Annotated in this window: 62 protein-coding genes, 1 tRNA gene and 1 riboswitch (2 of these 64 cut by a window edge); of the genes, 30 read left to right on the plus strand and 33 right to left on the minus strand. The window is 61.7% G+C overall.

Annotation, left to right across the window (positions count from 1 at the left end):
* The 5 genes from F2982_RS08140 to infC form a co-directional block, all read right to left on the minus strand.
* On the minus strand, positions 1-280 hold the 5' end (the start) of the coding sequence (locus F2982_RS08140) for a HAMP domain-containing sensor histidine kinase (RefSeq protein WP_203429766.1). The gene continues 1,112 nt to the left of window position 1, outside the view; 280 of the gene's 1,392 nt are visible here — the first part of the coding sequence; it begins with the start codon at positions 278-280; its stop codon lies beyond the left edge, outside the window.
* Positions 277-942: a response regulator transcription factor gene (locus tag F2982_RS08145; protein ID WP_203429767.1), complete on the minus strand. Its 666-nt coding sequence runs from the start codon at positions 940-942 to the stop codon at positions 277-279. The genes F2982_RS08140 and F2982_RS08145 overlap by 4 nt, the downstream gene beginning before the upstream one ends.
* Positions 943-945: 3 nt before the next feature.
* Complete coding sequence (locus F2982_RS08150; protein WP_199625966.1) at positions 946-1,476, minus strand: hypothetical protein; 531 nt, start codon at positions 1,474-1,476, stop codon at positions 946-948.
* Between the two features lie 147 nt (positions 1,477-1,623).
* Positions 1,624-2,190 (minus strand): hypothetical protein, encoded by a 567-nt coding sequence (locus F2982_RS08155; RefSeq protein WP_203429768.1) that lies wholly within the window; start codon positions 2,188-2,190, stop codon positions 1,624-1,626.
* Positions 2,191-2,344: 154 nt separating this feature from the next.
* On the minus strand, positions 2,345-2,881 hold the full coding sequence (gene infC / locus F2982_RS08160) for a translation initiation factor IF-3 (protein ID WP_112714396.1): 537 nt from the start codon (positions 2,879-2,881) through the stop codon (positions 2,345-2,347).
* 170 nt (positions 2,882-3,051) lie between these two features.
* Here infC and F2982_RS08165 point away from each other — a divergent pair, with 170 nt between their 5' ends.
* On the plus strand, positions 3,052-3,855 hold the full coding sequence (locus F2982_RS08165; protein ID WP_203429769.1) for an alpha/beta hydrolase: 804 nt from the start codon (positions 3,052-3,054) through the stop codon (positions 3,853-3,855).
* 182 nt (positions 3,856-4,037) lie between these two features.
* A complete protein-coding gene (locus F2982_RS08170; RefSeq protein ID WP_112713965.1) occupies positions 4,038-4,637 on the plus strand; it encodes a transglutaminase-like cysteine peptidase in 600 nt (199 codons plus the stop codon).
* A 65-nt stretch (positions 4,638-4,702) separates the two neighbouring features.
* Here F2982_RS08170 and mbfA read toward each other — a convergent pair whose 3' ends face one another.
* Positions 4,703-5,686 carry an iron exporter MbfA gene (mbfA, locus tag F2982_RS08175; protein ID WP_203429770.1) on the minus strand — a complete coding sequence of 328 codons (984 nt, stop codon included), beginning with the start codon at positions 5,684-5,686 and terminating at the stop codon, positions 4,703-4,705.
* A 178-nt stretch (positions 5,687-5,864) separates the two neighbouring features.
* Between mbfA and F2982_RS08180 the strand changes: the two genes are divergently transcribed.
* Positions 5,865-6,332 carry a truncated hemoglobin gene (locus F2982_RS08180; RefSeq protein WP_130279303.1) on the plus strand — a complete coding sequence of 156 codons (468 nt, stop codon included), beginning with the start codon at positions 5,865-5,867 and terminating at the stop codon, positions 6,330-6,332.
* Here the strand turns inward: F2982_RS08180 and F2982_RS08185 are convergent, their stop codons facing one another.
* The 5 genes from F2982_RS08185 to F2982_RS08205 form a co-directional block, all read right to left on the minus strand.
* Complete coding sequence (locus tag F2982_RS08185; protein WP_130279304.1) at positions 6,333-7,226, minus strand: EamA family transporter; 894 nt, start codon at positions 7,224-7,226, stop codon at positions 6,333-6,335. It abuts the gene before it with no gap.
* A gap of 122 nt (positions 7,227-7,348) precedes the next feature.
* Positions 7,349-7,903, minus strand: coding sequence for a recombination regulator RecX (recX, locus tag F2982_RS08190; RefSeq protein WP_112713973.1), 555 nt, complete (start codon positions 7,901-7,903; stop codon positions 7,349-7,351).
* A 5-nt stretch (positions 7,904-7,908) separates the two neighbouring features.
* Positions 7,909-8,934 carry a histone deacetylase family protein gene (locus F2982_RS08195; RefSeq protein WP_203429771.1) on the minus strand — a complete coding sequence of 342 codons (1,026 nt, stop codon included), beginning with the start codon at positions 8,932-8,934 and terminating at the stop codon, positions 7,909-7,911.
* Positions 8,935-9,005: 71 nt separating this feature from the next.
* Complete coding sequence (locus F2982_RS08200) at positions 9,006-9,527, minus strand: GNAT family N-acetyltransferase (protein ID WP_130279307.1); 522 nt, start codon at positions 9,525-9,527, stop codon at positions 9,006-9,008.
* Positions 9,528-9,544: 17 nt separating this feature from the next.
* On the minus strand, positions 9,545-10,114 hold the full coding sequence (locus tag F2982_RS08205; RefSeq protein WP_130279308.1) for an XRE family transcriptional regulator: 570 nt from the start codon (positions 10,112-10,114) through the stop codon (positions 9,545-9,547).
* Between the two features lie 129 nt (positions 10,115-10,243).
* Here F2982_RS08205 and lepA point away from each other — a divergent pair, with 129 nt between their 5' ends.
* Positions 10,244-12,076: a translation elongation factor 4 gene (lepA, locus tag F2982_RS08210; RefSeq protein WP_112713981.1), complete on the plus strand. Its 1,833-nt coding sequence runs from the start codon at positions 10,244-10,246 to the stop codon at positions 12,074-12,076.
* A 134-nt stretch (positions 12,077-12,210) separates the two neighbouring features.
* Positions 12,211-12,402, plus strand: coding sequence for a type II toxin-antitoxin system CcdA family antitoxin (locus F2982_RS08215; RefSeq protein WP_203429772.1), 192 nt, complete (start codon positions 12,211-12,213; stop codon positions 12,400-12,402).
* Here F2982_RS08215 and F2982_RS08220 read toward each other — a convergent pair.
* The 3 genes from F2982_RS08220 to F2982_RS08230 are packed head-to-tail and all read right to left on the minus strand — an operon-like array spanning position 12,399 to position 14,214.
* On the minus strand, positions 12,399-12,857 hold the full coding sequence (locus F2982_RS08220; protein WP_203429773.1) for a GFA family protein: 459 nt from the start codon (positions 12,855-12,857) through the stop codon (positions 12,399-12,401). The genes F2982_RS08215 and F2982_RS08220 overlap by 4 nt on opposite strands.
* 53 nt (positions 12,858-12,910) lie before the next feature.
* A complete protein-coding gene (locus tag F2982_RS08225; RefSeq protein WP_203429774.1) occupies positions 12,911-13,465 on the minus strand; it encodes a sugar O-acetyltransferase in 555 nt (184 codons plus the stop codon).
* A gap of 2 nt (positions 13,466-13,467) precedes the next feature.
* A complete protein-coding gene (locus F2982_RS08230; protein WP_199625956.1) occupies positions 13,468-14,214 on the minus strand; it encodes a type 1 glutamine amidotransferase in 747 nt (248 codons plus the stop codon).
* Positions 14,215-14,333: 119 nt separating this feature from the next.
* Here F2982_RS08230 and F2982_RS08235 point away from each other — a divergent pair, with 119 nt between their 5' ends.
* Positions 14,334-14,627, plus strand: a complete 294-nt coding sequence (locus tag F2982_RS08235) for a SelT/SelW/SelH family protein (RefSeq protein WP_203429775.1) — start codon at positions 14,334-14,336, stop codon at positions 14,625-14,627.
* Positions 14,628-14,630: 3 nt separating this feature from the next.
* On the opposite strand, the gene F2982_RS08240 is transcribed toward F2982_RS08235, so the two are convergent.
* A complete protein-coding gene (locus F2982_RS08240; protein WP_203429776.1) occupies positions 14,631-15,053 on the minus strand; it encodes a BA14K family protein in 423 nt (140 codons plus the stop codon).
* A 193-nt stretch (positions 15,054-15,246) separates the two neighbouring features.
* On the opposite strand from F2982_RS08240, the gene F2982_RS08245 reads away from it, so the two are divergent.
* Positions 15,247-15,333, plus strand: a tRNA-Leu gene (locus F2982_RS08245).
* Between the two features lie 66 nt (positions 15,334-15,399).
* On the opposite strand, the gene F2982_RS08250 is transcribed toward F2982_RS08245, so the two are convergent.
* A complete protein-coding gene (locus F2982_RS08250; RefSeq protein WP_203429777.1) occupies positions 15,400-16,035 on the minus strand; it encodes an NrsF family protein in 636 nt (211 codons plus the stop codon).
* Complete coding sequence (locus F2982_RS08255) at positions 16,022-16,588, minus strand: sigma-70 family RNA polymerase sigma factor (protein WP_203429778.1); 567 nt, start codon at positions 16,586-16,588, stop codon at positions 16,022-16,024. The genes F2982_RS08250 and F2982_RS08255 overlap by 14 nt, the downstream gene beginning before the upstream one ends.
* A gap of 227 nt (positions 16,589-16,815) precedes the next feature.
* Here F2982_RS08255 and F2982_RS08260 point away from each other — a divergent pair, with 227 nt between their 5' ends.
* The 5 genes from F2982_RS08260 to F2982_RS08280 all read left to right on the plus strand — a co-directional run bounded on the left by F2982_RS08260 (position 16,816) and on the right by F2982_RS08280 (position 19,592).
* Complete coding sequence (locus F2982_RS08260; protein WP_112713999.1) at positions 16,816-17,085, plus strand: DUF2282 domain-containing protein; 270 nt, start codon at positions 16,816-16,818, stop codon at positions 17,083-17,085.
* Positions 17,086-17,129: 44 nt separating this feature from the next.
* Positions 17,130-17,417, plus strand: coding sequence for a DUF2282 domain-containing protein (locus F2982_RS08265; protein ID WP_130279316.1), 288 nt, complete (start codon positions 17,130-17,132; stop codon positions 17,415-17,417).
* A 63-nt stretch (positions 17,418-17,480) separates the two neighbouring features.
* Positions 17,481-18,335 carry a DUF692 domain-containing protein gene (locus tag F2982_RS08270; protein WP_203429779.1) on the plus strand — a complete coding sequence of 285 codons (855 nt, stop codon included), beginning with the start codon at positions 17,481-17,483 and terminating at the stop codon, positions 18,333-18,335.
* A gap of 8 nt (positions 18,336-18,343) precedes the next feature.
* Positions 18,344-19,117 (plus strand): DNA-binding domain-containing protein, encoded by a 774-nt coding sequence (locus F2982_RS08275; RefSeq protein WP_203429780.1) that lies wholly within the window; start codon positions 18,344-18,346, stop codon positions 19,115-19,117.
* A 58-nt stretch (positions 19,118-19,175) separates the two neighbouring features.
* Complete coding sequence (locus F2982_RS08280; protein ID WP_246777546.1) at positions 19,176-19,592, plus strand: DoxX family protein; 417 nt, start codon at positions 19,176-19,178, stop codon at positions 19,590-19,592.
* Here the strand turns inward: F2982_RS08280 and F2982_RS08285 are convergent, their stop codons facing one another.
* On the minus strand, positions 19,593-19,925 hold the full coding sequence (locus F2982_RS08285; protein ID WP_203429782.1) for a hypothetical protein: 333 nt from the start codon (positions 19,923-19,925) through the stop codon (positions 19,593-19,595).
* Positions 19,926-19,990: 65 nt separating this feature from the next.
* Complete coding sequence (locus tag F2982_RS08290) at positions 19,991-21,589, minus strand: GumC family protein (RefSeq protein ID WP_203429783.1); 1,599 nt, start codon at positions 21,587-21,589, stop codon at positions 19,991-19,993.
* A gap of 126 nt (positions 21,590-21,715) precedes the next feature.
* Between F2982_RS08290 and F2982_RS08295 the strand changes: the two genes are divergently transcribed.
* The 10 genes from F2982_RS08295 to F2982_RS08340 all read left to right on the plus strand — a co-directional run bounded on the left by F2982_RS08295 (position 21,716) and on the right by F2982_RS08340 (position 34,600).
* Positions 21,716-22,774 (plus strand): glycoside hydrolase family 5 protein, encoded by a 1,059-nt coding sequence (locus F2982_RS08295; RefSeq protein ID WP_246777528.1) that lies wholly within the window; start codon positions 21,716-21,718, stop codon positions 22,772-22,774.
* Between the two features lie 5 nt (positions 22,775-22,779).
* The gene (locus tag F2982_RS08300; RefSeq protein WP_203429785.1) at positions 22,780-24,027 is read left to right on the plus strand and encodes a hypothetical protein; all 1,248 of its coding nucleotides are present in this window, start codon (positions 22,780-22,782) and stop codon (positions 24,025-24,027) included.
* 211 nt (positions 24,028-24,238) lie between these two features.
* Positions 24,239-25,123, plus strand: coding sequence for a formyltetrahydrofolate deformylase (gene purU, locus F2982_RS08305; RefSeq protein WP_130279324.1), 885 nt, complete (start codon positions 24,239-24,241; stop codon positions 25,121-25,123).
* A gap of 95 nt (positions 25,124-25,218) precedes the next feature.
* Positions 25,219-28,146 (plus strand): aminotransferase, encoded by a 2,928-nt coding sequence (locus F2982_RS08310; RefSeq protein WP_203429786.1) that lies wholly within the window; start codon positions 25,219-25,221, stop codon positions 28,144-28,146.
* 520 nt (positions 28,147-28,666) lie between these two features.
* Complete coding sequence (locus F2982_RS08315) at positions 28,667-28,861, plus strand: hypothetical protein (RefSeq protein ID WP_203429787.1); 195 nt, start codon at positions 28,667-28,669, stop codon at positions 28,859-28,861.
* A 124-nt stretch (positions 28,862-28,985) separates the two neighbouring features.
* On the plus strand, positions 28,986-29,954 hold the full coding sequence (locus tag F2982_RS08320; protein WP_203429788.1) for a P1 family peptidase: 969 nt from the start codon (positions 28,986-28,988) through the stop codon (positions 29,952-29,954).
* Between the two features lie 56 nt (positions 29,955-30,010).
* Entirely contained in the window at positions 30,011-30,913 is a 903-nt protein-coding gene (locus tag F2982_RS08325) for a LysR substrate-binding domain-containing protein (RefSeq protein ID WP_203429789.1), read from the plus strand.
* A gap of 132 nt (positions 30,914-31,045) precedes the next feature.
* A complete protein-coding gene (locus F2982_RS08330) occupies positions 31,046-32,530 on the plus strand; it encodes an ABC transporter substrate-binding protein (protein WP_246777547.1) in 1,485 nt (494 codons plus the stop codon).
* 268 nt (positions 32,531-32,798) lie between these two features.
* On the plus strand, positions 32,799-33,749 hold the full coding sequence (locus F2982_RS08335) for an ABC transporter permease (protein WP_203429791.1): 951 nt from the start codon (positions 32,799-32,801) through the stop codon (positions 33,747-33,749).
* A complete protein-coding gene (locus tag F2982_RS08340) occupies positions 33,749-34,600 on the plus strand; it encodes an ABC transporter permease (RefSeq protein WP_203430033.1) in 852 nt (283 codons plus the stop codon). The genes F2982_RS08335 and F2982_RS08340 overlap by 1 nt, the downstream gene beginning before the upstream one ends.
* Before the next feature lie 3 nt (positions 34,601-34,603).
* Here F2982_RS08340 and F2982_RS08345 read toward each other — a convergent pair whose 3' ends face one another.
* The 3 genes from F2982_RS08345 to F2982_RS08355 all read right to left on the minus strand — a co-directional run bounded on the left by F2982_RS08345 (position 34,604) and on the right by F2982_RS08355 (position 37,333).
* Positions 34,604-35,458 carry an NlpC/P60 family protein gene (locus F2982_RS08345; protein ID WP_203429792.1) on the minus strand — a complete coding sequence of 285 codons (855 nt, stop codon included), beginning with the start codon at positions 35,456-35,458 and terminating at the stop codon, positions 34,604-34,606.
* A 21-nt stretch (positions 35,459-35,479) separates the two neighbouring features.
* Positions 35,480-35,830: a MarR family winged helix-turn-helix transcriptional regulator gene (locus F2982_RS08350; RefSeq protein ID WP_112714034.1), complete on the minus strand. Its 351-nt coding sequence runs from the start codon at positions 35,828-35,830 to the stop codon at positions 35,480-35,482.
* A gap of 114 nt (positions 35,831-35,944) precedes the next feature.
* A complete protein-coding gene (locus F2982_RS08355) occupies positions 35,945-37,333 on the minus strand; it encodes a M17 family metallopeptidase (protein WP_203429793.1) in 1,389 nt (462 codons plus the stop codon).
* Between the two features lie 139 nt (positions 37,334-37,472).
* Between F2982_RS08355 and F2982_RS08360 the strand changes: the two genes are divergently transcribed.
* A complete protein-coding gene (locus F2982_RS08360) occupies positions 37,473-38,297 on the plus strand; it encodes a tetratricopeptide repeat protein (protein WP_203429794.1) in 825 nt (274 codons plus the stop codon).
* A gap of 12 nt (positions 38,298-38,309) precedes the next feature.
* On the opposite strand, the gene F2982_RS08365 is transcribed toward F2982_RS08360, so the two are convergent.
* From F2982_RS08365 to F2982_RS08410, 10 genes are all read right to left on the minus strand, one after another.
* Entirely contained in the window at positions 38,310-38,942 is a 633-nt protein-coding gene (locus F2982_RS08365) for a LysE family translocator (protein WP_203429795.1), read from the minus strand.
* A 17-nt stretch (positions 38,943-38,959) separates the two neighbouring features.
* A riboswitch (ZMP/ZTP riboswitch) is annotated at positions 38,960-39,038 on the minus strand.
* 35 nt (positions 39,039-39,073) lie between these two features.
* Entirely contained in the window at positions 39,074-40,060 is a 987-nt protein-coding gene (locus F2982_RS08370) for a type II secretion system F family protein (RefSeq protein WP_112714042.1), read from the minus strand.
* Positions 40,061-40,077: 17 nt separating this feature from the next.
* A complete protein-coding gene (locus F2982_RS08375) occupies positions 40,078-41,085 on the minus strand; it encodes a type II secretion system F family protein (protein WP_112714044.1) in 1,008 nt (335 codons plus the stop codon).
* Complete coding sequence (locus F2982_RS08380) at positions 41,085-42,563, minus strand: CpaF family protein (protein WP_203429796.1); 1,479 nt, start codon at positions 42,561-42,563, stop codon at positions 41,085-41,087. The genes F2982_RS08375 and F2982_RS08380 overlap by 1 nt, the downstream gene beginning before the upstream one ends.
* A 24-nt stretch (positions 42,564-42,587) precedes the next feature.
* Positions 42,588-43,868, minus strand: a complete 1,281-nt coding sequence (locus F2982_RS08385; RefSeq protein WP_203430034.1) for a CtpF protein — start codon at positions 43,866-43,868, stop codon at positions 42,588-42,590.
* 15 nt (positions 43,869-43,883) lie between these two features.
* On the minus strand, positions 43,884-44,564 hold the full coding sequence (locus F2982_RS08390) for a CpaD family pilus assembly protein (protein WP_246777548.1): 681 nt from the start codon (positions 44,562-44,564) through the stop codon (positions 43,884-43,886).
* 62 nt (positions 44,565-44,626) lie between these two features.
* On the minus strand, positions 44,627-46,132 hold the full coding sequence (locus F2982_RS08395; protein ID WP_112714050.1) for a type II and III secretion system protein family protein: 1,506 nt from the start codon (positions 46,130-46,132) through the stop codon (positions 44,627-44,629).
* Positions 46,133-46,142: 10 nt separating this feature from the next.
* Positions 46,143-46,955: a Flp pilus assembly protein CpaB gene (cpaB, locus tag F2982_RS08400; protein ID WP_112714052.1), complete on the minus strand. Its 813-nt coding sequence runs from the start codon at positions 46,953-46,955 to the stop codon at positions 46,143-46,145.
* Between the two features lie 110 nt (positions 46,956-47,065).
* Entirely contained in the window at positions 47,066-47,578 is a 513-nt protein-coding gene (locus F2982_RS08405) for a prepilin peptidase (RefSeq protein WP_112714054.1), read from the minus strand.
* An 89-nt stretch (positions 47,579-47,667) separates the two neighbouring features.
* Entirely contained in the window at positions 47,668-47,856 is a 189-nt protein-coding gene (locus F2982_RS08410; protein WP_112514234.1) for a Flp family type IVb pilin, read from the minus strand.
* Positions 47,857-48,255: 399 nt separating this feature from the next.
* Between F2982_RS08410 and F2982_RS08415 the strand changes: the two genes are divergently transcribed.
* The 7 genes from F2982_RS08415 (at position 48,256) to F2982_RS08445 (ending at position 53,687) form a co-directional block, all read left to right on the plus strand.
* Positions 48,256-48,672, plus strand: coding sequence for a pilus assembly protein N-terminal domain-containing protein (locus F2982_RS08415; protein ID WP_130279337.1), 417 nt, complete (start codon positions 48,256-48,258; stop codon positions 48,670-48,672).
* An 80-nt stretch (positions 48,673-48,752) separates the two neighbouring features.
* Positions 48,753-49,394: a TadE/TadG family type IV pilus assembly protein gene (locus F2982_RS08420; RefSeq protein WP_203429797.1), complete on the plus strand. Its 642-nt coding sequence runs from the start codon at positions 48,753-48,755 to the stop codon at positions 49,392-49,394.
* Entirely contained in the window at positions 49,394-49,975 is a 582-nt protein-coding gene (locus F2982_RS08425) for a TadE/TadG family type IV pilus assembly protein (RefSeq protein WP_203430035.1), read from the plus strand. Before F2982_RS08420 ends, F2982_RS08425 begins: the two co-directional genes overlap by 1 nt.
* A gap of 88 nt (positions 49,976-50,063) precedes the next feature.
* Complete coding sequence (locus F2982_RS08430) at positions 50,064-51,284, plus strand: phosphopentomutase (RefSeq protein ID WP_199626727.1); 1,221 nt, start codon at positions 50,064-50,066, stop codon at positions 51,282-51,284.
* Positions 51,281-52,249 carry an adenosine deaminase gene (locus F2982_RS08435; RefSeq protein ID WP_203429798.1) on the plus strand — a complete coding sequence of 323 codons (969 nt, stop codon included), beginning with the start codon at positions 51,281-51,283 and terminating at the stop codon, positions 52,247-52,249. The genes F2982_RS08430 and F2982_RS08435 overlap by 4 nt, the downstream gene beginning before the upstream one ends.
* A 109-nt stretch (positions 52,250-52,358) precedes the next feature.
* Positions 52,359-52,988, plus strand: coding sequence for a uracil phosphoribosyltransferase (upp, locus tag F2982_RS08440; RefSeq protein ID WP_203429799.1), 630 nt, complete (start codon positions 52,359-52,361; stop codon positions 52,986-52,988).
* 126 nt (positions 52,989-53,114) lie between these two features.
* Entirely contained in the window at positions 53,115-53,687 is a 573-nt protein-coding gene (locus F2982_RS08445) for a TIGR02281 family clan AA aspartic protease (RefSeq protein WP_203429800.1), read from the plus strand.
* Between the two features lie 2 nt (positions 53,688-53,689).
* Here F2982_RS08445 and deoA read toward each other — a convergent pair whose 3' ends face one another.
* Positions 53,690-54,320 carry the 3' end of a thymidine phosphorylase gene (gene deoA / locus F2982_RS08450; protein ID WP_203429801.1) on the minus strand. 677 nt of this gene lie beyond the right edge of the window, so the window shows 631 of its 1,308 coding nt (coding positions 678-1,308); its start codon lies beyond the right edge, outside the window; the stop codon is at positions 53,690-53,692.

The following is a 54,320-nucleotide window of genomic DNA, read 5'->3' on the forward strand; positions in this document are numbered from 1 at the left end:
AGGGCGACGCACCGGGATCATCAGGCGTTATCTGCCAGTAGCGCCCACCCGCCGGGGTCTGAAAGCGCGGATCGGAGGGCTCGCTCACCAATGAGAGAGCGCCGTTTTCGATCGCAAGGCGGGCGCCGAGCGCGTCGGAAACCGCGGCCATCTCATTGGCATACTGGTCGGCCAGATAATCCTCGAAGAGATGGCCGAGCACGAACCAGACCAGCGCAAGGGCAACCGCAATGGCGACCAAGGCTCCGGCAGCGAGACGGAAGCGCAGCGACTTCGTCATCGTGCTTTTCCCGGCAGGACGTAGCCGAAGCCGCGGCGCGTCTCTATGGCGTTGCTATCGGTCTTCTTGCGCAGCCGCGCCACCATCGCCTCCACGGCATTCTTTGCAGCGTCGTCGTCACGGCCCTGGACCTGGCTGGCGAGCTCGGCAGGGGTGAGCACAGCGCCCGGCCGGTCAATGAACAGCGAGACCATGCGATATTCGAGGGGGCTGAGATCCAGTTCGCGGCCATCAAAGGTGACGCGGCGGGCCTGTTCATCAAGTGTGAAACGGTCCGCGGATTTCACCCGCGGCTGCACGCGGCCGGCACGCCGCAACAGGGCGCGGAGACGTGCAAGCAGCTCCTCGCTGCGGAAAGGCTTGGGCAGATAATCGTCGGCTCCGGCATCGAAACCGTCGACGCGCTCCATCCAGGAGCCGCGAGCCGTCAGCACGAGAACCGGCGTTTCCACGCCATTCGCCCGCCAGCGCTTGAGGATCGACAGACCATCCATGCCGGGCAGACCGAGATCGAGCACGATCGCTGCATAGTCACCGGTTTCGCCCTGCTCCCATATTTCGGGGCCGGAGCTCAGCGTCTCGACGAGGTAACCCTCGCGGCCAAAGGTTTCGGCAAGGTGGACAGCGATATTGGCGTCGTCTTCGGCAAGCAGGATTTTCATCAGTCACTTGTCCCCGATCACTTCGCCGCTGCGTGCATCGACGCGCAGCGTTCGGATAGTGCCTTTGCCGTCTCGAAGCTTCAGCTGGTAGACGTCGCTGAACAGCGAGCGGCTGAGGCTGACATCGATGACACGGCCATAGCGGCGGGCGTCGATCTTCTGCAGCAGCGACTTAAGAGGCAGGATGCGGCCTTCGCGAACGGCGTCGCGGGCGCGGTCATAATCGGACCGGCCAGAACCGGAGCTGCCGCCACTACCGCTGCTTCCGCTGCCGCCGTGATCATCTCCGCCGCCGTCGTCATCGCCCCCGCCATGGCCGCTGTGATCATCGCCGCCATCATGACCCGAGCTGCCGGAGCCTGAATTCGAGCCCGAGCCGGAAGAGCCGCTCGATCCACTGCTGCCAGAGCTGCCGCTGCCCGAACTGTCACTGCCGCCATCTTTCGCGGCCACCTCATAGGCAGGCGCAGAGGCCGCCAAGAGGACGGCGGCCGACAGCAAGAGAGCGGTCAATCTGCGGCGGGTGAAATACATCCTTGGTCCGGACCTCATGTACGGCTGATAAACTGAACGCTTCGCCCCTCCCGCACAAGGGCGCTTGTCGCCATCTGCAAACGGCTGATGCTCCGCCGGCAAGCGGCGGAGCATCGACCTTCCGGGGCGGGCGGAAGAACCAGGCATTTACGGCGTTGCCGCGGGCCTGATGGAGACATCCGTGATCGGACCGGGATTACGGATGGCATCGGAGCGATGCGGTTTCACTTCGACGGTCTGAACGCCGTGTTCGTTCTCGACCTCGACTTCCAGCCGGCGTCCCAGCTGATCAACGGCGATCAGCGAGCCATTCAGCAGGCCTTGAAGGCTGGTTGCTGAGACGGAAAGGGTGACGCGGGGACGCTCACTGCGGTCATTGTCGCGGCCGCGGCGGCCGCTGTCATCGGTGCCGGCGGCAGCCGACCGGCCGCCATGGCGGTCGCCACCATTGTCGTCGTCGCCGGAATCATCGCTGCCACGGCCATGGCCGCTATTGCCGCCGCTGCTGTCGTGGCTGCTGCCGCCATGATCGTCTCCGCCGGAATCGTCGCTGCCGCCGCGGCCGGAACTGCCGCTGCCACCGTCATGGCCGCCGCGGGCATAGGCGGCGGACGAGAGGAGCGAAGATCCGGCAGGCTGCAAGGCAGGCAAAGCAGCGGCCAGTGCCAGCGCCGCGGCTGACACCATCATGATCTCTTTAAGACGAAGGGCCATGATCGTTTCCTTTCCATCCGTGTTTCGATGGAAGGAGAATGGCATTGCGACGCTGACAGGGCGCTGAGCGCTTCTGTCAGCGTTCTGTCAGAAAGCCCCAAAAACACAAAAGCCGCCCTTGCGGACGGCTTCGATGCATCCTGATGGACCGCGCTCACTTGGGCGCGAGCACCATCATCATCTGGCGGCCTTCGAGCTTGGGCTCGGCTTCGACCTTGGCGAATTCGGTCGTGTCGGCCTTTACCTGCTGAAGCAGCTTCATGCCGAGTTCCTGGTGAGCCATTTCGCGGCCACGGAACTTCAGGGTCACCTTGACCTTGTCGCCTTCTTCGAAGAAGCGGCCCATCGCCTTCATCTTCACCTCATAGTCATGGGTGTCGATGTTCGGGCGCATCTTGATTTCTTTGACTTCGACGATCTTCTGCTTCTTGCGCGCCTCGGCGGCCTTCTTCTGGTTCGCGTATTTCAGCTTGCCCAGATCGAGGATCTTGCACACAGGCGGTTCGGCATTGGGGGAAATTTCCACCAGGTCGAGACCGGCTTCTTCAGCCATCTTCAGGGCCTGATCGGTGGGCACGATGCCCAGGTTCTGTCCTTCTGCGTCAATCAGCTGAACACGGGGTATGCGAATTTCCCGGTTCGAGCGCGGCCCTTCCTTAACGGGCGCGTCGGCTTTAAAGGGTCTGCGAATGGTCGTACTCTCCTCGAGTTGTTGAATGTTGCAGCTCGTACTCCCACGGGGGCACAAACGGGGTCTCGTTATCGCTGCAACGGAGTCAGTAGCACGCTTTAGCGGAAAAATCACCTGCTGTCAGCCTGTCAAGAATCTGTTTTATAGGCTCAAACGATAGGAGTTCCGCCATGTCCGAGATGCAAAACGCCCCCGACCCGCAGTTTCTCTCCGTCGGCGACGGCGATGCGAGCCGCCAGATTGCGTTCATCCTGCGTGAAGCAAGCCGCGCCGAAGGTGCTCCGACGCTCGTCTGGCTCTCCGGCTACCGTTCCGACATGAGCGGCACGAAGGCGATCGAACTCGACCGCCTGGCGGCCGAAATGGGCCTGGCCTGCCTGCGTCTCGACTATTCGGGGCACGGGCTTTCCGGCGGCGAATTCCGGGACGGCACGATCTCGCGCTGGCTCGAGGAGGCGCTGGCCGTCATCCATCATGCCAATCCGAAACGCATCATTGTCGTCGGTTCGTCGATGGGCGGCTGGATCGCCCTGCGGCTAGCGCAGGAACTCGGCAAGCATGCCGATGGACCGAAGCTCGACGGCATGGTGCTGATCGCCCCCGCCCCCGACTTCACCTCCGAGCTGATCGAGCCGCACCTGACAAAGAAGGAACGGGCTTCGCTGGAAGAGCGTGGCTATTTCGAAGAAAAGTCGGAATACAGCCCCGAGCCCAATATCTATACGCGGGCGCTGATCGACGACGGGCGCGCCAACCAGGTGCTGACGGGGATCATCGAGACGGGATGCCCGGTGCATATCCTGCAGGGCATGAAGGACCCGGATGTGCCCTATGCGCATGCGATGAAACTGATCGAGCACCTGCCGTCCGACGACGTGGTGCTGACCTTCGTGCGCGATGGCGATCACCGCCTTTCGCGGCCGCAGGATATCGAGCGGATGCTCGCTGCAGTGACGGCGCTCGTCCGTCAATAGGTCCGTTCGAACGTTCTAATAGTATCTCCGGTTGAGAGAGCGCCGCGCAAGCCCGCCTTCTGTGGCATTTTAACCATGTCCGAGAGTTGTAATTCCCTACCAAGAAGTAACGATTGACTCCTGAGCCCCCTCCCCGTTAACTCTTTGTTAATAAATACAAGGGCGATGCAGGGAATACGGGCGTGCGTATCAAGGGTTACCTCGTGGCCATGATGGCCATGCTAGCGATGTCTTCGGCCGCCTTGCCGGCTTCGACTTCCAACCTGTCCATGGTGACGGGTGGAGCGACATCGCAGCCAATCGGTCATTACGATTTCTGTCAGATTCATCGTGACGAATGCGGCCCGAACCGCAATACGGCGACCATGCAGATGACGCCCGACCAGTGGACGCTGGTGCGCTCCGTCAACACGACCGTCAACACCACGATCAAGCCGATGACCGACAAGGAAATCTACGGCAAGGACGAGGTCTGGGCCTATCCGACGACGGCCGGCGACTGCGAAGACTATGCGCTGCTGAAGCGCCGCATCCTGATTCAGCGCGGCTTTTCGCCGGCAAACCTTCTGATGACTGTCGTGCGCAAGCCTGACGGCGAAGGCCATGCCGTGCTGACGCTGCGTACCACCGAAGGCGACTTCATCCTCGACAACTTGGCGACCAATGTGAAGCCGTGGTTCGACACCAACTATTCCTTCATCAAGCGCCAGTCGAGCTACAATGCCGGGCGCTGGGTCACCATCGAGAACGGCCGCGACGTTCTCGTCGGCGCCCTGCAGTAAACAGACAGATTTCAGCAAGAAGGCCGGCATTTGCCGGCCTTTTTTCGTTTCACGGTTTAGTTCGTTCAGCCGTTGCCGATCAGGATGCCGGCGCCGAGCACGAGGCCGCCACCGACGACGACCTGGAAAGCGGCCCTCAGGAACGGCGTTTCCATATACTTGTTCTGGATGAAGGCGATTGCCCAAAGCTCGAAGAAGACGACGACGGCGGCGGTGATGGTCGCGGTCCAGAAATGCGGGATCAGGTAGGGCAGCGCGTGGCCGAGGCCGCCGAGCGCCGTCATGATACCGCAGGCCAGGCCGCGCTTGATCGGCGAACCGCGGCCGGAAATCTTGCCGTCATCATGCGCCGCTTCGGTAAAGCCCATCGAGATACCGGCGCCGACGGATGCCGAGAGACCGACCAGGAAGGTCTGCCAGGTATCCTGCGTCGCGAAGGCGGCTGCGAAGATCGGAGCCAGCGTCGAGACCGAGCCGTCCATCAGGCCGGCAAGACCGGGCTGCACATAGGTCAGCACGAACTGGCGGCGGACGCCCTCGTTTTCCTCTTCCTTGACGCTGTCGGGCGTGTGTTTGTCGCCGAGCATACGGGCGATGTCTTCGTGGCCCTGTTCGGCCAGGGCGAGATCGCCGAGAAGCTGGCGCGTCGACGCATCCGATGTCTGCTTTGCTGCCTCGACGTAGAAGCGGTAGGCCTGCTCTTCCATCGCCTCGGTTTCCTGGCGCATGGCATCAAGTGTCAGGTTCTTGCGCAGCCAGTCGGGCTTGCGATCGTAGAAGCCCTGGACGTGCTCGCGGCGGATCAGCGGGATACGCTCGCCGAAACGCTGGCGGTGGATCTCGATCAGCGACTTGCGATGGGTACTCTCGACCTCGGCCATATCCTCGAAGACCTTGGCGCTGGCAGGATACCGATCCTTCAACTGGTCGGCATAGGCGAGATAGATGCGGGCATCGTCTTCTTCCGAGGCGATGGCGAGTGCCAGAATTTCCTGTTCCGACAATGATTTAAAAGAACGCTTCTGCGATCTGAAAAGGCGCGCCAGCATGGCAATGCTCCATAACTTAGAATTATTCTAAATCTAAAGTGCTACGACCCACCGGTCAAGGCTGGAGGGGCGGGATTTGACAGATTGCCGCAACCGGGCCTTCCCTGCTTTAGTCTCGCGGTTGCAACACCTATATGAAGGGCGCCGCAGATGCGGCAGAGCCGGGGTGGTTTCTGAGATGAGCAATGAATTGCAGGGCCGCGCTGCACATGTCGCGGCAATCCGCGAGCGCGCGGAAGCGGATATGAAGGCGATCGGTATCGACGAGGCCTTCGTCAGCAAGCTGGTCGATACGTTCTATGGCCGTGTTCTGGAGCATCCGGAACTCGGGCCGGTTTTCGACGCGCGGCTTTCGGGCCGCTGGCCGGAGCATATGGAAAAGATGAAGAGCTTCTGGTCCTCGGTCGCCTTCCGCAGCGGCGCTTACGGCGGAAAGCCGGTACAGGCGCATGTCGGCGTCGCCAACATGACGCCGGAACTCTTTCCGAAATGGCTGGCGCTGTTTTCCGCGACGCTCGACGATATCGCGCCGAACCCGGAGGCGAAGGCCTGGTTCATGGCGACGGCCGAGCGCATCGCGCGCAGCTTGACGCTGTCGCTGTTCTACAATCCGGCGATCGACGATCCGAGCCTGAAACGGGCCTGATCAGCTCTTGGCCGACATGAAGGTGGCGCCGGCGCTTGCGGCAACGACGAGCGCCGTTCCCATCATCTGCAGCAGCGTCATCGGCTGCATCAGGATGATAAAGCCTGCCAAGGCGCCAATCGCCGGCTCGAGGCTCATCAGAATGCCGAAGGACGCCGTGGGCATGCGCCGCAGCGCGATCATTTCAAGCGTATAGGGCAGCAGCGGCACGAGGATGGCGAGGCCTGCCATCTCGATCAACCCGAAGCCGTCGAGCTTTGGCACGGCACCCATGAAACCGAACGGCGTTGCGACGACGGCGGCAACAAGGAGAGACATCGACAGTCCCTCCAGCCCCTTAAAGGCGGCGCCGACCTTTTTCGTCAGCAGGATATAGATCGCCCAGCCCGTTCCGGCCCCGGCGGCGAAGAGGACGCCGGGCAGGTTGCCCACCCAGCCCTCGCCGTCATAAGCCAGAAACAGAACGCCCGCGGCCGCAATGACCGGCCAGATCAGGCGGCGCGTCAGCCCGTAGCCGAAGGTTGCCACCGAGAGAGGCCCCAGAAAATCGATCGCCACGGCAAGGCCGAGCGGGATGCGCTGGATCGAGGCGAAAAAGGATATGGTCATCAGCGCCGTCGTCGTGCCGAGGACGAGCGCACTGATCCACTGTTCGCGGCTATATCTGAGAACCGGTGGACGGACGACCAGCGCGAGGATCAACGCCGCAAAGACGAGACGCAGCCAAGACGCACCGGCCGGGCCGTAGGCGGCGATTGCAGGCGCGGAAAGGGCTGCACCGAACTGGATCGACGACATGGAGAGCAGGCACATCAGAGCGCCCGATGCGACGCTTCCCGATGACGGAGCCGCCTCGCCGCCATTCACCACCGTATTGTCAGGCTGTGCGCCCATGATCCCTCTCCCCATTTCCGCCCTGCTTACGGCGGCAGTGCGCGCGGGACAAATTCAAACTTCTGATGGAAAGGGTCAGCGGACTTCATGGCTAGGGCCAATCGACTGAATGTCGATCGGTCCTAGAGATGGCGCCGTTCGTCGAGCGCCTCCTCGGCCTCTTCGCGCTGCATGCTAAAGATCCGCTTGCCGAGTTCGAAGCTGAAGCCGGCGCGCGCGAAGGCCGAGAGTTCCTTCGTCTGGCGCTTCTCGTCGAGCTCGCATTTGCGGAATGGCCCGAAGGCGCGTTTGCGGGCGAGAACCAGCGCGGCGTAGAAATCGTCGGCTTCAGCAACGGCCGCCGCCACCGTCGCCTTGGCGACGCCCTTCTGCGACAGTTTCTGGGCGATGGCGCGCTTCGACTTGCCGCTGCGCATGCCCGAGCGCGTTCCGATCTCGGCATAGGCGGTGTCGTCGATCGCCTTGTTGTCATAAGCGAACTTGACGGCGGAATCGGCGAGCGCCTTGACCTGCGCCTCGCTGATATCCTCGAACTTCTCGCGCGCCTTTCGGGCGATCGCGTCGTAGAGCTGCTTTTCCGTATGCATGCGCCGCTCGAGCCGATAGATCGCCGAATTGCGCGCCCATGAGAACATGCGCGGCGTCGGAATATCGGATGCTGGCGTTTCCTCGTCCAAGCCGGCTAAGCCTCCAGGCCCGTCAGGACATTGGCGACGTTGAGGCCGATCTCGGGCACGCCATAGCCGCCCTCCATGCAGGTCAGCACCGGCAGACCGGATGCGGCGATCATCGCGCCCATGCGGGTGAAATCATCGGAATTCAGCTTGAAGAAGGAAATCGGATCGCGCTCGAACGTATCGACACCGAGCGACACGACGATCGCCTCGGCGCCGAAAGCCTTGATGCGGGCGAGCGAATCCGAGAGGGCTGCCGCCCATTCGCTCCAGGCCGTTCCGCGCGGCAGCGGATAGTTGGCATTGCTGCCCTCTCCGGCGCCCTCGCCGATTTCGTCGGCATAGCCCCAGAAATACGGGAAGGCATCGGCCGGCTCGCCATGCAGCGAGGCGAAGAAGATGTCGCCGCGGCGGTAGGTGATATCCTGCGTGCCATTGCCATGATGGAAATCGACGTCGAGGATCGCCACCTTCCTCGCGCCGAGATCAAGCAGGCGTTGAGCCGCGACCGCGGCATTGTTGATGAAGCAATAGCCGCCGAAGAGATCGATACCGGCATGATGGCCGGGCGGGCGGCAGAGCGAAAAGGCAAAACGGTTTCCAGCATTCAGCCAGTCGGCGCCGGTGACCGCACATTGCATCGAGGCGACAGCCGCCTGATAGGTACCGTCGGTAATCGCCGTTTCGGCAGCATTGGCATAATAGCCGAGCAGCGCGTCGATATCGTTGGGAATCCGGAGCGTCGACCGGCGAACCGGAAAGGATGTCGGGATCGCCTCGCCTGCTGCACCCGTCGCCTTCCACATGTCCCAGGCCTTTGACAGGAATTCGAGATAGCCGCGGTCATGGACCTTTATCGCGATTTCGAGACCATGACGCTCGGGCGCCACGACATCGGCAAAACCGGCAGCCTGCACGGCATCGAGAATCCACTCCGCACGAAACGGCCCTTCGAAGGGCGTGACCAGCTGCCCATTGTGCAGCTCCGTCTTCGCGTCACGCAGCTTGTGATCTTCGGAATAAATGACGCGCATCGTGCGGTATCCCCTGTTCGTTGTCCGGATAAGGCGCGGCGAAGCGCCGATTCGTCAATGGCTTCAGCGCCTCACGCAGCGACCCGTTTGTAAAACAGCGTCGTGGCGCAGTAGCCGCCGTCGGGCCAGAGGGCATAATCCGGGATAACGCCGGCGCGTTCCCAGCCGAGGCGGGGGTAGATGGCTTCGGCATCGCTGCCGGTTGCCGTGTCGAGCACCAGCAGATGCTTGCCGTGGCGGGCCGCTTCCTGTTCGATCGCCTCCATCAAGAGCCGCGCGATGCCCCTGCCGCGGGCGGAGCGGTGGACGAGCAGCTTCTTCAGGTCGCCACGATGCGGCTGGTTGGGCATGGAGGCGAAGCCGACCTGGACGGTGCCGACGACACGGCCGTCGATTTCAGCGATGGCGAGGAGATTGGCTCCGGCCTCGACGGACTCCACGACGCCTTGCCAATAGGGCAGCGCATCGGCCGCGGTGTAGGGCTGCATGAAGCCGACGGAGGCACCGCCTTCGACGCAATCGGCGAGCACCTCGCAGAGATCGGGAATGGCGGCGCGGGCCTCAGTGGCGTTCAAGATGCGGATGGCGGACATGGTATTCTCCTGAGACATCATCGCGTGCTGCGGCTGAGCACGACGCAATAGCGGGCGGGCTTGCTGGTTGGATTGTAGAAGACGTGACCCTCGCCGACAGGCATGAAGAGGCAATCGCCGGCGAAGAGGTGGTGAACCTTCTCGCCCGCCGTCATCTCCATCTCGCCTTCGAACACCCAGATATGCTGGGTCATGCCATGGCTTGCGGCATGCGGCGGGAAGCTGACGCGGGCACCGGGCGGAAACTCGACATCGACGATATCGACCTCCGAAGCGGTGCCGGGCGGCGAGACGGAGCGCCTGACATAACCGGTCTCCGGATCGCGCCAGACCTGCTGCTCGTGGCGGCGGGCGAGAGGCGAGGCATCTTCGTCCTGCCCGGCGAAGAAGGTCGAGAGCGACAGGCCAAGCGCGGCGCAGACCCGCGCCAGCAGCGATGCAGTCGGGCTCGCCTCGGCGCGCTCGATGCGCGAGATCATCGCCCGGCTGACGCCGGAGCTGGTGGCGAGATCATCCAGCGTCAGCCCCTTTTCCAGCCGGAGCTTGCGGATCCTGGCGCCGATGGCGGCTTCGAGTTCGTCTTCCATTCAATCCCCAAATTTCTACTATAAGAGAAATACAGGATCCGATGATGGAATCAAGAGGCATTCTGCGCCGCAACTTATCCTAAACAAAGTCCTGCTTTTCCCCTATGCGGCAGGGGAAGGCGCTGCTATATGGCGCCCATGAGCACCAATTCGACGACTCCGCTTTCCCATATCCGCAATTTCTCGATCGTGGCCCATATCGACCACGGCAAATCGACGCTTGCCGACCGCCTGATCCAGACGACGGGCGGACTTGCCGAGCGCGAGATGTCCGAGCAGGTTCTGGACAACATGGATATCGAGCGCGAGCGCGGCATCACCATCAAGGCCCAGACCGTGCGTCTGCACTACAAGGCCAAGGATGGCGAGACCTATATCCTGAACCTGATCGACACCCCCGGCCACGTCGACTTCGCCTATGAAGTCTCGCGCTCGCTGTCGGCCTGCGAAGGCTCGCTGCTCGTCGTCGACGCGTCGCAGGGCGTCGAAGCCCAGACGCTCGCCAACGTCTATCAGGCGATCGATAACAACCACGAGCTCGTCACCGTGCTCAACAAGATCGACCTTCCGGCGGCCGAGCCCGACCGCATCAAGGAACAGATCGAGGAAGTGATCGGCATCGACGCTTCGGAAGCCGTGCTGATTTCGGCCAAGACCGGCCTCGGCATTCCCGACGTTCTCGAAGCCATCGTCCAGAAGCTGCCGGCGCCGAAGAGCCCCGGAGGCGAGAAGGCGCCGCTGAAGGCGCTGCTCGTCGACAGCTGGTACGACACCTATCTCGGCGTCATGGTTCTCGTGCGCGTTATCGACGGCGTCCTGACCAAGGGCCAGACGATCCGCATGATGGGCACGGATGCCAAGTATCAGGTGGAACGCATCGGCGTGCTGACGCCGAAGATGGTCAATGTCGACAGCCTCGGCCCCGGCGAGATCGGCTTCATCACCGCCTCGATCAAGGAAGTGGCCGATACCCGCGTCGGCGACACGATCACCGAAGACAAGCGCCCGACCGCCGAAGCCCTGCCGGGCTTCAAGCCGGCCCAGCCGGTCGTCTTCTGCGGCCTTTTCCCGGTCGATGCGGCCGACTTCGAAGACCTGCGCGCAGCGATGGGCAAGCTTCGCCTCAACGACGCATCATTCTCCTTCGAAATGGAATCGTCCGCCGCTCTCGGCTTCGGTTTCCGCTGCGGCTTCCTCGGCCTGCTGCATCTCGAAATCATCCAAGAGCGCCTGGAGCGCGAATTCGATCTCGACCTGATCGCTACCGCACCGTCGGTCGTCTACAAGCTGACGATGACGGATGGTTCGGAGCGCGAGCTGCATAACCCGGCCGATATGCCCGACGTGGTGAAGATCGCGGAAATCCAGGAGCCGTGGATCAAGGCGACGATCATGACGCCTGACGATTATCTCGGCGGCATCCTGAAACTCTGCCAGGACCGCCGCGGCATCCAGACCGAGCTGACCTATGTCGGCACGCGCGCCATGGTGACCTACGAGCTGCCGCTCAACGAAGTCGTCTTCGACTTTTACGACCGCCTGAAGTCGATCTCCAAGGGCTACGCCTCGTTCGACTATCACCTCGAAGGCTACCGCGAAGGCAACCTCGTCAAGCTTTCGATCCTCGTCAACGGCGAGCCGGTCGATGCGCTTTCCATGCTCGTTCACCGCACCTCCGCCGAAAAGCGCGGCCGCGACATGTGCGAGCGGCTGAAGGACCTGATCCCGAAGCATATGTTCAAGATCCCGATCCAGGCCGCGATCGGCGGCAACGTCATTGCCCGCGAGACGATCTCGGCGCTGCGCAAGGACGTGACGGCCAAGTGCTACGGCGGCGACGCCACCCGCAAGCGCAAACTTCTGGAAAAGCAGAAGGAAGGCAAGAAGCGCATGCGCCAGTTCGGCAAGGTGGAAATCCCGCAGGAAGCGTTTATCGCAGCGCTCAAGATGGGCGACGAGTAATCAGCCGCTTTGGCTGGATGTGACAGGGGAGGCTCGCGCCTCCCTTTTTATTTCGCCACGTTGTGCTCGGTCAGCGATTGCGTCATAAATTCGTGGTCAGGCTAGATTGCGCCATTCTCTTTTCGAGTTGTGCCATGGCTATAGATAAGCAGCACCCGGAAACGGACGAAGTACCAATCGCAAGCCGCCCGACAAGCGATGATGCAACGCTTCCTCGTGAAGAACGAGAGCGGCTCTGGCTCACCGAAAATGCAGAGGCGATCGCGGAAGAGAATGCGTACGTCGAGACGTATGGACTGCCGCTGGCGCGCTACCGCACGTTCTAGATTTCCTGCGCCATATATTCCTTCACCAGCCCCTCATAGGCATCCATCTCAGGCAGCGCCGGATAGCTATGCCTGGCGCCAGTCTCGGCGAAGGCAAGCTTCTCGCTCGTCCAGGTCTCGATGAACGGGGTGAACCAGCCGAGATCGTCGAGCATGGTCGGGCGGACGTTGACGAACCAATCCATGCCTTCGGGCTTGGTGAACATCCAGGTCATGCAGTTCGGGCAGAAATAGTGGTGGGCCTCCGGGCCGTGCAGGCCGCCGATGACGGGTTCGCCCTTGGTCACCTCGAAGCCTTCCGTGGGAACGGCGGCGCTCAGCGAATAGGCGCTCGACGACATCTTCTGGCAGCCTGTGCAGTGACAGGCCATGGTCAGCAGCGTCTTGGCACTGATCTTCAGCCGCACCTGGCCGCAACGGCAACCGCCCTCCCAGGGCAACGCGTTCTCGCTCATCCTATCCTCCTGTTGTCTTTCTGATCTAGGCCGGCAAAGCGGCGCTTCCAGCGCTAGTCGCGCCTGACCGGCCGGGCCGGGTTTCCGACGACGGTTGCGCCTGCCGCAACATCCCTCGTCACCACAGAACCCGCGCCGACAATGGCGCCATCGCCGATCGTGACGCCGCCCAGAATGATCGCGCCGCCGCCGATCCAGACATCGCGGCCGATCGTCACCGGACGGGCGATCTCGATCCCTTGGCTGCGCAACTCGGCATCCCTGTGATGGTCGGCGCAATAGATCTGCACGCCGGGGCCAAGCATCGAGCGATCGCCGATGCTGACACGGCCGGAATCGAGAATGGTGCAGCCGGCATTGAGATAGACGCGCTCGCCGAGGCTGAGATTGATGCCATAGGAGCAGTGGAACGGCGCTTCGATGAAGGTGCTGTCCGCGACCTCGCGGAAAAGCGCCCTGAGTGCCGGCGCCATCATGCCGCGCTCATCCGGCGGCATCGTGTTGTGCTGATGCACGGCGCGCCGGGTCTTGACGCGCAGGTCGTCGAGCTCGGCATCGAGGCAGCAATACCATTCGCCCGCCGCCATCTTTTCGGCTTCGCTCGCCATGCTCAGGCGCTCAGGCGACTATCGGCAGCATCCTGCGCCTCAACAGAGGGCCTGATCGTTCGCACGAAAGCGCGGGCGAGCGCCAGGCCGGCACGATCGGCATCGGCGGAATATCTGGCCGATGTCTGCGGGAAACGCTCATGCCAGCCGGGCTCGAGCACCTCGGCCAACTCGCGAAACTCGACATTCCAGCGATCGACAACGGACGAATCCGCCTCGAAATGAAACTGGGCGCCGTAGACGGCCCTGCCGATCCGGAAGCACTGGTTCGGCACGGCTTCCGTCGATGCCAGCCGCACGGAACCGGCGGGCAGCGTGAACGTGTCGGAATGCCACTCGAAAATCGGAAAAGCGTCTCCGAGATCCTCGAACAGGGGATCGGCCCGGCCTTCGCCGGTCACGTCGACAGGCTTCCAGCCGAATTCGCGGGTGCCGTTCAGGATGTTTTCTCCGCCATAGCCGCGCGCCAGAACCTGGCTGCCAAGGCAGATGCCGAGAACGGATTTTTCAGCGTCGCCGTAGCTTCGCATCAGGGCAGCAAGCGCCGGCAGATAGGGATAGTCCGCGTCATCGACGGCGCTCTGTTCGCCGCCGAGCACGACGAGCGCATCATAGGCTTCCGGGCCGGCCGGCAGGGCGCCATCGCTCCACGGGCGGTACCAGTCGATCGCGGCGCCTGCCTCGGCAAGGGCAGTGCCCAGCGCGCCGATATGGGTGTTCGGCATGTTCTCGACGACGGCGACCCGCATCATTCTCTCCTCGATTCCATGGCCGAGTGTGACCATGCGCCGACCGGCTATGCAAGCGGCAAGATTGCGCGCTTCTGACGAAACTCCTAAACCGGAGCAAAGGCGAAAGGAAACTCCCCATGACCGAAAAGGCCCGCGTCACCATTCTCTACTGCACCCAGTGCAACTGGCTGCTGCGCGCCGGCTGGATGGCGCAGGAGCTGCTGCAGACCTTTACCGACGGCCTCGGCGAAGTGGCACTCATTCCCGGAACCGGCGGCAATTTCGAGATCCGCGTCAACGGCGACCTGATCTGGGAGCGCAAGCGCGACGGCGGGTTTCCGGGACCGAAGGAACTGAAGCAGCGCGTGCGCGACATCATCGAGCCCGGCCGCGATCTCGGCCATACCGACCGCGCCTCGCTGGAAAGCTGAGGTTCAGTCGAAGGGCGAATTGCAGGTGCGGTAGATGCCCTGATAGGTGACGAAGCGATCGGTTTTTGGATTGTAAGTCCGGTACTGATTGCGGCACCACTCGACATGCATGCGCGGATCCTTGGCGGCGGGGCGCAAGGTGCGAATCGGCGGCGGATCATAGGTGAGCTGCGGACGCGCCTGCGTCCTCGGCTGATAATAGGTCGGCCCCCTCGCCGTCGGCGGCCGGTAATTCGGCTGCACATAGGCCGGGCGGTGCCATTGCCGCGGCCCGAAGCCGAAGCAGCCGCGATAATCGCAATAGGTCGACTGCGTATTGACGACCGGGCCTCGCCCCGACAGCTGGCCGAATGCCGGCTCTGCCTTGGCAGCAAGCGGCATGAGGAGGGCGATGGAGGCGATCACGGCACTGCGCAAAGCGGACATGGATGATTCCTTTCCCATCACTTTTATATAGGCAACGCGCGCTCCAAGAAAATCCGAGCCGAGAAAAACTGGCAATCAGTTCGCCGTGAATGCGGTTCTGTGGGGATCGTCACAATCTTTTTTGCCGACTGTCAGGAAAACTTCAAAAAGCCAGTTGACAGTCGGAGGCCACCCCCGTACATGGCTCTCCGTCGCCCAGATGGCGGAATTGGTAGACGCGCCAGCTTCAGGTGCTGGTACCCGAAAGGGTGTGGAGGTTCGAGTCCTCTTCTGGGCACCATTCCCATTGAAAATTAGCAGCTTAAGCCGGTACCAACGGCTTTTTCAGTCTGCTGTTTTCTCCTCCTCACCACCGCAGATATCGTGATCCGATGATAGCGCCGAGTGCCGTTACGGCGGCGGTGGCGGTCGTGTACCAGGTCGCCAGGAAAAGCGGACTGTCGTCGGGGCAATGCCAGGCGTAGAGCGCTGCGGCAAGGCCGGCCGAGGCGAGACCTGCGACGGCGCCGCCGAGGGTGGGATTTGCCGGTGCGGCATTCTTCAGCGCCCAGAGAAAGCCTGCGAGCGGGGCCAGTGACAATACCGGGATGAAGAAGACGCAGAAGGCGGCGTTGCGGCCAAGCAGCGCTGCGCGCCAGGCGTCTTCCGGAATGGCCGTCAGTTCCGTTGCGACGCCGGCGATCACCAGTGCCAGCGGCAGCAGCAGAGCCAGGGACGCAAGCTTCAAGGGAACGCCGGGGCGGCCGATGCGGAAGACGAGGCCGCAGGCGGTGACTGCGAGCGTCAGCGTGGTGACGATCTTGAAGAGCACGCGGGCGGTTTCGATTGCCGTTCCCATGTCGCGGCGGATGCCGATGGTGGAGAGCAGCAGAACCGCCGAGATGACGACGCCCGCCACGAGCGCGCGGCTGAGCAGCGGACCGAGGCGGGATCGCACCGGCGCATCGGCTGCAAGCATGCTGATCAGGTCATCGGTCTTCACGCGTCTCACTCCGGTATAGGGCCGCCAGCGCCTTCAGCGCCCGGTGCAGGGAAACACGCACCGCACCCTCTGTCATCTTCAGCCTCTCGGCCGTCTCGCGGATGCCCGCCCCCTCGATCGAGATCGAGCGGACGATATCGCGCTGCGGGTCTTTCAGCCGCTCCAGCATATGTTCGGCATCGAGCCGGTCGAGATTGCCCGCCTGCTCTTCCGCCTCAAGCGTTGCCATCACGTCGTCGATCGGCACGTCGATATGGCGGCCGCGGCGGCGCAGACTGTCGATCAGCTTGTTGCGCACGATCGTCGACAGCCACGGGCCGATCGGGCGTGCCGGATCCCACGAGCCGCGCTTCAGATGCACCGCAAGCAGGACTTCCTGCACGACATCTTCCGCCTCGCTCGCCGGCGCGCCGAACTGATCGCAGCGGCGGCGCGCCATGGCGCGCAGGTGCGGCGTGACGGCGGAAAGGAAGCGATGATAGGCCTGCGTATCGCCATCCATGGCGCTGCGCATCCAGCCTGCCCATTCCTCTTCACGCGCCGAATGTTTCACCCGACATAATCCTCTACGGAGGACCACACGTTTTTGTTACCGCCCGGGCAGAAATATTTCAGACAGGCCTCACACGCCTTTGTTTTCAGGCTTTTCGCTTGCCATCGCGTAAACGGCAAGGGCGCGTCCCGTAAAAAAATCGTGGGAGCCGTGTAACAACAGCTGCCACGCCTCCGTAGCCCTCAGTGCAAGCCAATCACGGCTCGCCATTCTACGGAGATGAAACAATGAAGAACAGCATCGTTACGCTCGCACTGGCCGGCTCCATCGCTTCGGCGCTCGCAACCATCGCAGCCCCCGCTGCCTCGGCCGCCGACAACAAGGAGAAGTGCTACGGCGTTGCCCTCAAGGGCCAGAACGATTGCGCCGCCGGCAAGCACGATTGTGCCGGCAAGTCGACTGTCAGCTACGACAAGATGTCCTTCAAGCTGGTCCCGGCCGGCACCTGCACGTCGATGAAGACGCCGAAGGGCCACGGCATGCTGACGCCGGCCTGATCGGCTCCACCGCCCCCAGAAACCAAGAGATACCGGAGAAGACCATGACCAAACTCCCCGCCACCGTCTTTGCAGCCTCGGTCGCCACCGCGCTGACGCTGATCGGCAGCGTCCAGACCGCTTCGGCCCAGGATGCCGCCAAGGAGAAGTGCTACGGCATCGCGCTCAAGGGGCAGAACGATTGCGCTGCCGGCCCCGGCACGACCTGCGCCGGCACGGCGAAGATCGACTACCAGAAGAACGCCTGGAAGCTCGTTCCGGCCGGAACCTGCACGTCGATGAAGACGCCCGATGGCACTGGCTCGCTGACGCAGGGTCCGGCTCCGGCCTGATCCGGTTGCAAACAGCAGGCGGCGCCGAGACGGCGCCGCCAACCCAACTTCAGGAGAGACAGGATGAAACCCTCCGCATTGCCCCGCCGTCCCGGCATCGGTTTCAAGCCCGAAAATTTTGCCAGCATCATCGCAGCACCCCAGCCGGTCGGCTTCTTCGAAGTGCATGCCGAGAACTATATGGGCGCAGGCGGTCCGCCGCATGCGCAGCTCGGCAAGCTGCGCGAGGACTACGCTTTGTCGATCCATGGCGTCGGCCTGTCGATCGGCTCAATGCAGCCGCTCGATCAGGATCATCTGCAGCGGCTGAGGACCGTCTGCGATCGCTATGAGCCGGAGAGCTTTTCGGAGCATCTCGCCTGGTCGACGCATGACACGGTATTCCTCAACGACCTCCTGCCCCTGCCCTACACATCTGAAACGCTGTCGCGCGTTGCGGATCATATCGACCAGGTGCAGGACGCGCTGAAGCGGCAGATGCTGCTCGAGAATCCGGCGACCTATCTTCTGTTCGAGGAAAGCACGCTCGAAGAGACCGAATTCCTGGCGGAGATCGTCAGGCAGACCGGATGCGGGCTGCTGCTCGACGTCAACAACGTCTTCGTCGCCTCCACCAATCACAACATGAACCCGCGCGACTATCTCGCCCGCTTCCCGGTGCAATGGGTGCGCGAGATCCATCTCAGCGGTCATTCGGAAACGACGGATGACGAAGGTGCGCCACTGCTGATCGATTCGCACGACACGCCGGTCAAGGACCCGGTGTGGGCGCTCTACGAAGAACTGATTGCCCGGACGGGGCCGATCGCCAGCCTGATCGAATGGGACAACGACGTGCCGGAATGGCCGGTCCTGCGCTCCGAAGCTGAGGCCGCGGGAGCGATCCTCGATCGCGCCGCGCGGCTGCGGGCGGCCTGAGGCGTGTCATGGCTACCATCACACAAGAGCAATTCGCGGTAGCGCTACGGGATAGCGCGCTGCCGGTTCCCGAAGGGATCGCCGCCTGGAATGCGGCACGCCCGCTGCGGCGCTTCGGCGTCTATCGCAACAATGTCGTCTCGGGGCTGATCGGCGCCGTCGCATCCCGCTTTCCGGTTGCCGAGAAGATCGTAGGCGAGGAGTTCTTCGCCGGCATGGCCTACGAGTTTATCTGTCTGCATCCGCCGCGCTCGCCGCTACTGCTTTCCTATGGCGATGGCTTTGCCGATTTCGTCGAGGCTTTCGAGCCGGCACGGGAAATCGCCTATCTCGCCGATGTTATCCGGCTGGAAGCGGCGCGCGGCATAGCCTATCACGCGGCAGATGCGGCACCGCTCGCCGCCGATCGCCTGGCGCTGCTCGAAGAAGGGCAACTCGCGTCGCTGGTGTTAACGCCGCACCCGTCCGCATCCATCCTCCGCTCCGTCCATCCAACGGTGACCATATGGGCGATGAATGCCGGCGAGATGGCCTTTGCGCCGATCGACGACTGGCATGGCGAGGACGCGCTCATCGTCAGGCCGCAGATGATCGTCGAGGTACACCGGCTGCCGCCCGGGGGTGCTGCATTTCTCGAAGCATTGCTCAGCGGCTCGACGCTTGCTGCCGCCGCGGGCGCAGCCTTTGCGGCGGCGCCGGATTTCGACCTTTCCGCCAATCTTGCCGGAGCGCTGCAAGCCGGCGCCTTCTCGGACCTTTCGACAGGAGACGACCATGAATGAGGATATGACGCTTGCCACGCCCTCGGGCAGCGGCCTTGCCTATCGGGTCCACAGCCTGATGACGGCTTTCGGGATGATCCCGCACGATCTGATCGCGACGGTCGCCCGGCTTTCGATTGCCGCAGTGTTCTGGCAGTCGGGGCAGACGAAGGTGGATGGCTGGTACGTCACCGACAATGCCGTCTATCTGTTCCAGACCGAGTACAAGCTGCCCTTCGTCGATCCGTGGCTGGCGGCGCATCTGGCGGCCTTTGCCGAGCACTTTTTTCCGCTCTTGCTGGTCATCGGTCTCGCCAGTCGGCTTTCTGCGCTGGCGCTGCTCGGCATGACGCTGGTGATCGAGATCTTCGTCTATCCGGATGCATGGCCCACCCATGGCACATGGGCTGTCTGCTTTCTGGTAATCATCGCCGGCGGGCCGGGGCGGCTTTCACTCGATCATCTGATTGCGCGCTATTTTGCACGCAGCGCCTGATCAGCGCACCGGCTGATAATGGCCACGCAGGGGAACCTGCGTGCCCTGGCTGATCTGGCCATCGCGATCGCAAACGTAGACGATCGTCGGCGTGCCGCCGGAACGGAAGATCCAGTCACCGTCGCGGCGGACATGGCCGGTCTCGGTGTGGCAGGCATATTGCTCTTCATCCTTCTTGTCAGGCTGAGCCTTGACGCCGGGAAGATCGGTATAAGGATAGAGCGGCTGAACATCGGCCTTGCCCGCGCGCGCCCAATCGGTCGCCGAGGCCTGCAGCGGCACAATGGCCGCAAAGGCGAAGGCGGCAATCACGATCGATGACAGCATGCGCATGTTCATTTCTCCCGGCATTGAGCCACGGAACCTGACATCTGATGTAGGATGAAGACAGGGCCGCATCAAGCGCGGCGGAAATAGCCGCGGATGACAGGGTGAGCGAACAGCGCGGCCAGAATGGCAAGCGCTGCACCCAGCGCGAAACCGCCGAAAAGCCCGCCGATCAGGCCTGCGATCATCAGCGTCTTCTTGCCGGGACCATCCGGCTTTACCGGCGGCTCTGCCTGCGAGATCACGCGAATATTACTCTGCGGCAGGTTCTGCTCTTCGGCCGTCTGGCTGGAGCGCTTCAGCAACGTCTCGTAAATGTTGCGGACGGCGGTCGCCTTGCGCTGCAACTCGTTGAGCTCGACCTGCTTGTCGGAAGCTGTCGCCTGCAGCGCCTTCTGGATATTCAGTTCCTTGGAAACGGCGTCTTCCGCCTTCTTCGCCTGGTCGTACTCAGTCTTGGCCGAGGTCACCATGCGCTGCAGTTCGCCCTTGATCTCGTCCTGGATGCTCTGCAGCGAGGAGCGAGCGGCCTGGAGGCGCGGATGACGCGCACCCATCTGGCTTTCGAGGCTGCCGACGATGGCCGCCTGCGTCGCATATTGCTGGCGCAGGCTGGCGAGAGCCGAATTGACGGAGGAAGCGCCGCTGTCGTTCGGACCGCTGGCGACGATCGCTTCGAAGCTCATGTTCTGGGCGGCATCGGCGCGGGCCTTCGCCTGGATCGTCTTGTCCTGTGCCGTCACGAGCAGCGTATTGAGAGAGGCGAGGCGCTGGTCGGAGATCAGCTTGCCGTCGGTCTCCGACATGTCGTTGTCGGCGCGGAAGGTCTCGACCGCCTGTTCGGCATCCTGCACTTGCTTGCGCAGGTCGGTCAGGCGGGTGTCGAGCGTTGCGGTGGTGTTCTCGTAGAGGCCGGTCGAGGCGCTGCTTTCCTCCTGCATGAAGGAGGCGACGACTTGGTTGGCCAGTCTGGCGGACTTTTCGGGGTCATGGGTCACGGCTGTCAGCGACACGACATAGGTGCCGGTCTGGCGGGCGATGGTCAGCGACTTCTGCAGCGCGGTGATGACGGCCGCGTCATCGGTGCGGCCGCCGTTGAAATCCGGGTCCTGATTGAGCTTCAGCGTATCGGCGACGCGCTTCAGGACGTTGCCGGAGGTCAGGATCTGCACCTGGCTGTCGATCATCGAGGAGATCATCTCCGGCGAGATCGTCGATTGCTGGGCAGCCGGATCAGCCAAGCCGATCTGCCGCGGATCGAAATAGAGGCTCGTCGTCGCCGTGAATTTCTGCGGCAGCATCGGCAGGACCGCCGCACCGGCAACCGCGCCGAGGACGGCCAGACCGGCAATCATCAGCTTGCGGTTCCAGATCGCGAAGATCGCCGAGCGCACGTCAAGCAGCGGCTCTTCGGCTGTGATGATAGCAACCGGTGCGGCTTCGACGCGAGGGGCTGCGGCAACAGGCTCGGTCACGGGCGGCAGCGGCGGTGGGGCAGCGGGCTCTTCGTGGCGGATCTGCGGTTCGGGAGCGGGTGGTGGTGCCTTGGCAAAGTCGGACGGGCGCAGGACAGGGGAACGCGGGCGCGCTGCCTCAGGCGCGGTCTGCGCAGGCTCGTAGCTTCGCCAGCCCGGCAAGCGGCTTACCCTGTTCCTGTCGAATTGGCTCATCAGCGCTCTCGTCACCCGCCGGCAGAGTGCAGCGAGGGTAGGCGAATTTTAGAAATCCTTAGCTAACGGACCGTTAAGATGGAGGCACCGATATTAGCCGCCGCTGCTGAAACCACGGGAAAGCAATTGAGAGCCTCATCCTCCAAATGGCGCCGCCTGCTGACGATCGCCGCGACACTGCTGCCCTTGCAGGCGCATGCGGCCGGCGCTGCGGGGCCTTGCCTTCGCGGCATCAACCTTTCCGGCGCCGAATTCGGCGAGCCGGGCGGCACCGTCTTCAAGGACTATGCCTATCCTTCGGAGGAGACGATCGCCTATTTCCAGAAGAAGGGCATGAACACCGTTCGCCTGCCCTTCCAATGGGAGCGGCTGCAGCCGGAGCTCGGGCAATCGCTGAACGAGGACGAGTTGCAGCGGCTGAAGGATACGGTCGCGCTGCTGCGCAAGCACAAGATGACGATCATCCTCGATCCGCATAACTACGCCTATTACAAGAAGGTGCAGATCGGTACGGCGCCGGTGACGACGCTTGCCTTTGCGGATTTCTGGACGCGGCTTGCGGCCGAGTTCTCGGACCAGCCGGATGTCGTCTTTGGCCTGATGAACGAACCGCACGATATCTCCGCCAAGAAATGGCTGGAGGCGGCCAATACCGCGATCCGCGGCATCCGTGCCGTCGGCGCCAACAATTATATCCTCGTACCCGGCACGCGCTGGACCGGCGCGCATTCCTGGCAGAGCGGCGATGACGACGCCAACGGCACCGTCATGCTCGACATCAAGGATGCCCGCAAGAATTTCGGCTACGAGGTTCATCAATATTTCGACAGCGACTCCTCCGGCACCAAGGACGAATGCTCCGGCAACGACAAAGCCAAGCAGGCAATCCTCGATATGTCGGACTGGGCGCGGAAGAACGATACCAAGCTGCTGCTCGGCGAATTCGGCGTGTCGCAAGCACCCGAATGCGTCGCGGGCTTGAAAGACGTGCTCGGCGCGATGCAGGACAATGGCGACGTCTGGCTGGGCTGGACCTATTGGGTTGCCGGAGACTGGTGGCCGGAGACCGAGCCACTGAACGTCCAGCCGCATGACGGCAAGGACCGCAAGCAGCTGGCCGCGCTACAGGCCGCCGCCAAGGCACCGGCGCCCGACAAGGCTGCCTGCCGGCTGATGGCGGAGTGACCGCTATGACTGAGACTGGCATTGCACCGAAGGAGCCGATCCAGTGGGGCATTCTTGCCGCTGGCGTGCTTGCGGTGACCTACAATGCCATTCTCGCCTTCATCAATCACAACATCATGCCGCTTTCGCCCGCCTATGTGGTGATGAGCGAAATGCTGATCCTCGCCTACAGCTTCGCCTTCATCCTGCGCAAAGGCATATTCGAAGAGGACCTCGCGCCGCTCGGCTATCTGCTGGCGACGATCCTGCTGACGGTCTACGTCATGGTGATCAACCGGTCCGGCTATATCGATCATCTGCGCAACATCCTGATCGTCTTCGCCTTCGTCGTCATGGGGCGCTGGACGAACGAACGGACCTTGAAGCTCGTGTTCAAGATCTGCTGCATCGCCGTGCTTTCGGTGCTGATCTGCGAGATCGTTTCGGTCACCGCCTATGTGGCCCTGTTCCATCCGGCCGAATATTTCGAGAATACGCGCGGCGTGCCGCGGGCGACCTATAGCGACCTAGGCCTGTTCCGCGGCGCGCTCGGCTTTCCTGACCGCTTCTCCTTCGGGATCATCGACCACCGTTCCTCCTCGATCTTCCTCGAACAGGTGTCGCTGGCGAATTTCTGCGGCGTGATGGTGATCTATCTCGTCAGTTTCTCCAACCGCTTGAGGCTTGGCGACCGGTTGATCTTCATCGCGACGGTTGTGCTGATCCTGCTCACCAACGACACGCGCACGATGCTGATCTTCAGCATCGTCTGCCTCGGCGGCTATGTCATCTATCCCTGGCTGCCGAAGATCCTCGATTTCCTGATGATGCCGGGGATCATCGCCATCGGCTTCATCATCCACGCCTTCAAGCCGAATGCCCACGACGACGATTTCGTCGGCCGCATCAGTGGCACGATCCGCAGTATCAACGCGATGGACATCCCGGCGACGCTCGGTCTCGAGCTCGAAAAGGGGCTGGGCTACGTCGATAGTGGCTATGTCTTCATCACATACAGCGCAACGATCTTCGGACTGATCCTGTTCTGGCTCTTCGTCTCCTTCTTCCCGGCCGGGCAGACACCGAACCAGAAGCGGCTCTGCCACTCGCTGTCACTCTTCATGTTCTTGAACCTGATGATCGGCTCGACCGCGATCTTCTCGATGAAGACGGCCGGGCTTGCCTGGCTGCTCGTCGGCTTCCTGAAGGTCAATGAGGGAAAGCAGCGCGCTGCATCTCCTATTTCCGTTCCGGTGGCTGCCGCAGCCCGGTAGCTGCGCGGCGGGGATATGCGACGGCGCAGGCGGAACGGACTTTCCCTAAGGCTAGCGTCATTTATATGAGCATCGACAGGATGCGGGGCCTTGCAAGCGCTTGATGGCTTCCCTTGCAAAATGTTGCATGAATGAAAGAGCCGCGGCCTGTTCGGCGGGCGGCGTTTGATCTAAGCAGCCTGCCGGCGAAGCCGTGAGAGGGAAGACGGACATGACCAACTATGTTTTGACGGTGACGTGCAAATCGACGCGCGGGATCGTGGCGGCAATTTCCAATTATCTTGCCGAGCAGGGCTGCAACATCGTCGACTCCAGCCAGTTCGACGACCTCGACACGGGCAAATTCTTCACCCGCGTCAGCTTCATCTCCGAGGAGGGCGTGAAGCTGCCGGCACTCGTCGAAGGCTTCAAGCCGATCGCCGAGAAATTCGAGATGGACGCCGAGATCCATGATGGCCAGAGCCGCATGAAGGTGCTGCTGATGGTGTCGCGCTTCGGCCATTGTCTGAACGACCTGCTCTACCGCTGGAAGATCGGCGCGCTGCCGATCGACATCGTTGGCGTCGTCTCCAACCATTTCGAATACCAGAAGGTCGTCGTGAACCACGACATCCCCTTCCACCACATCAAGGTGACGAAGGAAAACAAGCCGCAGGCGGAAGGCCAGCTTCTCGATCTCGTCGAGCAGACCGGCACCGAGCTCATCGTGCTCGCCCGCTACATGCAGGTTCTCTCGGATGCGATGTGCCGGAAGATGTCTGGCAAGATCATCAACATTCACCACTCGTTCCTGCCGAGCTTCAAGGGCGCCAACCCCTACAAGCAGGCCTACGAGCGCGGCGTGAAGCTGATCGGCGCGACGGCGCATTACGTCACTGCCGATCTCGACGAAGGCCCGATCATCGAGCAGGACACCGCCCGTATCACCCACGCACAGTCGGCAGACGACTATGTCTCGATCGGCCGCGATGTCGAAAGCCAGGTTCTGGCACGGGCGATCCACGCCCATATTCACCACCGCGTCTTCCTGAACGGCAACCGTACGGTGGTGTTCCCGGCGAGCCCGGGCTCCTATGCATCCGAACGTATGGGCTGATTGCGCCCGAAAGGCGTGTTGCCATACGCTTGCCCATAGCATGCATTCGATTATCTGCTTAGTGTGAATAATCGAATCATGCCCTGGGGGATGCGATGACCGATGAAGCGCTCACCGATCGTATGGAACTGCCGCGACCGGACGTGACACCGGAAGAAGCCTTAAGCATCCTCGAAACCCACTATGGCTTGTCGGGCACGATCAGCGAGCTCGGCAGTCAGCAGGATCGCAATTACCGGCTCGATACCGGCAACGGCCGCTTCGTCCTGAAGATCTGCCACATGGCCTACGAGACGCTTGAGCTCGAGGCGCAGAACGCGGCGATCCACCATCTCAATACGATCGAAGGCGCGCCGCGCGTTCCGCATCTGCTGACGTCGACCGATGGGCAGGCGATCGTCGCGGTGACCGTACGCGACCAGACCTATCAGGTGCGCGTTCTCGAATATCTCGAAGGCGAAAGCCTGACGCATCGCAAGCATTTGCCGAAAAGCACGGTGGCAGCACTTGGCGCACTCTGCGCCCGGCTGGCAAAGGCGCTTGCCGATTTCGAGCATCCGGGCCTGGAGCGCAGCCTGCAATGGGACCTGCGTCGCGCCGGCCCCGTCGCCGTCCAACTGCTGTCGGCGATTACCGATAGTGCCGCCCGCGACCGCATCGCCAAGACGATGGTGCTGGCCGTGCGCCGCATCCAGCCACTTGCCTCGTCGCTTCGCGTTCAGGCCGTGCATCACGACGTCACCGACGACAATGTCGTCAGCCTGCCCGACGCACATGGGCGGCTGATCCCCGATGGCGTCATCGATTTCGGCGACATCATCCGCGGCTGGCTGGTCGGCGACCTCGCGGTCACCTGCGCCTCGCTGCTGCATCATGCCGATGGCGATCCGCTCTATATCCTGCCGGCGATCAAGGCCTATCACGAGACCTATCCGCTGACACCGGAGGAGCTGAAGGCGCTGTGGCCGCTGATCGTCGCCCGCGCCGTGATCCTGGTTGCTAGCGGCGAGCAGCAGATCTCGATCGATCCTGAGAACGATTACGCGCGCAACAATCTGGAGCATGAGCGCATCATCTTCGACACCGCGATGTCCGTGCCCTTCGAGCTCATGGAAGCGGCGATCCAGAAGATCGGCGGCATCGAGCAATCGCTACCGCAGAATTCGGGCTGGCAGGCGCTATTGCCCGAGATCAATACAGCCGACATCGCCTATCTCGATCTCGGCGTTCAGAGCCGCCATTTCGCCGGCGGCAACTGGCTGAATTCCGAGATGGACTGGCGCCTGCTTGCCCGCGTCGCCAATGACAGCGGCGTTGCCGCGACGCGCTACGGCGAATACCGGTTGTCGCGCGCCAGCACGCTGAGCGCCAAGCCGCATTCGACCTTCGCTCTGCATAGCGACATCTGCCTTTCCGGCGGCAATCCAGTCGCCGCGCCTTTTGCCGGCCGGATCGATTTCAGGAACCATCATCTGGTGCTGATCGGCGACGGCATCAGCCTGCATCTCGACGGTATAGAACCATCGGTCGAGGATGGCACTGAGGTCGAGGCGGGCCAGACGATCGGCACGGTTTCCGGCGACAGCAATTCGCTCGGCGGGCTGCGTATCCAGCTTTGCACTATCAACGGCCTGGAACCGCCGCTCTTTGCGACGGCACACGATGCCGACGCATGGTCGGCAATCTGCCCTTCCCCCTCGCTCCTGTTTGGCGACAACTGCAATGCCCCAAGGCCCGATACGGCGGCGCTGCTGACGCGGCGCAAGGCACATTTCGCCAAGCCGCAGAAGAACTACTATGACGCTCCGCCGCAGATGGAACGCGGCTGGAAGGAGCATATGTACGATGTCGAGGGCCGCGCCTATCTCGACATGGTCAACAATGTCAGCATCCTCGGCCACGGCCATACCCAGCTTGCCGATGCGATCGCCGACCAGTGGCTGAAGCTCAACACCAATTCGCGCTTCCACTATGAGGCGCTGGCCGAGTTTTCCGAACGGCTGGCGGCACTCGCCCCTGAGGGCCTCGACCGGGTGTTTCTGGTCAATAGCGGTTCCGAGGCCAATGACCTCGCACTGCGGCTGGCCTGGGCGCATAGCGGCGCGCACAACATGCTTTGCCTGCTCGAAGGTTATCACGGCTGGTCGGTGGCAAGCGACGCTGTCTCCACCTCGATCGCCGACAACCCGCAGGCGCTCTCGACGCGCCCGGCCTGGGTGCACCCTCTCTCGGCGCCGAACACCTATCGCGGCGAATTCCGCGGCTCCGAAAGCGCCAGCGACTATCTTGCCGGTGCCATTCCGGTACTGCAGGCGATCGACAATAGCGGCCAGGGACTGGCCGGCGTGATCGCCGAGCCGGTCTATGGCAATGCCGGCGGCATTCCGCTGCCGGACGGCTATCTTGCCGGTCTCTATGCCGAAGTGCGCGCCCGCGGCGGCGTCTGCATCGCCGACGAAGTGCAGGTCGGATATGGCCGGCTCGGCCATCATTTCTGGGGCTTCGAGCAGCAGGGCGTCGTGCCGGATATTATCACCATCGCCAAGAGCATGGGCAACGGCCACCCGCTGGGTGCCGTCATCACCAGCCAGGCGATTGCCGATTCGCTGGAACGCGAGGGCTATTTCTTCTCGTCATCCGGCGGCAGCCCGGTCAGTTGCGTTGCCGGCATGACGGTGCTCGACATCCTGCGGGAGGAAAACCTGCAGGAGAATGCCCGCCAGGTCGGCGACCACCTGAAGGGACGGCTGGCAGCGCTGATCGAAAAATTCCCGATTGCCGGGGCGGTCCACGGCATGGGCCTCTATCTCGGCCTCGAATTCGTGCGCGACAGAACGACGCTGGAGCCGGCCACCGGCGAGACGGCGGCGATCTGCGAGCGGCTGCTCGATCTCGGTGTGCTCATGCAGCCGACAGGCGATCACCTCAACGTGTTGAAGATCAAACCGCCGCTCTGCCTGACGATCGAGAGTGCCGACTTCTTCGCAGACATGCTGGAAAAGGTGCTTTCCGAGGGCTGGTGAGGCATCACTCGCGCCATTAACGAATTAGGTGATTTCGCGGCCTACCGCTTTTTAATGAATTGCCCCATTGCCGGAATCAGGCACGCTTCCTATGTCTGCTGCGGTGATCGAAACGAGTTCTCGACCGTCACGCGAATTGCACAAAGTCTTGATATGTTCTTTCTGCAAGTTTGGGTAAGATGGAATGAAATTTTTCCGATCGCCGATATTTTGACACGTTTCGGAATATGTTTCTGACTGATTATCGCCTATTCTCTACTACATTAGTAGATTAATAGAGATAGTTATCGCCGGTCCCGGCTCTACGGGACCACCACGAGTGCAACGCCAACGCAAGGAACGAGACATGATTGAAATCGATATTCTCGCCTATCTCCTTGGGCGCTCTGTGCTCGGCAATGACCGTCCGGGCGCCCTCTCCCGCCCGAACTGTCGAATGTGACGTTCGTCCCCCTCTCAACGGTACAAGACAAGTCAATTCGCCATCGCTCGCGCAGTCCGCGCGGCAGGAGTTCTACGCATGAAAAAGCAAGTTATCGAATATGCAGGCGTTCCCGTCGGGATCGTCATTCCGGATGAAGACCGGCTGAAGTTCATCGCCGTGAAGTTTCACGTTCACGACCTCGATGAGCAGCGCTTCCGCTCTCCCGACGAGGTGAGGGTCGCTATCCACAACCTGATGACCCGCCGCCATCCGAAGCCGCTTCATGCCTGATTGCAGGCACAGGCTTTCCCGCTTCATTCCAACCGAAGTTTTCTGACCGGCCCCCATCATCATCGGGGCCGGTCTTGTTTTTTGCCTGTCGTTGCGCTCCTAATCGCCGCCAAAGGGGACCGACTTGCTCAATCTCATCACCGATATCGAAGGCCTCTCCGTTGGCCACGCCACCGACCTGACGCTCGGATCGGGCGTTACCGCCATCATTTTCGACCAGCCGGCGATTGCCTCGGGCACCGTTCTCGGCGGTGCACCGGGCGGGCGCGATACCGCCTTGCTCGACCCGTCGATGACGGTCGAAAAGGTCGATGCCTTCGTTCTCTCCGGCGGTTCGGCTTTCGGTCTCGATGCCGCAGGCGGCGTCCAGTCCTGCCTGCGCGAAGCCGGACGTGGCTTTGCGGTCGGCGATGTGCGCGTCCCGATCGTGCCGCAGGCGATCCTCTTCGACCTCCTGAATGGCGGCGACAAGGACTGGGGGCTGCATGCGCCCTATCGCGATATGGGCTATGCCGCCTGCGCTGATGCTTCGACTGGACGCTTTGAGCTGGGAACGGTCGGCGCCGGCACCGGTGCGACGACAGCGACCTTCAAGGGTGGCCTCGGCTCGGCGAGCACAGTCGGCAGCGGCGGGCACAGGATCGGGGCAATCGTCGCGGTCAACGCGCTGGGTTCGGCGACAATCGGCGCCGGCCGGCATTTCTGGGCGGCACCCTTCGAGCAGGATAGCGAATTCGGCGGACTCGGTATGCCCGCAACGATCGATCATCGCATGCGCCTGAAGGGCATGAGTGCCCCGGCGACGACGATCGGCGCTGTGGTGACCGACGCGATACTGACCAAGGCGCAGGCCCACCGGCTTTCGATTGCTGCCCATGATGGCCTGGCACGCGCGCTGCTCCCGGCGCATCTGCCGCTCGACGGTGATACCGTTCTCTCAGCCGCAACCGGCGCAAAGCCGATCGAGGCGCCCGGCTTCATGGAGCTCTGCCATCTCGCAGGTATCGTCATGGCCCGGGCGATCGCGCGCGGCGTCTACGAGGCAAGCGCCCTGCCGCATGAAGGCGCGCAGCGCGCATGGCGGGACGGCTAGCGGGACCTTCTGCGATTGCCTAAAGAGAAGCGGCAGATGAGAGGCAGGAGAACCGCATGCAGATCCGGGCGCTGATGTATTTCGACGAGCTGGTGAGAACCAATTCGATGCGGCAGGCGGCCGAGAACCTCAATGTCGCTCCGACTGCGGTCAGCCGCCAGATCGAAAATCTCGAAGACTATTTCGGCACGCCGCTCGTCGAGCGCAGCGCCCGCGGTGTCACGCTGACGGCTGCCGGAGAGCTGCTTGCGGCGCGCGCCGGCCGGACGCTGCGCGAGCTCGAACATGTGCAGCAGCTGATCGAGGATCTGAAGGGGCTGGAGCGCGGTCGGGTGACGATCTTTGCCAATGGCGCGATCGTTGCCAGCCTGCTCACCCCGGCGCTTGCCGAGTTCAGCAAGACCTATCCCAGCATCCGCTTCGAGGTGATGATCACCAGCGCGCGGCAGGCGGTGGAAGCCGTCAATTCGGCGCGCGCCGATATGGCGCTGACCCTGTTCGCGCCGCAGATGACCGAGGCCAAGGTGATCGCCCGCTCAGAGATCACCTATGAGGTGATCGCCTCCAGCCGCCACGCGCTCGCCGGACGCAAGGAAGTGACGCTTCGCGAATTGGCGCGGCACGCGCTGGCGCTGCCGGAAACATCATTCGGCTTTCGCCAGGCCTTTGACACCGCAGCGGAGCGCCAGGGCCTGACCTTCGAACCGGCCTTTACCGTCAGCGCGCTGGAGATGCTGAAGGAGCTCGTTCTCAGCGACATGGCCGCAACGCTTCTGCCGCGGCTTTCGGTGCGCCGCGAGCTCGAGGCTGGTACACTGACCGCCATTCCGCTTGCCAGCGAAAGCACAATCCGCACGCATGCGGAGCTGTCGATCGCGCCCGACCGGCAATTGTCCTTCGCTGCCGCCAAGCTCAGCGGCTTCATCGAAGAGTTCATGCGCTCGAACGCCAGCCGCTAGCGTTCCGTCCCCGAGACCTTGCGTTTCCAGCATTTTTGGTGTGTATCGATTTTCAATACACAGAGGACACAAAACGTGTTCACCATAAAAGACGGGATATACATGCTCCGCCTCATCCGTTCCGCCCGCCGCATGCAGGCCTTTGCTGCGTCCTGCGCCATCGCAGCCGCAATCGCTCTTCCCGCCCATGCCGCTCCCAAGACCACGCTCAATCTCGGCATGGCGGTCGAACCCACCGGTCTCGACCCGACGATCGCCGCGCCTGTCGCGATCGGCCAGGTGACCTGGCAGAATGTTTTCGAGGGTCTGGTGTCGATCGGCGAGGACGGCAAGGTGCAGCCGCAGCTGGCAAAGAGCTGGGAGGTCTCTGCTGACGGGCTGACCTATACGTTCAAACTGCAGGATGGCGTGACCTTCCACGACGGCGAGACCTTCGATGCGGCAGCGGCGAAATTCTCGCTGGACCGGGCGCGCGGCAAGGACTCGGTCAATCCGCAAAAGCGCTTCTTCGCGTCGATCGCCTCGATCGATACGCCGGATGCCGGCACGCTCGTGCTGCATCTCTCGGAGCCGACCGGCAGTCTGCTCTACTGGCTCGGCTGGCCCGCTTCGGTCATGGTCGGCCCGAAATCCGCCGGTAACGACAAGACCGTACCCGTCGGCACCGGACCGTTCAAATTCGTCAACTGGGCGAAGGGCGACAAGGTCGAGTTGGCGAAAAACGATGCCTACTGGAACAAGCAGGTTTCGGTGCAGCTCGACAAGGTAACCTTCCGCTTCATCGCCGACCCGCAGGCCCAGGCGGCAGCGCTGAAATCAGGCGATATCGACGCCATTCCGGAATTCGGCGCTCCTGAATTGATGAGCTCCTTCGACGGCGATACCCGTTTGACGACGGAGATCGGCAATACCGAGCTCAAGGTGGTTGCCGGGATGAACAATGCCAGGAAGCCGTTCGACGACAAGCGGGTGCGTCAGGCGCTGATGATGGCGATCGACCGGCCGACGGTGATCGAAGGCGCATGGTCCGGCCTCGGGACGGCGATCGGCAGCCATTACACCCCGAACGATCCCGGCTATCAGGATATGACCGGCGTGCTCGCCTACAGTCCTGAAAAGGCCAAGGCGCTGCTTGCCGAAGCCGGCTATCCGAATGGCTTCTCGTTCACCATCAAAGTGCCGCAGATGGCCTATGCACCGCGCAGCGCTCAGGTGATGCAGGCGATGTTTGCCGAGATTGGCGTGACGATGAATATCGAGCCAACCGAGTTTCCGGCGAAATGGGTGCAGGATGTGATGAAGGACCGCGCCTACGAGATGACGATCGTCGCCCATGCCGAGCCGATGGACATCGATATCTATTCGCGCGATCCCTATTACTTCAACTACAACAATCCCGACTTCAACGCGCTGCTGAAGAAGGTGCAGCTGACGGCCAATCCGGCCGAGCAGAACAAGCTCTATGGCGAGGCTCAGAAAATCCTGGCGGAAGACGTACCCGCCCTCTATCTCTTCGTCATGCCCAAGCTCGGCGTCTGGGACAAGAAGCTGAAGGGGCTATGGAAGAACGAGCCTATTCCTTCGAACGTTTTGACGAATGTTTCGTGGGAGGAATGATCGGATGCTCGGCTGGAGGTAGGGTCATCAACCGGGATTGCCATAGCGTAGTGTCTGCGCACGCCCTTCACCCTCCCTCATTCCTGTGCTTGTCACAGGAATCCAGCGCGCCCCAGTCCTGGAGCGCTGAAGACTCCTCTCCCCGATTTCGATTCATTCACCGCGCAGACGCGCGGTGGCTGGATTCCTGTGAAGAGCACAGGGATGAGGGAAAAACGCCGGGCCGCCGCGCGCGAACTCGAGCGGTATCGCACAAGGCGCGAGCTACATGATCGCCCTGCTTTCCCGCCGTATTGCCGGTCTGGTCGTCACCCTCCTCATCGTCTCCTTCCTGATCTTTGCAGTCATGGGCCTGCTGCCCGGCGATCCCGCGTCGATCATGCTCGGCACCTCGGCGGCGCCCGATACGCTTGCGGCACTGCGCCATGATCTGGGTCTCGATCAGCCGCTGATCGTCCGCTACGGCCATTGGGTCGCCGGCGTTCTCCGTGGTGACCTCGGCCAGTCCTATACCTACAGCGTGCCGGTCGCCGGGCTGATTGCCGAGCGGCTTGCCGTCACCCTGCCGCTTGCCATCTTCGCCATCCTGATCTCGATTGCCATTGCCCTGCCGCTCGGCACTTTCGCCGCCGCCCGCCGCGGTGGCATCGCCGATATAGCCGCCACCCTGTTCTCGCAGATGGGCATTGCGGTTCCGGCGTTCTGGGTGGCGCTGCTGATGATCATCCTGTTTTCAACGACGCTCGGGCTGATGCCGGCCGGCGGCTTTCCCGGTTGGGAAAATGGCATCGCCGCCGCCCTGCAGGCGCTCGTCATGCCCGCCTTCGCGCTCGCCCTGCCGCAGGCAGCGGTGCTGACGCGGGTGACGCGCTCGGCGGTGCTCGACGTGCTGCACGAGGATTTTACGCGGACCGCGCGGGCCAAGGGCCTTTCCGATAAGGCCGTACTCTGGCGCCATGCCGTGCCGAATGCGCTGGTGCCGATCCTGACGGTGCTTGGCCTGCAGTTCACCTTTCTCGTCGCCGGTGCTGTGCTGGTCGAGAACGTCTTCAACCTCCCGGGGCTGGGGCGGCTTGCGCTGCAGGCGCTTGCGCAGCGGGATATCATCGTCATGCAGGACGTCGTGCTGTTCTTCGCAGCGCTGGTCATCATCATGAATTTCATCGTCGACATGTCCTATCTCGCCATAGATCCGCGGCTGCGGCGAGAGGGGGCATGATGGCATTCTTTGTCGCGACGGGAGCGCAGCTCGGAGTCAACAGAATTAGCCGGCGAATTAGTCTGATCGCAGGAGTCGTGATCGTCGGCATCCTAGCAGCTATTGCCGTGCTCTCGCTGTTCTGGACGCCATTGCCGCCGGCGAAGATGCAGATCATTCACAAGCTGCAGCCGCCGCTTGGCTACGGACTGCTCGGCACCGATCAATTCGGCCGAGACGTCCTATCGATGCTGATGGCAGGGTGCTGGAATTCGCTATCTATAGCGGTCACCGCAGTTGCCATCGGCGGAACGATCGGCTCGATCGTCGGCATTTCGGCTGCAGCGATCCGCGGACCGTTCGAAGCGGTGCTGATGCGCGTCTGCGACGTGATATTCGCGCTGCCGCCGATCCTCTCGGCGATGATCCTCGGTGCCTTTCTCGGCCCCGGCCGGTTCACGGCCATCACAGCGATTGCCGTCTTCATGATCCCGGTCTTCGCACGCGTGACGCTGGCGACCTCATTACAGGCTTGGAGCCGCGACTATGTGCTTGCGGCACAAGCAATCGGCAACAGCCGGCTGACGATCTCGATCCGGCATGTGGCGCCGAATATCATGAGCCAGATCATCGTTCACGCCACGATCCAGCTGGGGCTGGCGATCCTGACCGAGGCGGGCCTGAGCTTTCTCGGTCTCGGCATGGCGCCGCCGGCGCCGACCTGGGGCAAGATGCTGGCCGATTCGCAGACCTTCATGGGCATCGCGCCGTGGCTTGCGATACTGCCTGGCCTGGCGATCGCGCTTGCTGTTCTCGGATTCAACATGCTGGGCGATGGGCTGCGCGACTGGCTGGATCCAAGGCAGCGCTAGAGATTAGAACGGGCGACGGTAGCCGGTCGGCATCTCGTAGAGCCAGCCGATACGCTTGACCGCTTCTTCGAAATTCTCGCGGGCGACGGTCATCGTGTGGCCGTTGGCATGGATGATGGTATCCGGGTCTTCCATGATCGCCACATGACCCTTCCAGAACACCAGATCGCCGCGTCGAAGCTCCGAGCGGTCGATCGGCGCACCAAGAGCTGCCGCCTGCATATCCGTGTCGCGCGGCGTGCTGCGGCCGGTCATCAAGGCCGCGAGCTGAACGAGGCCGGAGCAATCGATCCCCAGCCCCGAGCGGCCACCCCAGAGATAGGGTGTGTTCAGGAACTGCAGCGCGACCTCGACATAATCGGCGCCCTCACCCGCGCCGATCGGCTGCAGGTGCTTTTCGAAAATCGCCGTTCCATCGGCTAGCACATGGTAGTGATTGCCCCGCGCCTCGGCCTGACCGGTGACGCGGACACGGCTGCCCATCGACAGGATCATCTGGTAGGGCTTTCGGAGCTCAGGCTCGGGATAGATGAAGGTGCGCTGGACATTGACGACATGCGTCGGCTCGGCATCAGCCGTTGTCAGCATCGCCTCCGGGAGATAGCCGACATAACCGTCAGAGGCCGCCTTGACCCAGCACCAACCGTTCGAACGGTCGAAGACGGTTACGTCCTCGCCCATCAGCAATTCCGTATCGATGCCGCGTGCCAGATCCGGGACCGGGCGAAGCGGCGCGACGGGAACCGCGATCCGCGCCGACGTACCCTCAACGAAGCGCTCGGCCTCGACCTTGCCCTTGAGGGAGGCCTCGGCGAGATCCGGTCTATAGGCGTTGAGGCGCAGGTCGAACATGGTCATGACAATCCTTTACTCTGGCTCTTATACCGGAAGCTTGCGGCCCTGCTCGCGCACGAGATCGCCCAGCTTCTCGAGATAGAGCGCGCCGCCGACGGTGCGCTTGATGATCACATTACGCCGATCCGCGTCGTCGCGCACCCTGTCGACGAGGCCCATTTCACCCATCGTGTCGAGCGCGCGGGTGATGACGGGCTTGGTGACGCCGAGGGTGGCGGCGAGCCCGCGCACGGTATGCGGCGGCGGGACGAGATAGATATGCAGGAGAATCGCCATCTGGCGCAGTGTCAGGTCGCGATCGTCGTGGCGCACCTGATCGAGCGCCACGCCATGCCAGAGCCCCAATGCCTGGGATGCACTCAGTTCGATCGGCACGGCCTCTCCGGAAAATCGTTACGCTAGCGTTCCTATTTTCGCAGGCTGCCGCCCTCATGCAAGAGGCGGCATGAACTGCCGCCTCTCAAGGTGAATAAAATTTTAACGATCGGCTCAGGCGCCTTGGCGGATATGGTGATAGAGCGCGCGGATCGCCTGCGCTTCGCCACCACCCGGGGAATGCGCACGCTCGGAGGGTGCCCAGCCGTAGATGTCAAAATGCGCCCAGCTTTTCGCCTTGCTGACGAAGCGCTTCAGGAACAGGGCCGCGGTGATGGCGCCAGCCATGCCGCCTGCCGGTGCATTGGTGATATCGGCGATCTTGGCGCGGATGTCCTTGTCGTAGCCCATATAGAGCGGCAGGCGCCACAGCGGATCGTCGGTCTCGAGGCTGGCTTCCGTCAGATCGTGAGCAAGGCCCTCGTCATCGGTGAAGAAAGGCGGCAGATCAGGACCCAGCGCAACGCGGGCGGCACCGGTCAGCGTTGCCATGTCGATCAGGAGATCCGGGGATTCCTCGTCGGCATAGGTGAGCGCATCCGCCAGAATGAGACGGCCTTCGGCATCGGTATTGTCGATCTGAACGGTCAGGCCCTTGCGGCTCTTGTAAATGTCGCCCGGACGGAAGGCATTGGCCGAGATCGAGTTCTCGACAACGGGGATGATGACGCGCAGATCGACCTTCAGCTTGGCATCCATGATCATCAGCGCCAGGCCCATGACGTTGGCCGCCCCACCCATGTCCTTCTTCATCAGCAGCATGGACGATGCCGGCTTGATGTCGAGGCCGCCGGTATCGAAGCAGACGCCCTTGCCGACAAGCGTAACCTTGCGATGACCCTTCTTGCCCCAACGCAGCTCGAGCAGACGCGGCGCATCGGCGCTGGCGCGGCCGACGGTATGGACTAGCGGGAAGTTCTCCTTGAGCAGGTCATCGCCGATGATGACGGACATCTCTGCCTTGTAGTGCTCAGCGAGCCCACGGAAGGCCGCTTCCAGCTGCTCCGGTCCCATATCGTTGGTCGGGGTGTTGATCAGATCGCGGGCGAGGAAGACGCCGGCAAGCTGACGCTTGATATCGGCAGCATCGGCATCGCGCGGGATCATCAGCGTTGCTGCGGCGGGCTTTTCGGAGCGGTAGCGATCGAAGCGGTAGCTGCCGAGACCAAAGCCTAGAGACAGGCGGTTTGCCGTCAGCGGCGCGGTTTCGATATGCCAGTCGCCGGCCGGCAGCGAGCGCGCCAGCTTGCCGGTGATGTAGGGCTGTTCCGAAGGATTGGTGCCGAGGCCGAACAGCGCGCCACCAAGATGGCCTTCCGCGGTCGGGATCAAAAGCAGCGAGCCGCTTTCGGCGCGATAGCCGGCCTTCTTTGCCCAGTCGAGGGCGATCGGATCGATCGTCCCGGTCTCGATATGCGCGGGGGTGACGGCGAAAATCGGAAGCGTCGAGCCGCCCTTGTTGTTGAAAGGGGTTGGTCTCTCAATAAATTGATAGGGGGCCATGATGTCCTTCGGCGGTATCGGAATCGTTTTTTAACGGTCTGTTAGGGTTAACAGACTATTGCTGGAGCGAAGATTGCGTCACACCTTTCCCTGTTCCGCTTAGAGGTCAGGCGCCTGTTTCTGAATTCAGGAAAGCGCGATGCCTCGTTCGGCTACCACTCCGTTCAAGAACCGTATCCTCCAGGGGGCCGCTTTGGCAATGATCGGCCTGGCGCTTGCCGGCTGCTCGACCACCAAGGACAAGATGACGACGGGGTCGATCCCGGCTTCGACGCGACCCGTGGAAAGCATGGACGTCAACGAAGTGCGCAGCGCCACCGAGCGCGCGGGCCAGATCTACGAGAAGAACCCGCGCGATCCCGTCAACGGCGTCTACTACGCGACGCTGCTGCGCTCGGCCGGCCGAGACGCACAGGCGCTCGCCGTCATGCAGCAGGTGGCGATCTCCAATCCTAATGACCGCAATGTTCTTGCTGCCTACGGCAAGGCGCAGGCCGCTGCCGGACAGCTGCAGCAGGCGCTCGACACGATCGGCCGCGCTCAGACGCCTGATCGTCCGGACTGGAAGCTGGTTTCCGCTCAAGGCGCCATTCTCGACCAGATGGGCAAGCCGAGCGAGGCCCGCGCCCGCTACCGCGACGCGCTCGACATCATGCCGAACGAACCGTCCGTCCTCTCCAATCTCGGCATGTCCTATGTGCTGACCGGTGACCTTCGCACCGCGGAGACCTATCTGCGACATGCGGCTGGCCAGCCGACCGCCGACAGCCGCGTCCGCCAGAACCTGGCGCTGATCGTCGGCCTGCAGGGACGCTTCTCCGAGGCAGAGCAGATCGCCCGCCGCGAACTTTCGCAGCAGCAGGCAGACGCCAATGTCGCCTACCTGCGCTCGATGCTGTCGCAGCAGAATTCTTGGCAGAAGCTCGCTTCCAAGGACGGCCAGCAGCCGAACAACACCAACTGACGCCAAGATAGACTAGCGCAGCATCATGCCGGAAACGATCAGCCTCAGCCCGAGGCCACCCATGACGAGCCCGGCTGCGCGATCGATCCAGGCTTTCGCGGCCAAATAGGCGCGGCGCGGGCGCTGCGACGAGAAAGCCAGCGCCACGATCGCGTACCATCCAGCCTCGATGGCGAAGATGCCGATCGGCAGGCCGATGATGACGCCAAGCGGAATGACCTTCGGCAGGAAGGCTGCAAAGATGCTGGCGTAAACGATAATCGTTTTCGGATTGCTGAGCTGCGTCAGCAGCGCCGTTGTGAAGCTGCGGCGGATCGACGAGCGGTCGTCCATGGCATCGCCAACCGTCAGTGGCTCTTTTGCGCCCCGCCAGATCCGGTAGGCGATGTAGACGAGATAGGCACCGCCCGCGACCTTTAGAACGATATAGAGCCAGGCGAATTGCGTCAGCAGCGCCGTCAACCCCGCAAGAGCAAGCACGCTGAAGGTGATGCCGCCGACGCCCATGCCGACCGCGGCGGCAAGCCCGTCCAGACGCGAGCGGGAAATGGCAATGCGCGAGACGACCACGAAGCTTGGGCCGGGGCTCATCGCACCGACGAGCATGGCGGCAAAAATACTGAAAAGAATGGCAGCTGAAGACATAGAGGCTCCTTTGTGACCGAAGGTGCCTAGGCGAGCGGCGTAAAGCCCGCGCTCCCCGATGGTCATCCATCTCAATCGCCAGTCACGCGGAGCCTATGGCTAAACCCATTCGCCGAAGCCTTCAAGAGATCTCAGAAGCGATCGGCAACCTGGATACCGGCCGGCCCGAGAATGACGGCAACGAGCACCGGCAGGAAGAACAAGATCATCGGAACGGTGAGCTTCGGTGGCAGCGCGGCGGCCTTCTTCTCCGCCTCGTTCATACGCTCGTCACGGCCTTCCTGCGCCAGAACGCGGAGCGCCTGGGAGATCGGCGTACCGTAGCGGTCTGCCTGGATCAGTGCTTGGGTCACCGAGCGGACGAGATCGATCTGCGTGCGGGTACCGAGATTCTCAAGTGCCTGACGACGATCCGGGAGGAAGGAGAGTTCGGCTGTCGTCAGCACCATTTCTTCGGCAAGGGCCGGCGACTGCTCGCCAAGCTCTTCGGAAACGCGACGCATCGCCGCTTCGATGGAGATGCCCGATTCGACGCAGATCAGCATCAGGTCGAGAGCATCGGGCCAGGCGCGCTTGATCGAGTGCTGACGCTTGCTCATGCGATTGGAGATGAAGATGTTCGGCGCGTAGAAGCCGAGATAGGCGGTGCCGATAACAGCGAGCAACCGGATCGGCAGCGGCTTCTCGATCAGATGGCCGAGGCCGAAAATGTAGAATGCTCCGAGAGCGAGAAACAGGAACGGCAAGAGAAAACGCGCGACCAGGAAGGTGTTGAGGGCGTTTTCAGAACGGAAGCCTGCAGCCTTCAGCTTATTCATCGTGTTTTCGTCGACCAGCGCCTCGCGAAGATTGAAGCGTTCGACGATCTGGCGGACGGAGCGGTTATTCTGCGTTCTCAGCGACGCTTTGCTTGCAGTTGCCTCAGCGTTCAGGCGGGCACGCTCACGCGCGCGGATCTGGTCGCGCTCGCTGGACACCGCACGCATACGCTTGTTGAGGTCGCCACGCTCGAAGAACGGCACAGCAACTGTATAGAGTGTTGCGAAAACGGCGATCGCGACGAGGAGCGCGACCAGCATCGCCGGATCGGTCAATCTTGATGCAAGATCTGAAGACATCGCCTCCGCCCTCTCCGTCAGATATCGAAGCTGACCATGTTGCGCATGACGAAGATGCCGATCGACATCCAGATCGCCGAAGCGCCCATGATCAGGTGACCGCGCGGGTCGGTGAAGAGAATGGTCATGTATTGCGGTGACGTCATGTAGACGAGCGTGGCAACAATGAATGGCAGCGCGCCGATGATCACAGCCGAGGCCTTGGCTTCCATGGACAACGCCTTGACCTTGGCCTTCATCTTTTTACGGTCGCGCAAAACCTTGGAAAGGTTGCCGATCGCTTCTGAGAGATTGCCGCCGGCCTGAGATTGGATGGTGATGACGATCGCGAAGAAGCTCACTTCCTGCAGAGGCATATAATTAGTCATGCGCATGCAGGCGTCGGGTACGCTAAGGCCAACCTGCTGAGATTCGACGACCCGTCGAAACTCTGCCTTCACGGGCTCGCGTCCTTCATTTGCGATCAGCCGGATAGCGTCGTTGAGAGGCAAGCCCGACTTGATCGAACGAACGATGACATCAAGTGCGTTCGGAAACTCATCAAGGAACTTGTTCTGGCGACGCTTGATGAGGAAGCCGAGAATCCAACGGGGCAAACCGAGGCCGGCAATAACGGGTACACCCAATATCACCATCGTGGGAGCGCCAGCGAGGAAGGCGATAAGCGTCAGGAATACGCCAAAACCTGCGCTGAACATGTAGAACTTTGCGGGCGTGATGGAAAAACCGGCCTGGCTCAAACGCGACTTAAGCGAAAGCTTGCGCTTGGAATTTTCCTGCTGCCGTTTTTCGAGATCCTTGAGGTTGTCCTGCACAGATTTGCGGCGCTTGGACATTTCCTGGACGCGGTCGCGCGCCGCCTTGACGTTGGTGCGATCGGTTTCAGCCGAGCCAACACGGTTCACGCGGCTCGCGGCCTTCTTCTCGGTTTCCATCCGGGTGAAGAGAACGCCGTAGCAAACCGCACCCGCGGCAACTGCAACGAGGAGAATGATACCGAGAACGACTGGATCAAGCCCGAACATCATGCCCCCTTCGACTTTGCTTCCATCTCATCGAGAGCAGCGGCCAGGCGCTTTTCTTCGTTATAGTAGCGGGCACGGTCCCAGAAATTCGGCTTGCCGATACCGGTCGACATATGGCGGCCGATCAGGCGGCCGGCGGCATCTTCGCCTTCGATTTCGTAACGCATCAGGTCCTGGGTGATGATGACATCGCCTTCCATGCCGATCACCTCGGTGATCGCCGTGATGCGGCGCGAACCATCGCGCAGACGAGCCGCCTGGACGATCACATCGATCGAACCGGCGATGATTTCGCGGACGGTCTTGGCGGGAAGGCTGAAGCCGCCCATGGCGATCATCGATTCGATACGGCTCAGGCATTCGCGCGGCGAGTTGGAGTGGATCGTTCCCATTGAGCCGTCGTGACCGGTGTTCATTGCCTGCAGAAGGTCGAAAACCTCAGGTCCGCGCACTTCGCCGACGATGATGCGTTCAGGACGCATACGAAGGCAGTTCTTGACGAGATCGCGCATGGTGATCTCGCCTTCGCCTTCGATATTCGGCGGGCGCGTTTCGAGGCGTACGACATGCGGCTGCTGCAGCTGAAGTTCGGCCGTGTCTTCGCAGGTGATCACACGCTCGTCACGGTCGATGTAGTTCGTCAAGCAGTTCAGCAGCGTCGTCTTACCGGAACCGGTACCGCCGGAGATGACGACGTTGCAGCGAACACGGCCGATGATCTGCAGCAGCGTCGCGCCCTCGGGCGTGATCGCGCCGAAGCGGACCAGCTGGTCCAGGGTCAGCTTGTCCTTCTTGAACTTACGAATGGTCAGGGCCGGACCGTCGATCGCCAGCGGCGGCGCGATAACGTTGACACGCGAGCCGTCAGGAAGGCGGGCGTCGCAGATCGGGCTCGATTCATCGACGCGGCGGCCGACCTGGCTGACGATGCGCTGGCAGATCGACAGGAGCTGAGAGTTGTCACGGAAGCGGATTTCCGATTCCATCGTCTTGCCGCCGACTTCGATGAAAGTCTGGCCGGCACCGTTGACCATGATGTCGGCGATGTCGTCACGCGCCAGCAGCGGCTCGAGCGGACCGTAACCGAGAACGTCGTTGCAGATGTCTTCGAGCAGTTCTTCCTGCTCGGAAATCGACATCGCGAAGTTCTTGATCGTGATGATGTCGTTGACGATGTCGCGGATTTCTTCCCGCGCGCTCTCGGCATCGAGCTTGGCAAGCTGCGACAGGTCGATCGTGTCGATGAGCGCGGAAAAGACCTGCGCCTTGGTGTCGTAGTATTCTTCGGTGCGAACCGGGCGCCGGCGCTGCGGCGTCTGCATCGGCGGCGGCGCCACCTGCTGGCGTGCATTCTCCCGGGCAGGCTCGACGAGAACCTGCGGCGAGGTGGATGCCGGTGCGGCAACGGCAACCGGCGGCGGTGGCGCTGCTACGCCGCCAGCCTTTCCGAAACCATCATTTCCGCGTTTTCCGAACATGCCAATTCCAATCTACGCTTTACGTTACTTACCGCGCTTCAGAAGTCCGAGAAGGCCGCCGCGCTTCGCCTTCTTCACGGCGACACGACCAGTGACGATATGCGAAAGCTGCGAGAAGGTTTCCGCGGTCGGCGACTTGGGATCCATTTCCGAGATCATTCGGCCGCTATTCGCCGCATTGCCAAAGAGGTTGATATCGAACGGAATGATCGCGATCGGATCGGTCTCCAGCGGCTCGCAGAAGTCGCCGGGAGCAATTTCAGGACGCTTCGGCATGCCGACCTGATTGAGGATCAGATGCGGCGCCTTGTCGTTCGGACGCAGCTTACGCAACGCGTCGAGCATGTTCTTGGTGTTGCGCAGGTTCGCGAGATCAGGCGCGGCGCAGATCACCACCTCGTCTGCGGCGCTGAGCACTGAGCGCGTCCATTCCGACCAGGCATGCGGTACATCGAGAACCGTGACCGGGGCACTACGCTGCAGCACGTCGAGAACCGGCTGGAATGCGTGACCATCAAAGTCATAGGCGCGGTCGAGCAGCGACGGCGCTGCCAGCATCGACAGATGCTCGGAGCACTTCGTCAGCAGGCGATCGAGAAATACTTCGTCCAAGCGTTCCGGCGCATAGACGGCTTCGGCGATGCCCTGTGTCGGATCCTGGTCGAAATCGATGTTCGCCGTGCCATAGGGAAGGTCGAGATCGGCGAGGATCGTTTCTGTCGCGAACAGGCTGGAGATGCCGAACGCGCAGTTATGGGCGATAGTCGAGGCGCCGACACCGCCCTTGGCACCAATGAATGCGATGCTGCGTCCAAGCGGCTCCGCATCCGGATCGACGAAGATCTGCGCCATGGCCATCATGACGTCAGGCATCGAGACCGGCTGCACCATATATTCGGAGATGCCGTTGCGGATCAGTTCGCGGTAAAGGGCGATATCGTTGTAATAGCCGACGATGACGACCTTGGTCGAGGGATCGCAGACGCTGGCGAGCGGCGCCAGCTCGGCGAGCAGGTTTGCGGCGCTCGCCTTGGTCTCGAGAATGATGAGGTTCGGCGTCGGCGTCGTCTGGAACATGTTGGCGGCAGCGGCGATGCCGCCGCTGGTTATGCGCAGGCTGACCTTGGACACACGGCGATCATTGGCGCAGCGCTCCATGACCTGCTGCAACGCTTCGCTCTCGCAAAAGGCGTGAACCGAGATACGTGGCAGAGGCCGCATATTTTCGAGATCAGCCATGCGAACGGCTTCTTCGGCGTTGCGAAGCTCGGTCGTGTTTGTGATTTCGTATTCGACTGCGCTCATCATTCCGTTCCGTGCTTAGAAGCCAGAGGCGTCGCTCTGTTCGAGAGTCGTGCTGTATCCACGATACTCGGTGATCGCATTGTTGCGGCGCGCTGCATCGATCGGCGTCATGCCGCGCGGCGCAATGAAGTCCTCGGGATTGGCAACCTGCGCCGCCAGGTTGTTCTGATAGGCGCAGCCAAAATTGTAGTAATTCTGATTGTCGAAGCCACCGCCGATATCCTTCGGCCACTGGCCGCATTGGGTCGTTACGGCGGTCGTACCCGTGAAGGTCAGGCGGATGGGTGCCGCATCTCCGCCACCTGCCGCGGCATAGGAGGCGTAGACAATCTTGGAGGTCGAGATACCGCGTGAAGCAAGCTCGGCGCGGACTTGGCCCCGCAGCTGGCTGACCGCCGAGGCGTTGGCGGAGCCCTGCGGCGACATCAGGTAAACCGGGCCGGACGCGCGCGAGATATACATCGTTGCGAAACCGCGAATGAGATCTTTTTGAGCGATGGTCAGCCGGCGATCCGTGGTGGCAACCGGGATATCGACAGCCTGCTCCGCTTCGGTCACGACGATCGGGTGACGCTGCCGGTAATCGTCGGGAATGCCGCCGGTCGTCAGATTGTCGCGCGGCGCCGCGCAGCCCGTGAGAGCGGCTGCAGCCAACAGACCGGCCATAGCCAGCAATTTCGGAGCGCTTGTCTTCATCTGTGTCATACCGGCCACCGCCTGATTGGACTTCATCATGATCGTTTCCAGCTGCGCCGTTCTCATTTGTAGATAAACCCGATGGAGCCATGGAACTGCGCGTCGGCGACCGGCGCCTCGCGACTGCCGTAGACCTTGTTCACACGGTTCATGAAGAAGGCCTGGCCGTCGTTCTCCGGGCTGAAATTGTCGTCCGGACGGTTCAGCTGGTTGCGGGCAACCGGGCGCACCAGGTAGGGCGTCGCAATGATGACCAACTCTGTCTCGTCGCGCTCGACCGTCCGCTGACGGAAAAGCGTGCCGAGCAGCGGGATCTTGTTGACCCCCGGCGTGCCGTTGGAGGTCTGAGAAACGTTGTCGCGGATCAAGCCGGCAAGGGCGATCGAGCCGCCGGAGGGCAATTCCACCGAGGTTTCGGCCGAGCGGCGCTGATAGGTCGGAGCAGAACCCGTCGCCGACGGAGCGGGCTCGGAAACATTGGTCTTGATCTCGAGACTGATGCGGCCCGACGAGAGAACCACCGGTTTGAAGCCGAGATTGATACCATAATTGTAGGGAACGACAGTGACGTTACCGTCATTGTCGGTCGTGGAATACAGAACCTGACCACCGGAATTGAAGGTCGCGGCCTGCCCAGAGATTGCGGTCAACGTTGGCTCGGCGAGCGTTCTGACGACCTTGGCCTGCTCAAGTGCATTCAGGTAGGTCGAGATATCGTATTTCCCGATCGACGACTTGAAGAGCGCTGCGAGACCACCACCAGCGACGGACGCGGCGCCATCGACGGCCGGCGCTCCGAGCTGCGCGACCGTCAGGCCCGATGAGCCGGAAACAAGATTGTCGAAGCCGATCTGCTTGAGAATTTCGCGGCGAACCTCAGCGATCGTCACCTTCAGCGTTACCTGATCCTCGCCCTGGATCTGCAGCAGGTTGACCACCTGCGACTGCTGGCGAGCTTCGGCGAAGAGAGCTACGTCGCCCTGTTGCGCGCTGCTCGATGCCGTTTCCGTCCGCGTCGTCGCTTCGCCACCCTTCAGGAAGGCGCCAGCCAGGTCAGCTGCCTGCGACGCGTCCTGCGGCGTACGCACCGTGCCGGTCAGCACGATGTTGTCGGAAACGATCTCGACATTGATGTTCGAGTCCGGAATGAAGCGCTTCAGATTTGCTTCGAGACCGGAGACATCGCGTTCGATCTCGATATCGAGGCTGACGACTTCCTGGCCGTCAGCGCCAAAGATGAAGATGTTCGTCTGGCCGACCTTCTTGCCGAAAAGATAGATGCGGCGCGACGTGCGCGTCACGGCGTCGGCCATCGACGGATCGGAAACGAGGATATCATGCGCGTCCTCAGGCAGATCGACGACAACCGCCTTGTTGAGGCCGAGCTTGAGGCGGCGATGGGCACCAGGACCGCTTTGCGAGATGCGGACAATGCCGTCGGCATCGGCAAATGCCTTGCTGACGCCGAAGACGGGAGCCATGAAATCCGGCACGAGGCCGGTGATCGCAACCGTGAGCGACATGACAGTGGTGAGCAGAAGCTTGGTGCGCCGTGCGGTCTTGGTCATCTCGATGTCCTCATTCTGCCTTCGGCGCAGCGCTATCGGTCACGATCGATCCCGACTTGATGACCTGAACCAGTGCATTTCCGTTGTCGCCGCTGAGCAGATAGTCCGCCGCGGTGGTATCCTGCTCCTGCGCATCGGCGACCGAACGCAGCGTCAGCGAAAGCCTGTCGGCCATCTGCTGCGCGACAATCAGGACTTTGGATTGGTCGGGGGTCAGCTCCAGCGTCGCGGTCGTGCCGACCACCGCTTTCGAGCCGTCTTCCTTCTCCTGGATCTGTTGGTCGATCGCCAGGACGCGAACGTTGTTCAGCACGTTTTCGGTTATGAACTTGTCGGTGCCCTGCCCCTTGCGAACCATGATGACGTCGACGCGATCATTCGGCAGGATGAAGCCGCCAGCGCCAGTTGCGACCGAAATCTCGGTGGCGACGGCGCGCTTTCCGGCGGGAAGCAAAGCTGAAAGGATGCGGCTATTCGAATCCGCCACCTTTTCAGGGCGTATCGGTTCGCCCTCGAAGATCGGCAAACGGACGACCGCACCCTGCAATTCCTTCAGGGCATCCGGCTTTTCCGTCTCGGTGATAAAGCCCTGGACGACGCCGTCCTGAGGCCAAGGCATCCAATGAACCGTCTTTTCGTCGATTCGCGATCCGACAGCGAGATTGGCGCTGGAGACAAGGACGTTGACCGTCGGTTCCTTTTCGACAACCGACTGTACCTGAGTAACGACGCCACCGCGTCCAGCAAGCTGCATTGCCAGCAGGCCGGCCAGACCGGCGGCGACAACGGCCACTGAAAGTATAAGAAGACGGGCGGGTTTCATCGATCATTCCTCGGGACGATGCATATTCGTCTCGCAGAATGCTCTTGAATTGGTGTAATTATAGTTAACGGAAGCCTTACATTTTAAGTTAACGAGCGTTTAAAACGCCGCTATTTCAGGGCTTCCAAGGTCGCGGTAAAGATCGGCGACGAAGGGAAGGCAATAAATCCACCCGCTGCGATCGCAATGCCGTAGGGGATCTTCTTTGCCAAAATCAGTGAATTTGGAACAGGTACGCCCATCGCAAGGATCGTGTTCGACTGCGTTCTCAGCAACAGGATAGCGAAGGTCAGAAGCCCGCCGAACAGGCCGACAGCCGCAACAAACAGGACCAGAGAGTTTGTAAGGCCGAACCAGAGAGCGGCGGCAGAGAGAAGCTTGGCGTCGCCACCGCCCATGATGTTCAAAGCGAATAGCGCAAAGCAGGCCATGAACACAGCGAGGCCTGCGACGAGCGACAAGCCGATTGCCTCAAACTGCATCCCCACTAACGGAGCCGTCAGCAGAAAACTGAGCGCTAGGACGAGAGACACCCGATTAGGAATGGTCATCGTGAAGAGATCGGACAGAGCCGCGACGGCCAAGCAGAACGGAAAAATCACGAACACGGCTGCAGCAATCATCTACCGATCCCCAAAAAGCAAAAAGGCTCACGTCTTAGGTGAGCCTTCGCAAGGCATGTCTTGCCTATTCCGGCCGCGCTATTCGCGACTTACTTGGAAGCAGCCGTAGCGGCGTTGCTCATCTTCGTGCTCAGGTTCTGGAACACGTTGTTGATGTTGGTGCCGAGGCTCGTTGCGCCAGCGATCAGCGCTACGGAAATCAGGGCGGCGATCAGACCGTATTCAATTGCGGTCGCGCCAGATTCGTCCTTCAGAAAACGGCTTACAAGCTTGGTCATGTGTAACTCCTACTCCAGTTGATGTTCAGCACGTCCGCCAACTGTTTGCCGTTGATCGGATTAGCCCAACCTAACGCGGCGCTGTTTCAATCGGCTTAAAGAAGAGGGTTACCGGGAGGTTAATGCTAAAGTAGACCCACTCATGGTGAGGGGTTTCTTACTGGATATATTACAATTTTATCTATGCGTTAGATGCGCTGCCTCAGCGAGGATTCGAGGCGTTATACTTTAATACATGCATCGTGCCACAACATTACAAGCGCCCGGCCAGAGTGACAAAAGCGTACGATTTCGGGAGGCATTCTGCACCGATCTGACGAAAATGGCGGCTTTTAAGTCTTCATTCACCAATTTTTTCCATGCTGTTGTGAAATTCTGCCGAAGTTCAAAGAGAGTTCCATGTCGTCACGCGGCAAGACCGTTATCATGGCGTGCATTGCCGCCCTTCCTTGGTTCGCAAGCCCGCACTCTTCCCTGGCGGAAGAAGACATGCTGCGCGTTTACATGGATCACGCGCGCGTACTGAAGCTCGATCGCGCCGTCAGCAAGGTCATTGTCGGCAATGCGAAGGTTGCCGACGCGACGGTGGCGGATTCAAAGACGATCGTGCTGACAGGCCGCAGCTTCGGGACAACAAACATCGTTCTTCTCGACGTGGACGGAAATGCCATTCTCGACCAGACGATCCTGGTGTCTATCGATGAAGGCAACACGGTGCGCGTCTACCGTCAAACAGACCGCTCCGTCCTCTCCTGCTCTCCCACTTGCGAACAGCATACGCAGGAATCGGCGACGGCAGCAGGCACAGGCGGCTAACGGCGCTGACGTATCCGCTCCGTTAAATTGTTGCTTCGCTCTGAAACGGAAAATCAACGAACGCGCCCTAGGATCGGCGGATGACAAACTCGCCCCAAAGCGCAGAACCTTGCCTGCAGAAGCAGCTCGCCGTAGCCAGTACGCCGAAGCGCGGCCGGTTTGGAATATTCATGCGCTCCAAGGACGGCTCCGCTGCAATTGAATTTGCTCTGCTCGCCATTCCTTACTTCATGGTGATCTTCGCAATCATCGAGACCTTAGTGGCCTTCGCGGCTGAAGAGTTGGTGTCGAACGGCGTCGATACGATGGCCCGCAAGATGCGCACCGGCCAAATCACCTACAACCTGGGCCGAGCGACCGACGTAAACACCTCAGCAGCCTTCCGTCAGTCCTTCTGCAATGAAGTGTCGATCCTCATTCAGTGTTCAGCTTCCGAAGTGTCCACGCCCAACAAACTCTGGCTCGACGTCAGGACGTTTACGAATTTCTCGGACATGCCGACCACCATTCCGATGAACACAACGGGCCTTGATACGTCCGGCATCCAGTATAGCCCCGGTGGCTCCGGTACGAGGAACATGGTGCGGGCCTATTATAAATGGCAGGTCATCACCGATCTCGTGCGCCCCTATATCACGCCATACAAGACAACGACTGGCGCACGCCTCAACGAATACCTGATCGTTGCCACCGCGGCCTTCCAGAACGAGCAATATCCGTGATGATCCGCGCCTTTCGTCTCAACATCAGATCCAAGCTCATCGAGATTTTCGGCGATCGAACGGGCGTCGGCGCGATCGAATTCGCGATCCTTTTCCCGATTCTCATGATGCTCTATATCGGCGCCTTCGAGATCACGGTCGGGCTCAGCGTCAGCAAGCGCGCGGCTCGATCTGCGGGTTCGGTTGCCGACATCGTAACGCAGCAGCAGAATGTCACCAAAAGCTCGCTTCAACAGTTCAGCAACGTGGCAAATGCCATCTTCGCGCCGTTCAATACATCACAGATGCAGATCAAGTTGACCGGCATCACGATTGACGCGAGCGCCAACGCAAAGGTGCTCTGGTCTTGGCAGAATAGCTCCACGACCGCACCCTATGCAGCAAACTCTTTTGTAACCGGCGTTCCGTCCGACATGCAGAAGGCAAGCAGCTTCCTGGTGCGCGCCGAGTTGAGCATCCCCTACCAACTCTTCGCCTTCACTCCTGCCTTCCTGCCCGGCAACATGCAAACCCTGACGATCAGCCGGACCTATTATTACCGCCAGCGTCAAGGCGACAATATCCCCTGCGGCGACTGCTGAGCCCTGCCCTGCAATTTGCCAAGCAAGCACGGGCGTTATATGCCTGAGCGCCATCGCGGCGTGATGCCGCACAGCAATTGGTCTGATGATGGCACGTGCATTTCTTTTCGTACTCGATTCCTTCGGTGTGGGCGGAAGCCCGGATGCTTCCAGCTATGGCGACGAGGGCGCTGATACGCTTGGGCATATCGCCGAGTTCTGCGCTGCCGGCGCTGCCGATCGCGCCGGGCTGCGGTCCGGGCCGCTCCTGCTTCCGAATATGACGGCTCTGGGGTTGCTGCAGGCGGCGAAGGCTGCGACCGGGCGGTTTCCGGCGGGGATGCCGATGCCGGAGAAAGTTTACGGCATTCACGGATGCGCGAGCGAAGTCTCCCGCGGCAAGGATACGCCATCCGGGCATTGGGAGATCGCCGGTACGCCTGTCACCTTCGATTGGGGCTACTTCCCGACCGAGGGCGATGCCTTTCCGCCACAGCTGGTCGAGGCGCTCTGCTCGGCGGCCGACGTGCCCGGTATTCTCGGCAATTGCCATGCTTCGGGAACCGAGGTGATCGCCCGCTTCGGCGCGGAACATATCCGCACGGGCAAGCCGATCTGCTACACGTCGGCTGATTCCGTCTTCCAGGTTGCTGCCCACGAGAAGCATTTCGGGCTTGAGCGGCTGCTTGGTTTCTGCCGCATCGCCCGGGCGCTGCTCGACAGCTACAATATCGGCCGTGTCATCGCCCGGCCCTTTATCGGCGAGACGGCCTCGACCTTCGAACGGACCGGCAACCGGCGCGACTTCTCAGTACCGCCGCCGGAGCCGACGCTGCTCGACCGGCTGGTCACCGCCGAACGCAAGGTGCACGCCATCGGAAAGATCGGCGATATCTTCGCCCATCAGGGCGTTTCGCGGGTGATCAAGGCGAATGGCAACGAGGCGCTGATGGATGCGTCGTTGGCCGCCATGGACGAAGCGCAGGACGGCGAGCTGGTATTCACGAATTTCGTCGATTTCGACATGATCTACGGCCACCGCCGCGATGTTCCCGGCTATGCCGCCGCGCTCGAAGCCTTCGATGCGCGCCTTCCGGATGTGCATCGCAAGCTCGCGCCAGGCGATCTGGTGATCCTGACGGCCGATCATGGCTGCGATCCGACCTGGCGCGGCACCGACCACACGCGCGAACGCGTTCCGATCCTTGCCTATGGACCAGGGCTGCGCTCGCGCGATATCGGGATCCGCAGAACATATGCCGATATCGGCGAAACGGTTGCCCGGCATCTCGGCATTGCCGCCGGGCCGCATGGGAGAAGCTTTTTATGACATCGCATTTGAAGAAGGTTGAGCTGCACTGCCACCTGGAGGGCGCGGCCCCGCCGGCGCTGACGCTGGAACAGGCACGCAAGTACAATATCGACATCACGCGTTATCTCAGGGATGGCGCCTATGTCTGGCATGATTTTGCAAGCTTCCTGGAGTGCTACGACAAGGTTTCCGAGGTCTACAAGACCGAGGAAGACTATGCGCTGCTGACGGAAACCTATCTCGCCGAGCTCTCCGGCATCGGGACGATCTATAGCGAGCTCATCGTCTCTCCCGATCATGGCAAGCGTATCGGCCTCGGTGCCGATGCCTATATCGAAGGCGTCTGCGAAGGCATTCGCCGCGCCAAGGCCAAGAGCCGTATCGAGGCGCGGCTGATCGTTACCGGCGAACGTCACTTCGGCCCGGAAAGCGTGATCGGCGCTGCCGAATATGCGGCGAAGGCGCAAAACCCGCTGATCACCGGTTTCAACCTTGCCGGTGAAGAACGGATGGGCCGCGTGGCGGATTATGCCCGTGCTTTCGATATCGCCCGTGACGCCGGTCTCGGGCTGACGATCCATGCCGGCGAGGTCTGCGGCGCCTTCAGCGTCGAGGATGCGCTGAACGACGTGCGCCCGGCCCGCATCGGCCATGGTGTCAGGGCAATCGAGGATGCCGATCTCGTCAAGCGGCTGGCCGATCTCGGCACCGTGCTGGAAGTCTGCCCGGGCTCGAATATCGCGCTGAAGGTTTTCCCTGATTTCGCCTCGCATCCGCTGCGCAAGCTGAAGGAAGCCGGCGTGCGCGTGACGATCAGCTCGGACGATCCGCCGTTCTTCCATACCTCGCTGAAACGGGAATACGAGCTGGCCTCCGATGCCTTCGGCTTCAGCGACGCCGAGATCGACAATCTGACCCGCACCGGCATCGAGGCGGCCTTCGTCGATGACGACACGCGCCGGGCGCTGCTCGCGAAGCTCTGACGCTCGCCGGCGCTGGGGATGATGCTGTGAAAATCGCCTGCACTCTTGCAGTCCGGGCGATTTAGATGGAAGAAACGTCGGATAACAATAATCAAAGGAAGGCTTGGCCATGGAAGGCGTAACCGTCATCGATCATCCGCTCGTCCAGCACAAACTGACGATCATGCGGCGCAAGGAGACATCGACGGGCAGCTTCCGCCGGTTGCTGCGCGAAATCTCGACGCTGCTCTGCTACGAGGTCACCCGCGATCTCGAGCTGACGATGGAGACCATCGAAACGCCGCTGCAGACGATCCAGTCCCCGGTCCTTGAAGGCAAGAAGCTGGTTTTCGCCTCGATCCTGCGCGCCGGCAACGGCCTGCTCGAAGGCATGCTCGATCTCGTGCCCTCGGCCCGCGTTTCGCATATCGGCGTCTATCGCGATCACGAGACGCTGCAGCCGGTCGAGTATTTCTTCAAGGCGCCCGAAGATATTTCCGAGCGTCTGATCATCGTCGTCGATCCGATGCTGGCCACGGGTAATTCGGCGATCGCGGCAATCGACAAGCTGAAGGAGCGTGGTGCGCGCAATATCCGCTTCCTCTGCCTGCTCGCGGCGCCGGAAGGCCTGAAGAATTTCCGCGCGGAACATCCCGATGTGCCGGTCTTTACCGCGTCGATCGACAGCCATCTGAACGAGCAGGGCTACATCATGCCCGGCCTCGGCGATGCCGGCGACCGCATGTACGGGACGAAGTAAAGTCAATTTCCGATTTACCAAATCGGTGCACAAACATGGCCCGGATCCGCGATCCGGGCCATTTGCGTTTCGGCGTTAGCAACTTGTCAGCAATTATGGCGTAGCAGCTTGAGAATGAGGCCTCGCATGATGCGCGGTTTATGCAGGAAGGATTTCTGTTTCATGCTCATGCGTACAGTCATTTTCGCGAGCATTGCCGCGGCTCTGGCGACCCAGGTGCCCTCGCTGTTTCTGGCGATGAGCCCGCAGCCGGCCGATACCCCCGTTTCCGCAAATTACGTTTCCGCCGCACCCGATCAGGCTGCAGCGCCCTCGCCCATCGCAGGCAGCGGCAGCATGCGCCTGCAGGCTGACGCCCAGGGCCATTTCAACGGCGACTTCAAGATCAACGGCAAGCCTGTTCAGGGCATGATCGACACGGGCGCGACCTATGTGGCGCTCAACGAAAGCCTTGCCCGCCGTCTCGGCTATGGCGGCAATCAGCTCGACTTCCGCTATGCCGTCAACACCGCGAACGGCCAGACCAAGGCCGCCCATGTCACGCTCGATCGCATGGAGATCGGCGGCATCCGGGTTCAGGGCGTCGAAGCCTTCGTTCTCCGGGATGATGCCCTGTCGCATACGCTTGTCGGCATGAGCTTCCTGAAGAAGCTCGACTCCTATTCCGTCGCCGACGGCGCGCTCAGCCTCAAGCAGTAAGATCAGACGCGGCCAGATATGACCGGTGGCAGCTTCGGCTTGTCGCCGGATATCTTGTAATTCGCGATTATCGCAGCCGCAGCCCGTCCGGCGGCCGCATCGTCGGCGGCGTGGACGAAGGCGATCGGCTGGCCCTTTTCCACCTGCGTGCCGAGCGGCAGCAGGCCGGAGAAGCCGACGCGATGGTCGATCCTGTCGGATGGATGCCGCCGCCCGCCGCCGAGATCGATGACGGCCATGCCGGCCTCTCTCGCATCACAGCTTGCCAGCCAGCCGCTCTCCGGCGCCAGCACCGGCTTCTGTACCGGCGCGGCCTTCAGATATCTGGCGGGGCTTTCGACGAAATCCACCGGGCCGCCAAGCATCGAGACCATCCGTGCGAAGGTTTCCATCGCGTGGCCTGAGGAGAGCGCTTGGCGCGCGCTCACTTCGCCATCCGCAAGCGAGGCGGCCACGCCGCTGCCGACAAGCATCTCGGCAGCAAAAGCCAGCACGATCGCTTCCAGCCGTGTGCCGGCCTTCTTGCCGGACAGAAAATCAAGGCAGTTCCAGATTTCGACGGCATTTCCGGCAGCGTCCGCCAGCGGCTCGTTCATATCGGTCAGCAGTGCCGAGGTCTTGACGCCTGCACCA

Source organism: Rhizobium sp. BG4, from assembly GCF_016864575.1.
Lineage (GTDB): Bacteria > Pseudomonadota > Alphaproteobacteria > Rhizobiales > Rhizobiaceae > Rhizobium.

What these genes read in the sequence shown, in the direction of transcription:
- F2982_RS08145 (WP_203429767.1), bottom strand. Translation starts at nt 942, where the DNA reads ATGAAAATCCTGCTTGCCGAAGACGACGCCAATATCGCTGTCCACCTT.
- F2982_RS08150 (WP_199625966.1), bottom strand. Translation starts at nt 1,476, where the DNA reads ATGTATTTCACCCGCCGCAGATTGACCGCTCTCTTGCTGTCGGCCGCC.
- F2982_RS08155 (WP_203429768.1), bottom strand. Translation starts at nt 2,190, where the DNA reads ATGGCCCTTCGTCTTAAAGAGATCATGATGGTGTCAGCCGCGGCGCTG.
- F2982_RS08165 (WP_203429769.1), top strand. Translation starts at nt 3,052, where the DNA reads ATGTCCGAGATGCAAAACGCCCCCGACCCGCAGTTTCTCTCCGTCGGC.
- mbfA (WP_203429770.1), bottom strand. Translation starts at nt 5,686, where the DNA reads ATGCTGGCGCGCCTTTTCAGATCGCAGAAGCGTTCTTTTAAATCATTG.
- F2982_RS08180 (WP_130279303.1), top strand. Translation starts at nt 5,865, where the DNA reads ATGAGCAATGAATTGCAGGGCCGCGCTGCACATGTCGCGGCAATCCGC.
- F2982_RS08185 (WP_130279304.1), bottom strand. Translation starts at nt 7,226, where the DNA reads ATGGGCGCACAGCCTGACAATACGGTGGTGAATGGCGGCGAGGCGGCT.
- F2982_RS08195 (WP_203429771.1), bottom strand. Translation starts at nt 8,934, where the DNA reads ATGCGCGTCATTTATTCCGAAGATCACAAGCTGCGTGACGCGAAGACG.
- F2982_RS08200 (WP_130279307.1), bottom strand. Translation starts at nt 9,527, where the DNA reads ATGTCCGCCATCCGCATCTTGAACGCCACTGAGGCCCGCGCCGCCATT.
- F2982_RS08205 (WP_130279308.1), bottom strand. Translation starts at nt 10,114, where the DNA reads ATGGAAGACGAACTCGAAGCCGCCATCGGCGCCAGGATCCGCAAGCTC.
- lepA (WP_112713981.1), top strand. Translation starts at nt 10,244, where the DNA reads ATGGCGCCCATGAGCACCAATTCGACGACTCCGCTTTCCCATATCCGC.
- F2982_RS08215 (WP_203429772.1), top strand. Translation starts at nt 12,211, where the DNA reads ATGGCTATAGATAAGCAGCACCCGGAAACGGACGAAGTACCAATCGCA.
- F2982_RS08220 (WP_203429773.1), bottom strand. Translation starts at nt 12,857, where the DNA reads ATGAGCGAGAACGCGTTGCCCTGGGAGGGCGGTTGCCGTTGCGGCCAG.
- F2982_RS08225 (WP_203429774.1), bottom strand. Translation starts at nt 13,465, where the DNA reads ATGGCGAGCGAAGCCGAAAAGATGGCGGCGGGCGAATGGTATTGCTGC.
- F2982_RS08230 (WP_199625956.1), bottom strand. Translation starts at nt 14,214, where the DNA reads ATGCGGGTCGCCGTCGTCGAGAACATGCCGAACACCCATATCGGCGCG.
- F2982_RS08235 (WP_203429775.1), top strand. Translation starts at nt 14,334, where the DNA reads ATGACCGAAAAGGCCCGCGTCACCATTCTCTACTGCACCCAGTGCAAC.
- F2982_RS08240 (WP_203429776.1), bottom strand. Translation starts at nt 15,053, where the DNA reads ATGTCCGCTTTGCGCAGTGCCGTGATCGCCTCCATCGCCCTCCTCATG.
- F2982_RS08260 (WP_112713999.1), top strand. Translation starts at nt 16,816, where the DNA reads ATGAAGAACAGCATCGTTACGCTCGCACTGGCCGGCTCCATCGCTTCG.
- F2982_RS08265 (WP_130279316.1), top strand. Translation starts at nt 17,130, where the DNA reads ATGACCAAACTCCCCGCCACCGTCTTTGCAGCCTCGGTCGCCACCGCG.
- F2982_RS08270 (WP_203429779.1), top strand. Translation starts at nt 17,481, where the DNA reads ATGAAACCCTCCGCATTGCCCCGCCGTCCCGGCATCGGTTTCAAGCCC.
- F2982_RS08275 (WP_203429780.1), top strand. Translation starts at nt 18,344, where the DNA reads ATGGCTACCATCACACAAGAGCAATTCGCGGTAGCGCTACGGGATAGC.
- F2982_RS08280 (WP_246777546.1), top strand. Translation starts at nt 19,176, where the DNA reads ATGACGGCTTTCGGGATGATCCCGCACGATCTGATCGCGACGGTCGCC.
- F2982_RS08285 (WP_203429782.1), bottom strand. Translation starts at nt 19,925, where the DNA reads ATGCGCATGCTGTCATCGATCGTGATTGCCGCCTTCGCCTTTGCGGCC.
- F2982_RS08290 (WP_203429783.1), bottom strand. Translation starts at nt 21,589, where the DNA reads ATGAGCCAATTCGACAGGAACAGGGTAAGCCGCTTGCCGGGCTGGCGA.
- F2982_RS08300 (WP_203429785.1), top strand. Translation starts at nt 22,780, where the DNA reads ATGACTGAGACTGGCATTGCACCGAAGGAGCCGATCCAGTGGGGCATT.
- purU (WP_130279324.1), top strand. Translation starts at nt 24,239, where the DNA reads ATGACCAACTATGTTTTGACGGTGACGTGCAAATCGACGCGCGGGATC.
- F2982_RS08310 (WP_203429786.1), top strand. Translation starts at nt 25,219, where the DNA reads ATGACCGATGAAGCGCTCACCGATCGTATGGAACTGCCGCGACCGGAC.
- F2982_RS08315 (WP_203429787.1), top strand. Translation starts at nt 28,667, where the DNA reads ATGAAAAAGCAAGTTATCGAATATGCAGGCGTTCCCGTCGGGATCGTC.
- F2982_RS08325 (WP_203429789.1), top strand. Translation starts at nt 30,011, where the DNA reads ATGCAGATCCGGGCGCTGATGTATTTCGACGAGCTGGTGAGAACCAAT.
- F2982_RS08330 (WP_246777547.1), top strand. Translation starts at nt 31,046, where the DNA reads ATGCAGGCCTTTGCTGCGTCCTGCGCCATCGCAGCCGCAATCGCTCTT.
- F2982_RS08335 (WP_203429791.1), top strand. Translation starts at nt 32,799, where the DNA reads ATGATCGCCCTGCTTTCCCGCCGTATTGCCGGTCTGGTCGTCACCCTC.
- F2982_RS08340 (WP_203430033.1), top strand. Translation starts at nt 33,749, where the DNA reads ATGGCATTCTTTGTCGCGACGGGAGCGCAGCTCGGAGTCAACAGAATT.
- F2982_RS08345 (WP_203429792.1), bottom strand. Translation starts at nt 35,458, where the DNA reads ATGACCATGTTCGACCTGCGCCTCAACGCCTATAGACCGGATCTCGCC.
- F2982_RS08355 (WP_203429793.1), bottom strand. Translation starts at nt 37,333, where the DNA reads ATGGCCCCCTATCAATTTATTGAGAGACCAACCCCTTTCAACAACAAG.
- F2982_RS08360 (WP_203429794.1), top strand. Translation starts at nt 37,473, where the DNA reads ATGCCTCGTTCGGCTACCACTCCGTTCAAGAACCGTATCCTCCAGGGG.
- F2982_RS08365 (WP_203429795.1), bottom strand. Translation starts at nt 38,942, where the DNA reads ATGTCTTCAGCTGCCATTCTTTTCAGTATTTTTGCCGCCATGCTCGTC.
- F2982_RS08370 (WP_112714042.1), bottom strand. Translation starts at nt 40,060, where the DNA reads ATGTCTTCAGATCTTGCATCAAGATTGACCGATCCGGCGATGCTGGTC.
- F2982_RS08375 (WP_112714044.1), bottom strand. Translation starts at nt 41,085, where the DNA reads ATGTTCGGGCTTGATCCAGTCGTTCTCGGTATCATTCTCCTCGTTGCA.
- F2982_RS08380 (WP_203429796.1), bottom strand. Translation starts at nt 42,563, where the DNA reads ATGTTCGGAAAACGCGGAAATGATGGTTTCGGAAAGGCTGGCGGCGTA.
- F2982_RS08385 (WP_203430034.1), bottom strand. Translation starts at nt 43,868, where the DNA reads ATGAGCGCAGTCGAATACGAAATCACAAACACGACCGAGCTTCGCAAC.
- F2982_RS08390 (WP_246777548.1), bottom strand. Translation starts at nt 44,564, where the DNA reads ATGAAGACAAGCGCTCCGAAATTGCTGGCTATGGCCGGTCTGTTGGCT.
- F2982_RS08395 (WP_112714050.1), bottom strand. Translation starts at nt 46,132, where the DNA reads ATGACCAAGACCGCACGGCGCACCAAGCTTCTGCTCACCACTGTCATG.
- cpaB (WP_112714052.1), bottom strand. Translation starts at nt 46,955, where the DNA reads ATGAAACCCGCCCGTCTTCTTATACTTTCAGTGGCCGTTGTCGCCGCC.
- F2982_RS08405 (WP_112714054.1), bottom strand. Translation starts at nt 47,578, where the DNA reads ATGATTGCTGCAGCCGTGTTCGTGATTTTTCCGTTCTGCTTGGCCGTC.
- F2982_RS08410 (WP_112514234.1), bottom strand. Translation starts at nt 47,856, where the DNA reads ATGACCAAGCTTGTAAGCCGTTTTCTGAAGGACGAATCTGGCGCGACC.
- F2982_RS08415 (WP_130279337.1), top strand. Translation starts at nt 48,256, where the DNA reads ATGTCGTCACGCGGCAAGACCGTTATCATGGCGTGCATTGCCGCCCTT.
- F2982_RS08420 (WP_203429797.1), top strand. Translation starts at nt 48,753, where the DNA reads ATGACAAACTCGCCCCAAAGCGCAGAACCTTGCCTGCAGAAGCAGCTC.
- F2982_RS08425 (WP_203430035.1), top strand. Translation starts at nt 49,394, where the DNA reads ATGATCCGCGCCTTTCGTCTCAACATCAGATCCAAGCTCATCGAGATT.
- F2982_RS08430 (WP_199626727.1), top strand. Translation starts at nt 50,064, where the DNA reads ATGGCACGTGCATTTCTTTTCGTACTCGATTCCTTCGGTGTGGGCGGA.
- F2982_RS08435 (WP_203429798.1), top strand. Translation starts at nt 51,281, where the DNA reads ATGACATCGCATTTGAAGAAGGTTGAGCTGCACTGCCACCTGGAGGGC.
- upp (WP_203429799.1), top strand. Translation starts at nt 52,359, where the DNA reads ATGGAAGGCGTAACCGTCATCGATCATCCGCTCGTCCAGCACAAACTG.
- F2982_RS08445 (WP_203429800.1), top strand. Translation starts at nt 53,115, where the DNA reads ATGATGCGCGGTTTATGCAGGAAGGATTTCTGTTTCATGCTCATGCGT.